The 56,334-nt window shown below is 64.8% G+C and carries 55 protein-coding genes and 1 pseudogene (2 of these 56 running past the window's edge); 23 read left to right on the top strand and 33 right to left on the bottom strand.

All coding sequences use genetic code 11. From position 1 onward, the window contains the following. From CH290_RS17365 to CH290_RS17310, 12 genes are all read right to left on the bottom strand, one after another. Positions 1-726, bottom strand: the 5' portion of a protein-coding gene (locus CH290_RS17365) for a tripartite tricarboxylate transporter substrate binding protein (RefSeq protein WP_230620844.1). The gene continues 261 nt to the left of window position 1, outside the view; 726 of the gene's 987 nt are visible here — the first part of the coding sequence; its start codon is at positions 724-726; the stop codon falls past the left edge of the window. A gap of 130 nt (positions 727-856) precedes the next feature. Beyond that, entirely contained in the window at positions 857-1,981 is a 1,125-nt protein-coding gene (locus tag CH290_RS17360; RefSeq protein ID WP_033187979.1) for a YbfB/YjiJ family MFS transporter, read from the bottom strand. Positions 1,982-2,008: 27 nt separating this feature from the next. Beyond that, a complete protein-coding gene (locus CH290_RS17355; protein WP_033187978.1) occupies positions 2,009-3,259 on the bottom strand; it encodes a cupin domain-containing protein in 1,251 nt (416 codons plus the stop codon). A 5-nt stretch (positions 3,260-3,264) separates the two neighbouring features. Then, complete coding sequence (locus CH290_RS17350) at positions 3,265-3,519, bottom strand: hypothetical protein (protein ID WP_019667678.1); 255 nt, start codon at positions 3,517-3,519, stop codon at positions 3,265-3,267. A gap of 82 nt (positions 3,520-3,601) precedes the next feature. After that, positions 3,602-4,438 (bottom strand): hypothetical protein, encoded by an 837-nt coding sequence (locus CH290_RS17345; RefSeq protein ID WP_052082957.1) that lies wholly within the window; start codon positions 4,436-4,438, stop codon positions 3,602-3,604. A 28-nt stretch (positions 4,439-4,466) separates the two neighbouring features. After that, entirely contained in the window at positions 4,467-4,763 is a 297-nt protein-coding gene (locus CH290_RS17340; RefSeq protein ID WP_371828560.1) for a cupredoxin domain-containing protein, read from the bottom strand. An 8-nt stretch (positions 4,764-4,771) separates the two neighbouring features. Continuing rightward, complete coding sequence (locus tag CH290_RS17335; RefSeq protein WP_033187976.1) at positions 4,772-5,110, bottom strand: plastocyanin/azurin family copper-binding protein; 339 nt, start codon at positions 5,108-5,110, stop codon at positions 4,772-4,774. A gap of 10 nt (positions 5,111-5,120) precedes the next feature. Beyond that, positions 5,121-6,686, bottom strand: a complete 1,566-nt coding sequence (locus CH290_RS17330; RefSeq protein ID WP_170947616.1) for a multicopper oxidase family protein — start codon at positions 6,684-6,686, stop codon at positions 5,121-5,123. A gap of 20 nt (positions 6,687-6,706) precedes the next feature. Then, on the bottom strand, positions 6,707-8,020 hold the full coding sequence (locus tag CH290_RS17325) for a TolB-like translocation protein (protein ID WP_033187974.1): 1,314 nt from the start codon (positions 8,018-8,020) through the stop codon (positions 6,707-6,709). Then, positions 8,017-8,715: a methylamine dehydrogenase light chain gene (locus tag CH290_RS17320; protein WP_020112685.1), complete on the bottom strand. Its 699-nt coding sequence runs from the start codon at positions 8,713-8,715 to the stop codon at positions 8,017-8,019. The genes CH290_RS17325 and CH290_RS17320 overlap by 4 nt, the downstream gene beginning before the upstream one ends. Before the next feature lie 32 nt (positions 8,716-8,747). Continuing rightward, positions 8,748-9,359 (bottom strand): redoxin domain-containing protein, encoded by a 612-nt coding sequence (locus CH290_RS17315; RefSeq protein ID WP_020112686.1) that lies wholly within the window; start codon positions 9,357-9,359, stop codon positions 8,748-8,750. 28 nt (positions 9,360-9,387) lie between these two features. Further along, complete coding sequence (locus tag CH290_RS17310; RefSeq protein ID WP_033187973.1) at positions 9,388-9,969, bottom strand: MauE/DoxX family redox-associated membrane protein; 582 nt, start codon at positions 9,967-9,969, stop codon at positions 9,388-9,390. A gap of 321 nt (positions 9,970-10,290) precedes the next feature. Here CH290_RS17310 and CH290_RS17305 point away from each other — a divergent pair, with 321 nt between their 5' ends. Beyond that, on the top strand, positions 10,291-11,790 hold the full coding sequence (locus CH290_RS17305) for an APC family permease (RefSeq protein WP_080748579.1): 1,500 nt from the start codon (positions 10,291-10,293) through the stop codon (positions 11,788-11,790). Beyond that, positions 11,787-12,587, top strand: a complete 801-nt coding sequence (locus tag CH290_RS17300) for an IclR family transcriptional regulator (protein WP_230620843.1) — start codon at positions 11,787-11,789, stop codon at positions 12,585-12,587. The genes CH290_RS17305 and CH290_RS17300 overlap by 4 nt, the downstream gene beginning before the upstream one ends. A gap of 56 nt (positions 12,588-12,643) precedes the next feature. Here CH290_RS17300 and CH290_RS17295 read toward each other — a convergent pair whose 3' ends face one another. Together CH290_RS17295 and CH290_RS17290 are read right to left on the bottom strand one after the other, a co-directional pair. Continuing rightward, positions 12,644-12,931, bottom strand: a complete 288-nt coding sequence (locus CH290_RS17295) for a hypothetical protein (RefSeq protein ID WP_020112690.1) — start codon at positions 12,929-12,931, stop codon at positions 12,644-12,646. Between the two features lie 13 nt (positions 12,932-12,944). Further along, positions 12,945-14,651 (bottom strand): sodium:solute symporter family protein, encoded by a 1,707-nt coding sequence (locus CH290_RS17290; protein WP_371828559.1) that lies wholly within the window; start codon positions 14,649-14,651, stop codon positions 12,945-12,947. 186 nt (positions 14,652-14,837) lie between these two features. On the opposite strand from CH290_RS17290, the gene CH290_RS17285 reads away from it, so the two are divergent. From CH290_RS17285 to CH290_RS17275, 3 genes are read left to right on the top strand one after another with little or no spacing between them, the layout of a single operon-like run. Beyond that, on the top strand, positions 14,838-15,620 hold the full coding sequence (locus CH290_RS17285) for a DeoR/GlpR family DNA-binding transcription regulator (RefSeq protein ID WP_033187971.1): 783 nt from the start codon (positions 14,838-14,840) through the stop codon (positions 15,618-15,620). Next, the gene (galT, locus tag CH290_RS17280) at positions 15,617-16,702 is read left to right on the top strand and encodes a galactose-1-phosphate uridylyltransferase (protein ID WP_033187970.1); all 1,086 of its coding nucleotides are present in this window, start codon (positions 15,617-15,619) and stop codon (positions 16,700-16,702) included. Before CH290_RS17285 ends, galT begins: the two co-directional genes overlap by 4 nt. Then, the gene (locus CH290_RS17275; protein WP_033187969.1) at positions 16,699-17,793 is read left to right on the top strand and encodes a galactokinase; all 1,095 of its coding nucleotides are present in this window, start codon (positions 16,699-16,701) and stop codon (positions 17,791-17,793) included. Before galT ends, CH290_RS17275 begins: the two co-directional genes overlap by 4 nt. Before the next feature lie 8 nt (positions 17,794-17,801). On the opposite strand, the gene CH290_RS17270 is transcribed toward CH290_RS17275, so the two are convergent. Beyond that, complete coding sequence (locus CH290_RS17270) at positions 17,802-19,169, bottom strand: MmgE/PrpD family protein (protein WP_052082956.1); 1,368 nt, start codon at positions 19,167-19,169, stop codon at positions 17,802-17,804. A 146-nt stretch (positions 19,170-19,315) separates the two neighbouring features. Between CH290_RS17270 and CH290_RS17265 the strand changes: the two genes are divergently transcribed. Then, positions 19,316-20,128 (top strand): cyclase family protein, encoded by an 813-nt coding sequence (locus tag CH290_RS17265; RefSeq protein ID WP_020112694.1) that lies wholly within the window; start codon positions 19,316-19,318, stop codon positions 20,126-20,128. Then, positions 20,125-21,537: an MmgE/PrpD family protein gene (locus tag CH290_RS17260; RefSeq protein ID WP_033187968.1), complete on the top strand. Its 1,413-nt coding sequence runs from the start codon at positions 20,125-20,127 to the stop codon at positions 21,535-21,537. Before CH290_RS17265 ends, CH290_RS17260 begins: the two co-directional genes overlap by 4 nt. A gap of 42 nt (positions 21,538-21,579) precedes the next feature. Here the strand turns inward: CH290_RS17260 and CH290_RS17255 are convergent, their stop codons facing one another. Both CH290_RS17255 and CH290_RS17250 read right to left on the bottom strand, forming a co-directional pair. Beyond that, on the bottom strand, positions 21,580-22,419 hold the full coding sequence (locus tag CH290_RS17255; protein ID WP_033187967.1) for an HpcH/HpaI aldolase/citrate lyase family protein: 840 nt from the start codon (positions 22,417-22,419) through the stop codon (positions 21,580-21,582). Next, complete coding sequence (locus CH290_RS17250) at positions 22,416-23,231, bottom strand: IclR family transcriptional regulator (protein ID WP_020112697.1); 816 nt, start codon at positions 23,229-23,231, stop codon at positions 22,416-22,418. Before CH290_RS17250 ends, CH290_RS17255 begins: the two co-directional genes overlap by 4 nt. Positions 23,232-23,478: 247 nt before the next feature. Here CH290_RS17250 and CH290_RS17245 point away from each other — a divergent pair, with 247 nt between their 5' ends. Genes CH290_RS17245 through CH290_RS17200 form a run of 10 tightly spaced genes read left to right on the top strand, consistent with a single transcriptional unit; the run spans position 23,479 to position 34,916 of the window. Continuing rightward, positions 23,479-24,699: an ABC transporter substrate-binding protein gene (locus CH290_RS17245; protein ID WP_033188023.1), complete on the top strand. Its 1,221-nt coding sequence runs from the start codon at positions 23,479-23,481 to the stop codon at positions 24,697-24,699. Further along, on the top strand, positions 24,696-25,685 hold the full coding sequence (locus CH290_RS17240) for a branched-chain amino acid ABC transporter permease (protein ID WP_052082954.1): 990 nt from the start codon (positions 24,696-24,698) through the stop codon (positions 25,683-25,685). Before CH290_RS17245 ends, CH290_RS17240 begins: the two co-directional genes overlap by 4 nt. Further along, positions 25,682-26,725 carry a branched-chain amino acid ABC transporter permease gene (locus CH290_RS17235; RefSeq protein ID WP_033187966.1) on the top strand — a complete coding sequence of 348 codons (1,044 nt, stop codon included), beginning with the start codon at positions 25,682-25,684 and terminating at the stop codon, positions 26,723-26,725. Before CH290_RS17240 ends, CH290_RS17235 begins: the two co-directional genes overlap by 4 nt. Further along, positions 26,722-27,444, top strand: coding sequence for an ABC transporter ATP-binding protein (locus CH290_RS17230; protein WP_170947613.1), 723 nt, complete (start codon positions 26,722-26,724; stop codon positions 27,442-27,444). The genes CH290_RS17235 and CH290_RS17230 overlap by 4 nt, the downstream gene beginning before the upstream one ends. Further along, on the top strand, positions 27,441-28,145 hold the full coding sequence (locus CH290_RS17225; RefSeq protein WP_020112702.1) for an ABC transporter ATP-binding protein: 705 nt from the start codon (positions 27,441-27,443) through the stop codon (positions 28,143-28,145). The genes CH290_RS17230 and CH290_RS17225 overlap by 4 nt, the downstream gene beginning before the upstream one ends. Before the next feature lie 13 nt (positions 28,146-28,158). Further along, positions 28,159-28,791, top strand: coding sequence for a hypothetical protein (locus CH290_RS17220; protein WP_033187964.1), 633 nt, complete (start codon positions 28,159-28,161; stop codon positions 28,789-28,791). Continuing rightward, positions 28,788-30,131 (top strand): FAD-dependent oxidoreductase, encoded by a 1,344-nt coding sequence (locus CH290_RS17215; protein WP_033187963.1) that lies wholly within the window; start codon positions 28,788-28,790, stop codon positions 30,129-30,131. Before CH290_RS17220 ends, CH290_RS17215 begins: the two co-directional genes overlap by 4 nt. Before the next feature lie 24 nt (positions 30,132-30,155). Then, positions 30,156-31,619: a dihydroorotase gene (locus tag CH290_RS17210; protein ID WP_033187962.1), complete on the top strand. Its 1,464-nt coding sequence runs from the start codon at positions 30,156-30,158 to the stop codon at positions 31,617-31,619. Next, positions 31,616-32,806 (top strand): CaiB/BaiF CoA transferase family protein, encoded by a 1,191-nt coding sequence (locus tag CH290_RS17205; RefSeq protein WP_033187961.1) that lies wholly within the window; start codon positions 31,616-31,618, stop codon positions 32,804-32,806. Before CH290_RS17210 ends, CH290_RS17205 begins: the two co-directional genes overlap by 4 nt. A gap of 46 nt (positions 32,807-32,852) precedes the next feature. After that, positions 32,853-34,916, top strand: a complete 2,064-nt coding sequence (locus tag CH290_RS17200; protein WP_033187960.1) for a helicase-associated domain-containing protein — start codon at positions 32,853-32,855, stop codon at positions 34,914-34,916. On the opposite strand, the gene CH290_RS17195 is transcribed toward CH290_RS17200, so the two are convergent. Further along, a complete protein-coding gene (locus tag CH290_RS17195; protein WP_019667685.1) occupies positions 34,913-35,839 on the bottom strand; it encodes an ABC transporter substrate-binding protein in 927 nt (308 codons plus the stop codon). The two genes, CH290_RS17200 and CH290_RS17195, sit on opposite strands and share 4 nt — an antisense overlap. A 12-nt stretch (positions 35,840-35,851) precedes the next feature. After that, positions 35,852-36,508 (bottom strand): hypothetical protein, encoded by a 657-nt coding sequence (locus CH290_RS17190; protein WP_033187959.1) that lies wholly within the window; start codon positions 36,506-36,508, stop codon positions 35,852-35,854. Between the two features lie 240 nt (positions 36,509-36,748). Here CH290_RS17190 and CH290_RS17185 point away from each other — a divergent pair, with 240 nt between their 5' ends. The 4 genes from CH290_RS17185 to sigJ all read left to right on the top strand — a co-directional run bounded on the left by CH290_RS17185 (position 36,749) and on the right by sigJ (position 41,318). Continuing rightward, positions 36,749-37,504 carry a DUF559 domain-containing protein gene (locus CH290_RS17185; RefSeq protein ID WP_230620842.1) on the top strand — a complete coding sequence of 252 codons (756 nt, stop codon included), beginning with the start codon at positions 36,749-36,751 and terminating at the stop codon, positions 37,502-37,504. A 217-nt stretch (positions 37,505-37,721) separates the two neighbouring features. Beyond that, on the top strand, positions 37,722-38,972 hold the full coding sequence (locus CH290_RS17180; protein WP_033187957.1) for a glycoside hydrolase family 183 protein: 1,251 nt from the start codon (positions 37,722-37,724) through the stop codon (positions 38,970-38,972). 83 nt (positions 38,973-39,055) lie between these two features. Next, a complete protein-coding gene (locus CH290_RS17175) occupies positions 39,056-40,393 on the top strand; it encodes an NAD(P)/FAD-dependent oxidoreductase (RefSeq protein WP_033187956.1) in 1,338 nt (445 codons plus the stop codon). A gap of 7 nt (positions 40,394-40,400) precedes the next feature. Then, positions 40,401-41,318: an RNA polymerase sigma factor SigJ gene (gene sigJ, locus CH290_RS17170; protein ID WP_033187955.1), complete on the top strand. Its 918-nt coding sequence runs from the start codon at positions 40,401-40,403 to the stop codon at positions 41,316-41,318. Between the two features lie 18 nt (positions 41,319-41,336). On the opposite strand, the gene CH290_RS17165 is transcribed toward sigJ, so the two are convergent. The 10 genes from CH290_RS17165 to CH290_RS17120 all read right to left on the bottom strand — a co-directional run bounded on the left by CH290_RS17165 (position 41,337) and on the right by CH290_RS17120 (position 51,475). Beyond that, positions 41,337-42,095 (bottom strand): GolD/DthD family dehydrogenase, encoded by a 759-nt coding sequence (locus CH290_RS17165; RefSeq protein WP_020112714.1) that lies wholly within the window; start codon positions 42,093-42,095, stop codon positions 41,337-41,339. Positions 42,096-42,190: 95 nt separating this feature from the next. Beyond that, complete coding sequence (locus CH290_RS17160) at positions 42,191-43,231, bottom strand: substrate-binding domain-containing protein (RefSeq protein WP_019667692.1); 1,041 nt, start codon at positions 43,229-43,231, stop codon at positions 42,191-42,193. Positions 43,232-43,277: 46 nt separating this feature from the next. Beyond that, entirely contained in the window at positions 43,278-44,297 is a 1,020-nt protein-coding gene (locus CH290_RS17155) for an ABC transporter permease (RefSeq protein WP_019667693.1), read from the bottom strand. Beyond that, positions 44,294-45,892: a sugar ABC transporter ATP-binding protein gene (locus CH290_RS17150; protein ID WP_019667694.1), complete on the bottom strand. Its 1,599-nt coding sequence runs from the start codon at positions 45,890-45,892 to the stop codon at positions 44,294-44,296. The genes CH290_RS17155 and CH290_RS17150 overlap by 4 nt, the downstream gene beginning before the upstream one ends. After that, complete coding sequence (locus CH290_RS17145; RefSeq protein WP_019667695.1) at positions 45,889-46,944, bottom strand: zinc-dependent alcohol dehydrogenase; 1,056 nt, start codon at positions 46,942-46,944, stop codon at positions 45,889-45,891. The genes CH290_RS17150 and CH290_RS17145 overlap by 4 nt, the downstream gene beginning before the upstream one ends. Next, positions 46,938-47,702, bottom strand: coding sequence for an SDR family NAD(P)-dependent oxidoreductase (locus CH290_RS17140; protein ID WP_019667696.1), 765 nt, complete (start codon positions 47,700-47,702; stop codon positions 46,938-46,940). The genes CH290_RS17145 and CH290_RS17140 overlap by 7 nt, the downstream gene beginning before the upstream one ends. Continuing rightward, entirely contained in the window at positions 47,699-48,742 is a 1,044-nt protein-coding gene (locus CH290_RS17135; RefSeq protein WP_020112720.1) for an NAD(P)-dependent alcohol dehydrogenase, read from the bottom strand. Before CH290_RS17135 ends, CH290_RS17140 begins: the two co-directional genes overlap by 4 nt. Continuing rightward, entirely contained in the window at positions 48,739-49,356 is a 618-nt protein-coding gene (locus tag CH290_RS17130; protein WP_019667698.1) for a beta/alpha barrel domain-containing protein, read from the bottom strand. Before CH290_RS17130 ends, CH290_RS17135 begins: the two co-directional genes overlap by 4 nt. Continuing rightward, entirely contained in the window at positions 49,353-50,837 is a 1,485-nt protein-coding gene (xylB, locus tag CH290_RS17125; RefSeq protein ID WP_033187954.1) for a xylulokinase, read from the bottom strand. The genes CH290_RS17130 and xylB overlap by 4 nt, the downstream gene beginning before the upstream one ends. Beyond that, complete coding sequence (locus CH290_RS17120) at positions 50,834-51,475, bottom strand: SIS domain-containing protein (protein WP_230620841.1); 642 nt, start codon at positions 51,473-51,475, stop codon at positions 50,834-50,836. The genes xylB and CH290_RS17120 overlap by 4 nt, the downstream gene beginning before the upstream one ends. A 130-nt stretch (positions 51,476-51,605) precedes the next feature. Here CH290_RS17120 and CH290_RS17115 point away from each other — a divergent pair, with 130 nt between their 5' ends. Continuing rightward, positions 51,606-52,550, top strand: coding sequence for a sugar-binding transcriptional regulator (locus CH290_RS17115; protein WP_019667701.1), 945 nt, complete (start codon positions 51,606-51,608; stop codon positions 52,548-52,550). Between the two features lie 67 nt (positions 52,551-52,617). Here the strand turns inward: CH290_RS17115 and CH290_RS17110 are convergent, their stop codons facing one another. Then, positions 52,618-54,828, bottom strand: coding sequence for an MMPL family transporter (locus tag CH290_RS17110; RefSeq protein WP_033187952.1), 2,211 nt, complete (start codon positions 54,826-54,828; stop codon positions 52,618-52,620). 128 nt (positions 54,829-54,956) lie between these two features. Here CH290_RS17110 and CH290_RS17105 point away from each other — a divergent pair, with 128 nt between their 5' ends. Continuing rightward, positions 54,957-55,571 carry a TetR/AcrR family transcriptional regulator gene (locus CH290_RS17105; protein WP_033187951.1) on the top strand — a complete coding sequence of 205 codons (615 nt, stop codon included), beginning with the start codon at positions 54,957-54,959 and terminating at the stop codon, positions 55,569-55,571. Here CH290_RS17105 and CH290_RS30760 read toward each other — a convergent pair. The 3 genes and pseudogenes from CH290_RS30760 to CH290_RS17095 all read right to left on the bottom strand — a co-directional run. Continuing rightward, entirely contained in the window at positions 55,568-55,819 is a 252-nt protein-coding gene (locus tag CH290_RS30760; RefSeq protein WP_230594088.1) for a DUF3253 domain-containing protein, read from the bottom strand. The two genes, CH290_RS17105 and CH290_RS30760, sit on opposite strands and share 4 nt — an antisense overlap. A gap of 15 nt (positions 55,820-55,834) precedes the next feature. Then, positions 55,835-55,963 (bottom strand): annotated as a pseudogene (locus CH290_RS30755) (DUF2256 domain-containing protein); the annotation flags it as partial. A 19-nt stretch (positions 55,964-55,982) separates the two neighbouring features. Then, positions 55,983-56,334 carry the 3' portion of a TetR/AcrR family transcriptional regulator gene (locus CH290_RS17095; RefSeq protein WP_371828051.1) on the bottom strand. Its footprint extends 263 nt past the window's final position, so only the last 352 of its 615 coding nucleotides appear in the window; its start codon lies beyond the right edge, outside the window; the stop codon is at positions 55,983-55,985.

The following is a 56,334-nucleotide window of genomic DNA, read 5'->3' as shown; positions in this document are numbered from 1 at the left end:
CGCGGGAGCAGGCTCATCGGTGAACACCGCCAGTACGCGGAGGCGTCCGTCCGCGTGCGCTGGGGCGGTTTCCCCGATCCCGGCGACGACTGCGTCCACCTGGGAACCGACTGCTGCGGTCACCGCGGGTGCGCCACCGTCGAAGGGGACTCCGGTGAATTGCACATCCGCAACACGACCGAGTTCGAGTGCGCCTGCTTCCCAGATGGATCCGGGTCCTGCGTTGGAGACGGTGACGGCACCGGGTTCGTTTCGTGCTGCGGTCACGAGATCGTCGAGAGTCTGGAACGGGCTGTTCGCGGGCACTGCGATGGTTCCCGGTTGCGAGTTGACCTGACCGAGGAAGTCGTATGCGGCCGGGTCGATGGAGTACCCCTGATGTCCCAGTAGGCTGACTTCGACGGGGAGAACACCGATGGTGTAGCCGTTCGCGTCCTGATCTGCGAGATATTGCATTCCGATGGATCCTGCGCCCCCAGGGCGATTCTCGACGATGACACTCACTCCGAGGTCCGCTTCCATCTGTTTGCCGAGGGTGCGTGCTGTGAGGTCGGTCGCGCCTCCGGCGGCGGTCGGGGTCAGGAGCGTGATGTTCCCACTGGGAAAGTCCTCGTCCGACGAACCGCCACCGGAGCGGTCTGCGCAGCCGGTGATCGTCCCGATCATCAGGGCTGCGGCGCCACTCCCGATCACCAGGCGCAACGTCCGTGTGCTTGTTCTGTTCAAGGGTGCCTCCGAAGAATCTGTTGCACTGTGTGCAACACCGTTGCTCTATGTGCACATAGAGTAACGCACGTGTGACCCGTGGCATAGGAAATCTTTACTGTGATGCAGATCTATCGAGTCGGCAGAAGCGTCAGGCTCGAGCTTGGAGGCGTGACACTGCGACTGCGCCGATGTTGCCCAGTGCCAACACGACGGCCGCCACCACGAAGGCGGTGGAGTAGGAGTCGCCGAGCGCCGGGGCGACGACGAGGGGGCCCATGACCTGTCCGATGCCGTAGACGGTCGTCAGTGTTGCGGCCGTTCTCCCGATGGGCAGCCCGGCGGCCATGCCCATGGTCAGCATGGTGATGCCCATGAACGTGCCGCCGAAGAGAACTGCGGCGACGAGCGCGACCGCAGGGCTGTCGCTGACTGCAGGCAGGATCGCGGACACCGTCTGCAGGCCGAAGGCGGCGACGAGTGCTCGCGGCGGTGTGATGCGTTGGGCGACCGCGTGCCACAGCACGGTTGCCGGAACTGCGGCGCACCCGACGACGATCCACACCACGGGGCCGACGGACGAGCTTCCGTGTCCGCCGACGGCGGCGACGAGGAAGGTGCCGACGATGATGTATCCGAGTCCTTCGAGGAAGTACGCAGCAAGCAGAACTCGCCAGATTCGGTGTTCCTGCGTCGAGGGCCCGACGTTGCCGCTGGGCCGCCTGGACTCGGCGCGAATTTCGAGCGCGAACGTAGGTGAGATCACGACGGCGGTCAGTGCGGCGGACGCAATCCACAATGCCTGCCACGAAAGATGTTGTGCTGCAACGAGAGTGAGAACGCCGGACGCGGCGATTCCCGCTCCTACACCGCCGAACGCGATGCCGGGTGACGCGCCGACGTGCCGCGCGACGGTGCTCGCGCAGCCGAGGAACACGGCGGCGCTCGCCAGACCGGCGACGAACCTGAGTATCGAGAACACGAGGGTGCCGTCGGCGAACGCCATCGCGACCTCGCTGGCGACGAGCAGGGCGACCCAGGCACGGAACGCCGTTGTGCTGTTGAGGGTGGGGCGGAGCGACAGAAGTATCGCTCCCACGAGGTAACCGGTGTAGTTTGCCGTCGCGATGACTGCGCCGCTGCTCGGCGTGACTCCGGCGGAGTCCACCATGATCGGTAGGAGAGGGGTGAAGACGAACCGGCCGACGCCCATCGCTGCGGCGAGTCCCGCGGCTGCTGTGAGTGAGACGCGGCGGCCACCTGCGATTCCGTTCACTCGGCTAACTATACGTGCGGGAGCAGATCACTCCGACGGCACAACGATGCCCTCTTTGAGTAGCCGTTTCACCACCACCAGCGCGCTGTCGGGGTCGAGACCGCGCATGTCCGCGACACGGCGGGATTGTCCGCTGCGGAGATCGTCGAGTGCACCGGCGCACTCGTCGGGCAGGGAGATCGTCTTGTCGCGAAGGCCGACGTGGACCCGTCCGTTGCTGCGGGTGATGCGAGGGGACAGCCCCTGCCTCCATCGGACCACGGAAGCAGCGTCGAGGGCGGCGATGAACGCGACCGTGCGCAGCGGATCGACCGGTGCCGGTCGAGTGATCGCGACCAGGCGCGCGGCCAATTCGTCGGCGATCGCACGGCGGGCATCCGGATCCGATCGGATGCGTTCCAATGCCGCTGCGACGTCGTCGAGTACGCGGTCCACGTGTGGTGCGGTCGAGTCCGGATCCGTCAGGTCCAGTCCCGCGGGCAATGGCTCGCGGATGCGCGCGTCGTCCTGGAGCGCGCCGAGAACGCGATGTGCGATGTCGTAGTTGTTGAACGACGCCACGCCGATGGTGAGATGAATCGTCGTGTCGCCCAATGCTTCCGCGGAATGAATCCATCCCCGCGGCAGATAGAGGACGTCACCCGGCGTCAGGATTGTGTCGAGGTACGGCGTGTTGCTGGCCTGCTTCTCGACGGCTTCGCGCCGGTCGGACCACGGTTGGTTCGACAAGGGATGCGTATGAACGGGAGGGTGAATCATCCACCGCTTCTCGCCACTGATCTGAAGGACGAACACGTCGTGCACGTCGTAGTGCGGCGAGAACCCCGTCGAGGCGGCGGGGGTGATGTACGCATTGACCTGACTCGGATGACCGAGGTCGTCCACCAGATCACGGGTGAAGTCGATCAGCGGCGGCCACAGGCGATGAAGTCCTTGCAACACCAGCGTGTGTCCGTCGGCGAACGCGGACAACACCGCGGACGAGTCGAGCTGATCCGGCATCTCGGCCCCGAAGCCGGCCGACGACGTGAACTCGGACTTGTCCAGCAGCGCGCCGTCCTTGGCCATCCGTGCGAAGGGAGTGCGGACGCCGCGGTGCGACACCAGCTCGTCGACGTCGGACGGAGTCAGCAGATCCTCGAATGTGCGGTCGAGTTCCGAGGCGCGGGTGAGCAACGGCGTGCGCCCCCACACCTCGTCGGAGAAAGCGCGCTCGGGAATGGAGATCAGACGACCGAGCGCGGACCGGAATTCCGGTCCGCGCTGGTCTGCGTGCATGTCGCTCAAGCCGAGCCGTCCGCACCGCCGTCGTGTCCGTTCGGGTTGGAACCGCCGTCCGCGGGTCCTTCACCCGGACCTGCGGTGCCGTCGGCTCCGCCGTCGTGGCCGTTGGGGTTGGATCCGCCGTCTGCGGGTCCTTCACCCGGGCCTGCGGTGCCGTCGGCTCCGCCGTCGTGGCCGTTGGGGTTGGATCCACCGTCAGCGGGGCCTTCTCCGCCGGATCCGCTGGTGGTGATGTCGTCGTCGTTGATGCTCATCGAAAACCTTCCGGTCGACCTGACTTCTGGGAACGAGGGGCTGTCCCCGCTCGAAGTCGTGGATTGACGGTTCGACGGGCTTCTAAACAATCCCCACGGTGGCGAAGGCAGCGAGACCGATCAACACAGCGCCGGTGATGGCCTGGACTCGCCGATCCACGATGCACATCAAAGAGAGGAAACCGGGCATCGAACCGCCTCGACGGGTGTACAGCAGGGCGAACAGGCTGGGCATGCATCGACCGAGCGATACCGTCACGAACATCGCAGCCCCCAGGGCGGGCGATCCCACAGCCGCTACTCCCAGTGCCAGAAGGTAGTACGCGCTGGACCTGATGTAGATCAGGAAACCAGGTCCGATGATGGCGCCGAACAGCAACGACACCTTCCACGGTTCCATGCTGCGTCGAAGGTGCCGAGGGAGTTGCTGTCGACGCATCGGTGTCGGCATCTTCAGCAGTCCCGTTTCGTGCAGACCGTAGGCCAACGACAGCGCAGCCCACACGCCGAGCACAAGCGCGACGGGCACTGCGCCCAGTACGAATCCGCCGACGGCGCCGAGGGCGGCACCCGTGATCGACCCCGTCGTCACGGAACCCAGTGCGTGCCAGGCGAGCCGACGCGCAGGAGTCGACGCACCCCTGCGTCCGGGCTGCTTGGGCGCCACGACGACACCGGCGACGGACATCCCGCACGTCGACCAATTGGCCGCAAGAGCGGTGATCGCTCCCGCCGCGACGACCGCGCCCGTCAGGCTTGCTGCCGGCGTGGGCGAGAACACAAGTGCTGAGCCTGCGCCGAGTGCCGCGGCGGCGGACGCGAGAAGGGTGCGGCTTCCGAGACCTACCGACGCCCTGAGCGGCGGCCTGATCTGCGGCATATCCTGCTGCAGTGCGGTGTGATCGATCATGGTGGTCATCTGTTACCTCCTCGGTGCATGGCTCGCGTCAACCGACGTGAACCGTTCCGGACATGTACGGGTGAATCGAGCAGTGGTACTCCACGTCACCAGGCGTGTCGAACGTGAATCGAAATGTGCTGTCGCCGTTGACACCACTGTCGAAGACACCGTCGGCGTGAACCTCGTGAAGAAGTCCTCCATCGTCGAACTGCCATTCGACGGTGCCCCCGACGGGAACGAACACCTCCTGCGGTTCGAAGCGGACGTTGCTGACGAGCACGGTCGCGTCGATGTCGGGTTCGGACGCACACCCGGAGGCGAGCAGCAGAATCGAGATCGACACGGCGGTTCTCAGTCCTCGACGACGACGGTGCCGAGCATCATCGGGTGCGGGGTGCAGTGGTAGTCGAATGTGCCTGCCTCCTCGAAGGTGTAGGTGTAGCTGCCCTCGGTGAGCAGTTCACTCTTGAATGTCTCGTTGCTCGATTCGACGACGTCGTGGGGTAGCCCGTTGTCGTCGAATACCCACTCGACCGTCTCGCCCTTCTTGATGGTCACCGACGCCGGGCTGTAGCTCATGTTCTCGACGCGGACGGTGGCAGCCGGCTCGTCGCTCCCGGAATCACTGCTGCAGGCGGTGAATCCGAACAGGGCCGCCAGCGCGAGTGTCAGAATCAGAAGTTTCTTCATGGGTTACCTCTCATCGGATGTACATCAAGTTGGCCGTCATACCGGCTTCGAAGTGGTAAGCGTTGTGGCAGTGGAACATCCACTCGCCAGGGTTGTCGGCGTCGAATTCGATTGCGAGCGATGTGCCGGGCAGTACGTTGACGGTGTCTCGGCGGAGTCCGCCGTACTCGGGCACCGCGAACGTGTGACCGTGTGTGTGCATCGGATGCCACATGGTCGACGTGTTGTTCATCGTGATTCGAACGCGTTCACCCTGTTTCATCACGAGTTTGCCTGCGTCTGCCCCGGCCATTGCCCACACGTACCGGTCGCCGGCCTGCAACAGGTCGACCCGATAGTCGCGGTCGGGAGACTTGGGGGTCAGTACGGTCTTCGCGGCAGGACGCAGCGAGCTCTCGAGCACGAGCTCGCGGCCGAGTTCGGGGATGGACCCTCCCACATCGGGATCGGTCAGAGGCGCCGCATCAGTAGTGCGCAGCACCGTCGACGCATATCCCGGGCGGCCCTCCACCGCAGCGACGATCGGCCATGCACCCGACGCCACTGTGACCATCACGTCGTAGCGTTGCGCCATCCCGACGAGGATGGCGTCGGCCTCGGTGGGCACGACGGCGTAACCGTCGACCGCGATGATCGTCATACGGTGACCGGCAACTGCGAATCTGTACGGCGTCTCCGCTCCCGCGTTGACTATGCGTAAACGCAGGCGCGAACCCGGTGCAGCCTCGACCACTGCGGGGTCGTTGGGCGGTCGACCGTTGATCAGGTGCATCGGGTAAGCGATGTGCTGCGTCATCCCGCCGAGCGCCTGCGAATCTCCGTGGCCTGTCGACGTCAATGCAGTTGCAACGGTGGCTTCGTCGGTGCCGACAGGAATCGGAGCGTTCGCGCCGCCGTGTCCGGCATGGCCACCGCCGTGCAGATCGGGGTTCAGTGCAGCCATGACCGCGTCCGGGCTCGTCCCCATGCCGTCCACCCAGTCGTCGAGCACGAGGACGGCATCGGCGTCGGCCCCGGATGTGTCGTCGGGATCCTCCACGATCAGTGCACCGAACAAGCCGCGGTCGGCCTGAAGTCCGGAATGCGAGTGATACCAATATGTTCCAGGATCCGGTGCAACGAACGAGTAGTCGAACGTCGAACCGGGCACGATGGCGTCCTGCGTTACCGGCGGCACGCCGTCCATGTCGTTACGGATGCGGATTCCGTGCCAGTGGATGCTGGTGTCGGACGGCAGCGAGTTCGTCACCGACACGCGCACGGTGTCGCCTGCGGTCGATCGGATCTCGGGAGCGAGCGCACCGGTCCCGTAAGTCCAGGTGTCGACGAACCGGCCACCCAGGTCGACGGTCCCGAACCCGGCAGCAAGTGCGTACGCAACCGTTCTGCCGGTGGACGACCGCGCAGCCTCCGCTGCTGAGACCTCCGGGTCGGTGGGCTTGATGTAGTCGAGCTTGTCGGTCGTGCCGGATGCAGCGTCCGACGAGGAGCTGCATCCGGTCACTCCGAGTACGCCGATTCCCGCCAGGCCGACGCCTGCTGTCGCCAGGGACAGGAATCGGCGTCGGCCTAGCATCAACCGGGGGTCCGGTCGAGTCACTCCATCACCTCGGGTGTGATCAGGTCGGTGATCGGCGTGACGGCGCCGTCGATGTCCACCGAACTGACCTGCGCGCCGGTCGAGGCGTCGAACCCGACGAGCTTCTGTGGTGCTTCGCCGTCGACCTCCTGCCCGTCGCCGAGTACGTAGAACGTCGTGCCGTCGACGCTGTACGCCATGGACGAGAAACTCTCGATACCCATGTCCGCGAGGGCCAACGACTTCACCGGTGCAAGGTTGGCGGCGTCGAAGAGTACGACCTTGGCGACGGACCCCCCGCGCGCGGAGTCCGGATGGACGATGCTGTCGGTGTAACTGATGGCAATTCGGCTGGCGTCGGCGTTGACGACGTTCTCCGAGAACCGTCCCGACGGGTCGCCCGCGTTGCCGATCGGCGCAACGGTGTCGGTGGGCAGTCCGCCCGACACGTCGAAGAGGTACACGTCACCGTTCTCGCTGACCAGCAATGCCTTCTTGGCTTCCTCGGCGAACGTGGTCTTCCGGGCACTGACGAAGTCGTCCGGTAGCACCTTGCCGCGTCCGACTTCGGTCGGTACGCCGTCCTCGCCGATGTTGACGTGCAACAGTTCCCGGGTGTCTTCGCAGACGCTGTACAGGTCGTGCCCGACCATCCAGGTGAACGGGCCGCACCCGACGATGCGGATGGCACCGGATTCCGTGCCCGCTTCGAGGTCGACGACTCGGATTCCGTACAGGCCGTCGTCCCAGCTGACGAAGTACTTGCCGTCGGAGGTGACCGCGTTCGATCCTTCGCGGGAGTGCACACGGGCAACGTCGGGGAGCGAGGCTTCCTTCGGCTCGAGGAGATTCCCGGAGTACGTGCTCACGGTGAAGTCCGCAGCTCCTCGTGATCCGCGTGGGCGCCACACTTCGGCGGCGATGACGGCGGGGTCGCTCGCGCTGTCTCCGACGAATCCGTGTACGACTGGATCCCAGATGCCTGGTCCGACCGTGATTCGTGTCGTGACTTCACCCGTTGCCGGATCGAGCGCGTTGACGGTCATCTCGAGTTTGCCGAAGCCGCCTTCTATGCCGAGGATCTGATCGGCGCCGATCGGGGTGATCTCTGCGACGTGCAACGGTTCGGGAATCTGGCCGGTGATCTCCTGGTCTTCCTCCCCGAGGCCGATCCCCTCACCTGGAACGGTGAATTCGACGGTGGGGTAGGTCACCTCGGTCGACGATGCGGACTCCTCGGTGTCCTCGCTGGAAGAACTGCAGGAGGTGACGGCGAGCAGTGCCGCGACCGGAACGACCGCGATGGCTGCTCTGCGGCTGTGTCGTGTCACGAGCCCGCACCCACCTTCGGGCGCGCAGCGGGGCGTGCCTGGCAGTCGGCGCCGACGATCGGAGCCATGGTGCAGGTGTATGCCTGAGACTCGTCCGAGACACACCAGATGATTTCCTGGTCGTAGCTGCCGCTGACGGGGTTGTACATCGATGCTTGCATGTCCGGCTCGCCGCAGAATGCGTTGGAGCAGCTGGGGGCTCCGCAGCAGTCGTAGTACGCGATGAGGTAAGTCTTTCCGTCTGCCGGGTTGGTGCAGCAGCCGACCCAGAACTCCGCGCCGGGCTTGGATCCCGGTGCGCACGTGGTCAATCCGCCGCCTTGACATGCAGCACAGGACGTTCCGTCCATCGAACACCAGCGCCAGTAGTCGCATTCGGCCGGGTTGCTGCCGTCGTACTCGGGAACCTGGGGCTCCGGGGTCGGGGCCGACGGTGTTTCTTGGGCGTACGCACGCGACACCGGGAGCGAGCTGACGATGGCCACTCCTGATGCGCCGAGGGTCCAGCGCCCGATACGGGAGATCATCGATCGGCGTGAGACACGCTCGGAAAGCTTGCGCCCTGATCGACTCGCGAAACTACCGCCGCGGCCTGCCATCCACTCGGCTTGCTCTGCGACGACGCTTTCGTCAACGGGGTATCGCTGTTCGGTGGGGTTCGCGTGATCGCTGTGGTCGTGGTCCTGATGATCCATGTGTTCTCCGTCCTTGTTCGGTTGGCGAAAAATCAAGCGACGCCGCGGTTGGCAGCGGCCTGGGTGTGAAGGTGCTGCAGGGAAGGTGTGCCGGATTCCAGTGCGTTGAGCAAGCTTTCGACCTGCGCCATGTGATTGCACAGGCCCTTGGCCTTGATCTTGCCGTGCTCGTCGAGCATGACTCCGAAGGGAGTGGTTCCGACCTGGTAGGCGATGCCGACGTCGCGTCCGTCGACGTAGCTCATCTCACTTCCGATGCCGGCGCCGGCGAGGAATTCCGCGTGTTCTTCCGGCGTACCGTCGGAGATCACGACGATGTCTACGTCGCTCTCGCCCTTCGCCATTGCCTTCATACCGGGAAGCAACGACTTGCATGTCGAGCACCCTGGTGCGGTGAACAACAAGAGCTGTGGACGGTCCCGGTGGCCTGCGACGCTGACCGTTCGCCCGACATGATCTTTCAGGCCGTGGAACGTCGGGCCGACCTGCTCGATCTTGGGTCCGGTGTCCATCATGCGGGCGCCCAGAGGACCGAGACGTACTTGTACGCGCCCGATTTCGCGGGCGAGCCCGAGAATCATCAGCAGAAGTCCGACGACGGCCGCGGCCAGCAGGACGACCATGGTGGTGAGGAAGACGGTCATGACGAGTGGGCCTTTCGAGTGGTGGTGGTCAGTAACGGCTGATGGTCGAGACGGCGCGCATCTCGATGGCGGCGTTGGTCAGGTAGTCGTCGATGGGGCGGCGACCGAACGACATGAACGAGCGGACGTACAGACCGACACACACGACGGTCACGGCGAACACGCCGACCCCTGCACCGGTGATGCGTTCCACGACGGTGATGGAGGGAGCGAGCGCAACAGCCGAACCGGCAATCGCGAGCGTTGCTGCGCGCGTCGAATGCCACCACCCGATGTGTTCGATCTCGTCGGTACCGCCTCCGAACGCGAAGCACCCGCAATCGAGTTCTCGACGTCCGCGGATCAGGTTGATGGTCAGGCCGACGAAGAAGGCCGCGAACAACAGTGCCGACAGCGACCCGGTCAGGGCCGGAACGATACCGAGGATCAGCGCGATCCCGAGAAGGATCTCGACGTACGGCAGGGCGCTTCCGACCACCGCGGCCATGCCGTCGGGCAGGACCTTGTATCCGCGGACGACACGGATCATCCGCGTGCGGTCACGTACCTTCGGAAGCCCGGCCACCAACAGAACCGCACCGATCACGCTGGAAAGAGCTGCCCAGACCATCGTGCGCCCTCACTTTCTCCTTGCACCGACCCGAGTTGTTCGAGTGGTCGGTTCACAGCATGGGAGTGCGATGCGACGCGGTTGCTTCTGCTGCGTTACGTGCTCGTCTGCCCCGTGTGAAACAAGAAACCTCGGGATGCCCCTGGTAGACGAAGCGCCGGCGGTGGGGAAGTGGCGCAGGACACATAACGAGTTCGCCCGGCGCAGATTCTTCGGTGAGATTCTCACTTGAACGTTGCACAACCGTCATCGACGAAACACGGGTGCAACCGGGTGGTCGTACATTTCTCCGGACAGGTCCACCTCTCCACCAGGATGCACATGAACACAAGCGCACTGAGCGCAGCTCTACGGGAGGCCGCGCTCACCGAGCGGCCGACCGATGTCGTTCGGTCACCTCTGAGCGCACTAGGTCGGAGGCAGCTGACGCCGTTCGACCTGGTCGGGCAATCCATGTCGACGATGGCGCCCGCGACGTGCATGGTCTTCATCGCGTTGTGGATGTCGTCGGCTCACAACGGGGTCGGCGGGATGGCCGCGATCGTCGGCGCGACCCTCGTGATGGCTCTGGTGTCGCTGTGCATCCGTCAGTTCACCTGCAGGCTCGCAGCGTCGGGTTCGTTGTACAGCTTCGTGGCGCACGGACTGGGCAAGCGTGCGACTCTGACAGCGGGAGCCGCGTTGCTCGTGGGATACGTCGGAGTGTCCATCTCGGTGTTGTCCAACGCGGGTGCCAACCTGGTCAAGCTGGGCGACGAAGTGGGGCTCTCGTTGCCGTCATGGTCGTCGACGGGCGCCTGTGTGGTCGTGGCGGCGGCCGTCGGACTCGTTGCGATCCGGGGTGTTCGCTTCGCGGCGCGAACGATTCTCGTCATCGAGGTGTGCACGTTGGTGCTCATATCCGTCCTCATGCTGCAGGCACCTGTCGAAACAGCGGTGGGCACCTCGTCCTCGTCCGCGCCGATCGGGTTCGTGCTGTTTCTGGCAATGCAGACGATTCTGAGCCTGGCTGGGTTCGAGAGCGCCGCGTTTTTCGGTCCGGAAGCACGAAAACCGTTGCGGACGGTGACATCCACTGTTCTGGTGACGCCGATGCTCGTCGGGGCACTCTACGTTTTCGCGGGATGGGCAGGAATGACCGGACACGCGGGAGTGCTGCTCGGCGCGTACTTCGGCGGCACCGAGTCCGGCGCGAGCGCAGCTCTGGTGTTGGCGGTGAACGTCGGAGTGTGTTCGTCGTGGATCGCGTCGACTCTCGGTTTCGCGCAGGCAGGTTCACGTCTGCTGTTCTCGATGAGCCTCGAACGAGTCATCCCCGGAATGTTCGAGCGTGTGCACGCGAGATTCCGTACGCCCTACGCCGCCGTCGCCCTCTTCGTCGTGGCGTCGTTGATCGGTTCTGTGTGGCACGACCCGGATCACGCCCCGGACAACTACGACGTGGTGGTCGAGATCGCGCTCATCCTCGGCTACACGATGCTGGCCGTAGCGGCTCTGCGTTTCCTCGAACGCATCGACGAACACACCGCCTTCACCAGATCGTGCGGGGTACTCGCCGCCGCGGCCGGTGCGGGTCTGCTGGTGGTCACCGTCATCGACACCGGTCGGCTGGGCGCCTGGCTGTACATCCTCTGGTGCGTCGGTCTGGCGGCGTCGGGATCGGTGTGGTTCGCGATCCTCCGTCGTTTCCGTCCCGGAAGTATCGATGCCATCGGCGTTTTCGACAGCGTGCAGACCGAGGATCTTTTGCCGGGATCGGCATCACTCGAAATCGACGACACCGGTCGGCCCGTCCTCACGTCGAGTCCTCGCGGGCGGTGACCGTGGCGACCGAACGACGTGAGGCGTTGGGTGCATCGGGCCGGGCCGAGAGACAACGAGGTTCGGGGACGGGCTTCGGAGGACAGCAGCCGAAGGCTGTTCAGAAAGCGCTCGCGATGCTCGAGGCGGTGGCATATCTCGGAGCGGGCGTGACCGCCAAACAGATCGCTGCACACACGGATGTGCCTCCGGCCACGGCGTATCGAATGCTCAATTACCTCGTCGCCGACGGCTTCCTGGCGCGAACCCCGGACCTGTCGGGTTTCGCATTGGGTCGCCGGACGTCCGAACTCGCATACGCGGCGACCGGCACCGAGCCGGTTCGTTCCGTCGCCCAGGTGGTCGACGCCATGCGCGGCGAGACACGGCACGGCTTGTACGTCACATCGTTTCGGGGTGGAACATTGCGGACCGTCGACACCGATCCGGATCACGAGGTGGTCTCCGCAGCGACGATTTCCCGAAACCTGCACGCACACGCTGCGGGCAAGCTGATGTTGGCTTACCGGCCTCGGTGCCTGGACGGCCTCGAACTGAGACCCGTCACCGCTCGTACCGTCGTGGATGGGTTGTCGTTGCACGCCGATATTGCGCAAATCCTTGCGGCCGAATTGTCGTTCGAGAACGAGGAATCGCGCATCGGCCGAGCGGCCCTCGCGGTTCCGGTCCGTGATGCGGGGTCCGAGGTCGTCGGCGGTCTGTGTTTGCAAGGAATTGCGGGCCGAGTATCGCCGGACAACGACGCGCTCGTGCGTTTTCTCAGAGCAGGCGCGGCCGAGTTGAGGGGCCTGTTGTGACCCTGCGGGTGAGTGGGGACGTGTCCGTCGAGACGCGTCCCCACTCACCCGGGGCGCTATTCGCCCGGTGCGTCGCCCACGACTGCGGGACGGGCGATTGCCCAGCCGCCGAAGATCAGTGCGATTGCGAGCATCACCAGTCCGACCCACAGGTTGGCGCTGGTACCGACGCTCATGTCGACGACGTTGTTCGACGGCGACGAGTGGGTCTTGTTACCGAAGACAGATGGAAACAGGCCGGCGAGGGTCAGCAGGATCCCGTAGATGCCGAGCAATGCGCCGATGACGGAGCGGATGTCGAACAACCGCGCCACCAGGCCGGGATTCTTGTCGGGTGTAGTCATTTCCGGTTCTCCTCTAGTGGAAGACGATGTTGAGGACGACGACGAGGCCGAACGCGAAGCCTGCCAGGGGAACCGGTCGCTTGTACCAGGGGTTCGTGGCGTCTTCGGGATCGGTGAACATGTCCCGCGGAGTTTCCGAGTAGACGAATCCGACCAGTTCCTTCACCGGTTTCGGCTGTGTCACCATGCTGACGCCGATGCTGACCACGATGTCGACGACGAATGCAGCCGACGCCGCGACGAACGGCATGCCCTGTCCTGGAAGGTTGATCACGCCGACTTCGGACAGAATGAAGACGAGGACCGCTGCCGACGTGCCCGAGACAAGTCCGATCCATCCGGCTGCGGGCGTCATCTTCTTCCAGAACATACCGAGGATGAAGGTGGCGAACAGGGGAGCGTTGAAGAACCCGAACAGCGTCTGCAGGTAGTCCATCAAGTTGGAGTAGCCCGACGCGATGAGCGCGGTGAAGATCGCGAGAATCGTTGCGGCGACAGTCGCGACGCGACCGACGGTGATGTAGTAACCGTCCTCGCGGTTCTTGACGATGTATTGCTGCCACAGGTCGTAACTGAAGACGGTGTTGAAGGCGGAGATGTTAGCCGCCATACCCGCCATGAAGGCAGCCATCAAGCCGGCGACGGCCACGCCCAGTAGGCCGTTGGGGAGGATGTCCCGCATCATCAGCAGCATCGCGTCGTTGTACGTGATGTCGCCGGTTCCGTTCTCCTTCAGGTTGATCATGTCCCCGATCGCGGCGGCAGCGATCATGCCGGGGACCACGACGACGAAGGGCACCAGCATCTTCGGGATCGCACCGATGATCGGTGCGCGCCGCGCTGCGGACATCGAGCTCGACGCCATCGCGCGCTGTACCTCGACGAAGTTGGTCGTCCAGTATCCGAAGGACAGGACGAATCCGAGACCGAACACGATGCCGATCACGGACAGGATCGGTGAGTCGAACCCGCTCAGCGCTTGCCCCGGCCAGGACGAGAGTTGTTCTCCCGCCGACGCAGTGACGGTGCCGTCGGTGACCGTCGGTACGACTTTGTCCTTGAGGCCGGACCACCCGCCGATCTTGATCAAACCGATCACCGTGAGCGGAACCAGGGCGGCAAGGATGACGAAGAACTGCAGCACCTCGTTGTAGATCGCTGCGGAGAGGCCACCGAGGACGGTGTAGGTGAGCACGATGGCTGCGGCCACGATGAGCGAGACCCACAGTGACCATCCGAGAAGGACTTTCACGACGGTGGCCAGCAGGAACAGGTTGACGCCCGCGATGAGAATCTGTGCGACGGCGAAACTGATGGCGTTGACGAGGTGGGCTTTGGTGTCGAATCGTTTGCGCATGAACTCGGGGACGCTGCGCACCTTGGAGCCGTAGTAGAACGGCATCATCACGATGCCGAGGAACAGCATCGCGGGGATCGCACCGATCCAGTAGTAATGCATGGTGGCGAGGCCCAGCTGGGCGCCGTTTGCGGACATGCCCATGATCTCGACGGCGCCGAGGTTCGCGGACACGAAGGCGATGCCGGTGACCCACGCGGGGAGTCTGCGTCCCGAAAGAAAGAAGTCCAAGCTGGTGGAGAGCTGTCGGCGGGCGACGTAGCCGATCCCGAGAACGAACACGAAGTACACGGCGATGAGCACGTAGTCCAGCGCGTTCGTGTTGAACGAAAGCACGCCTTCTGCCGCAAGAGTCGACGTCACGCGTCAACCTCCCTGGTTGAGTGAGCTGGCTCACTGGTGTGAGCGATGTGAACACAAAGTAACAGGTTCAAACAATTACGTACATCCGTTCCCGCTTTTGTGTCCGGTTCTGTTTGGTAATGTTCGTTTCGTCAAGGTCGCTGGTGCACCGACTCAGTCGTGCCCCGAAATCAGAGGTAGGTGCCGATGCTGGCTGCGGAACGGCACTCTGCGATCCTGGCGGCGCTGCATACCGACGGCGCAGTCAAGGTGGTCGAACTGGCCGATCTCCTGGGCGTCTCGGAGATGACGATCCGGCGTGATCTGGACGTTCTGGACGAGCGTCAAGTGCTGCGCAAGGTCCACGGCGGTGCGATCGTGCGAGGGAACCGAGGTATCGAGCCACCGTCGACGGCGAAGGCAGCTCGGCAGCACGGCGAGAAGGTCGCTATCGGCCGTGCCGCCCTCGGAGCAGTCGAGGATGGAATGACCATTGCTGTCAGTGCCGGCACGACGACGCTGGAACTGGCAAGACTGCTGAGGGGCCGCGACGCCATCACTGTTGTCACCAATTCGATTTCGATCTTTCAGGAGCTGACCGGGCACCCCGACGAGCCCAATCCTGTCGTCTACCTCACCGGCGGCTCACGCACCCCGTCGGACGCGCTCGTCGGGCCGATCGCCAACGCAGCTCTCGACGTGTTCCGTGTGGACGCAGTGTTCCTCGGTGTGCACGGGTTCGACATCGAATCCGGCTTGACCACACCGAACATCGCCGAGGCCGAGACCAATCGTCGGCTCATCGCAACCAGCCGACGATTGTTCGTGTTGGCGGACAACACCAAGTATCGAGAAGTGGGCACCAACGTGTTCGGGCGAATGTCGGACATCGACACACTCGTCGTCGACGACGGTCTCGACGTGGCCGACAGGGCCGCGCTGGCGCCGCACGTGGAGAACATCCTGGTAGCCGAGACGGAGAAATCATGACCACGCAGCACCCCGTTCGAGCCGATCTCGCCGACGGCCGGGAGATCCTCTTCTTCTCGTTGCCCGGCCACGTCGCTCACCCGGTTCCGGACGTTCGGCCTCTGGCCGCGCGACCGAACGGGGCGCAGTCGGAGGTACGGCGTGACCGTCAGACCGGTGATTGGGTTGCGATCGCGGCGTTGCGGCAGGACCGTACGTACAAGCCGCCCGCGGATCAGTGCCCTCTGTGTCCGTCGCCGGGCGGAGACCGAAGTGAAGTTCCCGCAGCGGATTACGACGTGGTCGTGTTCGAGAATCGCTTTCCGAGCCTGTCGCACGCAGGCCCCGATGCACCGATTCTGCACGACGGTGATCTGCAGGCTCCCGGAATCGGGCGCTGCGAGGTCATCTGCTTCTCCAGTGATCACACCGCGTCCTTCGCTGATCTGTCTCACGACCATGCACGTCTTGTCGTCGACGTGTGGGGCGAGCGAACCGCAGATCTGTTGGGACGCGACGGTATCGAACAGGTCTTCTGTTTCGAGAACCGAGGGGAGGACATCGGCGTCACGTTGTCTCATCCGCACGGGCAGATCTACGGGTACCCGTACCTGACGCCGCGGACGACGTCGATGCTGCGTCAGGCTCGCGAGTTCGCCGCGGTCCACGGACGCAACTTGTTCGCCGACATTCTCGGGCAGGAGATCGCCGACGGTCGTAGGGTGCTGGTGTCCGGCGAGCACTTCACGGCATTCGTTCCGTTCGCGGCTCGCTGGCCCGTCGAGGTGCACATCTACCCGAATCGACACGTCCACAGTCTGTTGGATCTGACCGAGGACGAACTCGACTCGCTGACCGATGTCTACCTCGACGTTCTGGGCCGTTTCGACAGGATGTATCCGGCACCGCTGCCGTACATCTCGGCCCTGCACCAGTATCGGTCCGACGGAATCCAGGCGGACGGGTACTTTCACATCGAGCTGATGTCGGTGCGACGGTCGGAGACCAAACTCAAGTACCTGGCCGGATCCGAATCGGCCATGGACGCGTTCATCACCGACGTCACCCCCGAGCAGATGGCCGACAGATTGAAGGCATTGTGACCACGTACACGGCGTACGCGCCCGGGCGGATCAACCTGATCGGCGAGCACACCGATTACAACCTCGGTTTCGCGATGCCCATCGCGCTCGAAGAACGCACCACGGTGACGTTCGAGCCGGACGGGTCGGACCGAATCACGCTGGCCAGCGACGAAGAGGGCGTCGGTTCCGCGTTCGACGTGACCGCGCAGCCCGGCGACGTCGACGGCTGGGCGTCCTACGCGGCCGGTGTGGTCTGGGCTCTCGCGCAGGCGGGACACCCCGTCGTCGGAGGCGCGATGAGCGTTCACAGCGACGTGCCCATCGGAGCGGGCCTGTCATCCTCGGCGGCCCTCGAGTGCGCCGTGCTCCTGAGTATGAACGCGGCCACCGGAACCGAACTCGACCGTCTGGACGTCGCACGGCTCGCGCAGCGCGGTGAGAACGATTTCGTCGGTGCGCCGACGGGCCTGATGGATCAGTTGGCGTCTCTGGGCGGCGAGGTCGACCGGGCGCTGCTCATCGACTTCGAGACCTCGTCCGTCGAACCGGTTGCGTTCGAGCTCGACGCGCACGATCTGGTACTGCTGGTTGTCAATTCCAATGCAGCGCATCAGCACTCGACCGGGGAGTACCGGGCACGTCGCGAGTCGTGTACCCGCGCGGCGCGGGAGCTGGGCGTCGACTCGCTGCGAGAGGTGCAGGGCGAGGACGTTCTGGAGCGGATCGGGGATTCGGTCGACCGGGCGAGAGTTCGTCACGTCCTCAGCGAGAATCAACGCGTACTCGAGTGCGCGAAAGCCATGGCGAGCGGTGACTTTCGTCGAGTCGGAACTCTGATGGACCAGTCCCACGCCTCGATGCGCGACGACTTCGAGATCACCACACCCCACATCGATCTCATCGCCGAATCACTCGGTGTACACGGAGCTCTCGGCGCACGCATGACCGGGGGCGGCTTCGGAGGATGCGTGATCGCACTCGTTCCGGCACCCGACGTCGACCGCATCACCACAGCGGTGACGTCCGACATCGCCGAGCGGGGTTTCCCGGACCCGACGATCTTCACCGCCCGGGCCGGAGCGGGCGCGTCGGTGTGTGCAGAAATGTAGGCGGTAGCCTACATTTTCGCGCGCAGAGGGATGGTGGACAGCAGCGCGGCGATATCGTCGGTGGCTGGTAGGCGGTCGACGAGAGCGGCGAGTCGGTCGGCATCGGTCGAGCCGATGAGCCGTGCGATCTTGCCGTGGACGGCGTCGTAGTCCATCGGGAAATGGTCGACGTCGCCGACGGGATTGGGTGTGGAGGCGCTGACGACGTCGCCGCTGCGCAGCACCACCGTCACCTCGGCGGCCCGTCGCCGGGGGAGCAGGACGTCCAATTCGTCGGCCGAGTTCACGCTGACGCGGGCGCTGAATCGCTCGGCCTCGCGGAACGTTCGCCCGTCGGGATCGAGGGCCCCGCTGTCGATCGCGTCGCTGACGAACGCCGCAGCAACGACGAAGGGCAACGAGAACATGGCACCGAGGCGCGTGTTCGGGTGTCGCTTAAACAACGGCTCGGCGAGTGAATGAGTGCGCACCCGGACCGATTCGACGTCGTCGGCTGTCCAGGATGCGGTCGACCGCAGACTTTGTACGGCGTCGACGGCCGCGTGCGTGTAGGAGCAGCTTGCATGCTGTTTCGCATATCCCTCGAGCGTGAGCCACCGATCGCCGAGCCCCTCCGTGAGACGATCCAGATCGAGCGTGCCCACGATGTCACCGAGTGTGTGCGCCACGGCACCGGAGTTGTGCACGAGGCCGGCGGACGCCAGTCGCGATGCGTCGAGCCCAGCTCGTACGGCCCCGGCCATCCACAAGTTTCGCGCGAAGTTCCCGTCGAGCACGACGGCCCACGGGGCAACGTGCACGAGGGCCGACGACGCATCGATCGCTGCGGCAACGCGGTTCGTGTCGGCTCCGCGGATCGAAGCGGCGGCGGCGGCGGCTCCCGTCGCGCCCCAGTGGCCGTGCGTATGCCAGCGAGGGTCGCGGGTGAGTGCGTAACCGAAGCGGGCAGCCACCTCGTATCCCGCCAGGACTGCGGCCAGGAACGCCTGACCGTCGACCGCAGCAGGGGAGAGGCGCGCCGCCGCGATGGCGGCCGGAACGACGTGGGCAGCAGGATGCCCCGCCGCATACTTGTTCCCCTCGTCGAGTTCGAGACAGCACGACGCGATGGCGTCGAGTTCTGCGGCCGACTCGACGGTGGTGGCGTTCGTGCTCCCCAGCGGGATCGTTCTGCCGGCGTCCGTGTGCCAGGCCGACGTCAGTGCCTTCATCTCGCTCGTGCGTGCACCAGCGACGGTGACACCGAGGAGGTCCAGGAGGATTGTCCGGCCTCGGTCGGCAAGTGCAGGCGGAAGCCCGCCATCGCGTAGATGGCACACCATGATCGCCAGTTGCTCGTTGCGTTCCGCTGAAAGAAACGTAGTCTCATCGGTCATCTTCGAACCGTACGAAGTCGATTACGGTCTGTCCAGGGACGATCGGCGGTGCTAGCCTGAGTTTTACCGCAACCCTCTACGCAAATGTGTTTCGTTGAGCGGAACGGTCATCGAAGACGTAGAGCTCGATCGAAGGAGACAAGGCGATGCCCGATCAACTCCTCCAGGCCGTTCAGGCCGGGGTGCAGATCGTCGACCTGGGAAGGCAACTGCGGGTAGGAATGCCGCAATCTCCCAACCATCCGCAGTTCTGGCACACGTTGCCCAGGCGGCACGGTGACATGACGCGGTCCGACGGTGGCAGTGCCGCCAACGACATGATCACGACGGGTACGCACGTCGGAACACATATCGACGCACTCGCGCACGTGTCGCACGACGGGAAGTTGCACGGGGGTGCCGATGCCGGCCAGTCGTGCCTCGGCGGGAAGTATGTCGAGCACGGTGTCCATACGATCGCTCCGATGATGCGGCGCGGCGTTCTGTTGGACATCCCCGCGGTGCTCGGGGTCGGCCGATGCGACGGCGGCTACGAGATCACGGTCGCAGACCTGGACGCAGCATGTGACGCCGAGGGAATCGAGGTCACCGAAGGTGACGTCGTCCTGATCCGGAGCGGCTGGGGACAGCTCTTCGACGAGGGGCAGGCCTACGTCGGCGGACCGTCCGGCGTGCCGGGAGTCGGTGAAGCCGGCGCGCAGTGGCTCGCTGCCAGAAAGATTCACGCTGCCGGAGCAGACACGATTGCGTTCGAGCGACTCGCGCCGGGTGGCGGCCACGCCCTGTTGCCTGCGCACCGAGTGCTGCTCGTCGAGAGCGGCATCTACATCGTCGAGGCACTCGATCTCGAAGAGCTGTCGGCGAAGAAGACGTTCGAGTTCACGTTCGTTCTCGTGCCATTGAACATCTTCGGCGCAACCGGATCTCCGGTCCGTCCGCTGGCGGTGAGCAACGCATGACCGATTCAACCTTGGCGCAGCAGATCGCGCGGTTCGCGGCGAACACCGATGTCGACGACCTGCCCGACGATGTGGTCAGCAGTGTCGGCATGCGCGTTCTGGACACGTTGGGCATCGCGATTGCCGCGACGGACCTCGACACGTCTCGGGCGGCCATCGCCTGGGCAACCGAGCAGGGCGGTGCGGCAGCCGCTTCCGCAATCGGGGTCGAGAGCGCACTGCCAGGACCGATGGCGGCGTTCGTCAACGGGGTCCTCGCCCACTCGCTCGACTTCGACGACACCCATCTGCCGTCGATCCTGCACCCCAGTGCCAGCGTCGTCCCCGCAGCTCTGGCCGCCGCTCAGCAGCACGGCGCCGACGGAAGAACCCTGGTTCGCGGCATCGCCATCGGGCTGGAAGTCTGTGTTCGACTCGGTATGGCGGGATTCGATCCCGAAACGAAGAACTCGGTGTTCTTCGAACACGGCCAACATGCGACGTCGATCTGCGGCGCGATGGGCGGCGCCGTCGCGGCGGCGGTCATAGGCGGGGCATCGGAGGACACGATCGTCGACACTCTCGGAATCGCCGCGTCGATGGCGTCGGGAATCATCGAGGCGAACCGCACCGGTGGAACCGTCAAGCGCATGCATTGCGGGTGGGCGGCGCATTCCGCACTTGCCGCGGCAGGTCTCGCGCGACACGGGATCACGGGCCCTCCGACCGTGTTGGAAGGTCGATTCGGGTTCTACGAAGCGTGGCTGCACCAGCCTGCCAGGGCCTCCGAGATCGTCGACGGTCTCGGCGAGGAGTGGGCGGTTCCGGCCATCTTCTTCAAGCCGTACCCGGCGAACCACTTCACGCACGCCGCTGTCGACGCAGGTGCCGCGCTTCGCCGACGCGGGATCACGCCGTCGGATGTCACGAAGTTGGTTCTCGGTGTGCCCGCGGCGAATCTGCGGACCATCGGTGAACCCATCGACGTCAAGCGCGCGCCCACAACGGGGTACATGGCGCAGTTCAGCGGACCGTATGCAGTGGCCGTCGGTATGTTCGGCGGCGGCGGTCTCGGCGCCGCGCTCGAGGACTACTCGGACGCCCACGCCAACGCGGCGGATCGTCGCGACTTGATGGCCAAGGTCGACGTCGTGCCGGATCCGCAGTGCGACGCCATCTTTCCGCATCAGTTCCCGGCGGTGCTGACGGCGACGCTGACGGATGGATCGACCGTGGTGGAGGAGGTCCTCACTACCCGCGGTGGTCCGCAGCGGCCGTTGTCCTTCGACGAGGTGTCGGCGAAGTTCCGCGCGAACGCCGGGCCGTACTTGTCGGAATCGGAGCTGACGGAACTCGCCACTCGGTGTCAGGCTTTGTCCGAGCTCACCGATGTCGGAACGCTGCTCGAGCCGTTGACTCGGGTGGTCTGATCTCCGGTGGCACGGTCTGCCCGTCGACCGTGCCACCGGGCTTCACGCGCGGTCCAGGATCTCGCGAGCTCCGCGCACGACTGCCTCGTCCACGAATCGGCCCTGGTCGTCCACCGTCGGACCGCCCTGGGCCAGATCGAACAGCTCGATCAGGCGGTGCGCCCGGGCGACGTCGTCCCCGGACGGAGTCAGCGCTGCGTTGATGATCGGAACCTGCTTGGGATGCAGCGCAGTTCGTGCGCGAAAACCCATGTTCACGAAGTGCGCTGTAGTTTCGACGAAGCCGTCGAGGTCACGGAAGTCCGTCGACGTCGGGGCAACCGGTGCTGCGAGAGCTGCAGCGGCGCATCCCACGACGACTTCCGACCGCAAGCCGTCGATCACACCTGCAGTCTCGGGCGTTCGGGCGATCCTCAGGTCGGCGAGCAGGTCCACCTCGCCGATACCGAAGGTCCGCACCCTGCCGCGCTCGGCCATCCGGGGGAGCGACCGCAGTGCACCCGCAGTTTCGATCAGCCCGATGACTCCGAGGTGATCGAGACCCCGCTTCTCTTCGAGTTCGGTGAGCATCGAATCCGCCTGCGCCACTGCGTCGACCGAACACTTGGCGATCATGATCCCGTCGACGCCGGTCCTGGCCGCGGCATCGAGATCGGCGGCCAGAAACTCAGGCGTGACGCGTACCCACACCTGCGTGCCCGTGAATCGTCGAGACTCCAGCCACTTCGCGACGTCGCGTCGTGCACTGTCTTTGCGATCGAGGGGAACCGCATCCTCCAGATCGAGAATGATCGCGTCGGATTCGCCGTCGATCCCCTTGTCGAAGAGTGACGGCTTGACCGCGGGAACGTAGAGGAACGACCGTGGAACAGTGAGAGTCATCGAGCGGCTCGAGCTTCCAGTAGGTGAGTGATAGACCGCGCGGCATTGACAACCTGGCGGGCATGGGCGAAGTGCTCGTCGTCGGCGGTGGACGAGTATCGGAAGGCGGGTCCGGAGGAGCTCACCGACCCGAGAACGTGTGCAGCGCCGTCGAAGAACGGCGCTGCGATGGATGCAGCCCCGGTCTTGCGTTCGTTGATCGACGTCGCATACCCGAGGTCGCGGATCTCGGCGAGCCGGGAGAAGAATGCATCCGCGTCGGTATCGGGGTTGCTGCTCGAGAGTTCACCCAGTGCCTCGACGGCGAAGTGTTCAGGAAGAAAAGCGAGGATCGCGCGGCTGGAGGCGCCCGAGTGCAGCGGGTACTGAGGCCCGATCTCGACGACCATCTTGACTTCCTGCGGGCTCTCGTATTGGTCGAGGTAAACCCGTCGGTGACCGACGAGCGCGGACAACGTCGCCGTTTCGCGGGTTTCCGCGCGGAGTGCTCGCAGCACCGGTGCCGCGATCGTTCGGACGTCGAGCTGACTCCATGCCTTCGTACCCAAACCGATTGCCGCGGGTCCCAGTGAATACGTCGACTCGCCTGCCATGGGCTGAACGATCGATCGCGAAGCGAGGGACTGCAAGATGCGGTGTACGACGGCCTTGCTCAGGTGCAGGCGTCGAGCAATCTCGGATACGCCCAGCGCGCGATCGGACTGGGCGAAGGCCAGCAACACGTCGGCAACACGATCTGCCGACTCTGTGCCGGTTGATGTTTCGGCAAGGTGTCGTGCACTCGGTCTGTTGTGGCTCGGCGGCATGACCATGCGGGCCATCCTTCCCGATCGGAGGGGAACGTGCGGCGATACGGAACGAGGCGACCTGTCCGTTCCGCTGAGCGAACCATACGCTTTACAAGAAAGTCACGGTAGACCCTGTTGTAAGGCCGTGACGCGTGCCATACTCGGACGCAGGGAATTTGATCACCGTTGGTCCGGTGCGCTGAGCGGAACGTTCTGAGCGACGGACAGCGGTTCGACTCGGTGCCTAGTGGGCGCGAAAGGCAGAATCGCAATGAAGAAGCTCGTAGGCGTGTTGACAGCCGTCGCGGTAGTGGGAGCAGCAGCGTGCGGATCGTCGTCGGGGTCCGACGACTCCGGCGCCATCAAGATCGGGTCCGTTCATCCCACGACCGGCGCTCTTGCAGGTGTCGGCGGGTTGATGAACGACGGTGCGGCACTGGCAGTGGCGGACATCAACGCGGCCGGCGGCATCGCCTCGCTCGACGGACGCCAGTTGGAGCTCGTTTCCGGTGACAGTCAGGGCAAGGCAGAGGTCGGGCAGAGCGAGGCTCAGCGCCTCATCGACGACGGGGCCGTTGCACTGATCGGTACGTACCAGAGCGACGTGACTCAGAACGTCGCATCCGTCGCCGAGCGATCTCGCGTGCCGCTCGTCATCGACGTCGCAGTCGACGACAAGATTCTCGATCAGGGGTATCAGTATTCGTTCCGTATGCAGCCCAACGCTTCCAGCATGGGTACCGATGGGGCGAAGGCACTGGCCGCAATCGAAGAGCAGACCGGTCAGACCATCGACAAGGTGTCCTACTTGCACATCGAGGGATCGTTCGGAGACAGCGTCTTCGATGCTTTCGAAGCAGAAGCTGCCAACCAGGGCATCTCCTCGGTGCAGGAAATCACCTATCCCGCAACCAACTTCTCCGACGCAACCACTCAGGTTCGCGAAGCCGCGGTGAGCAATCCCGACGTCATCGTGGCAACCGGCTACTATCCGGACGGACTCCTCATCGCCAGAGCGGTCGAGCAGCTCGGCTTGAACGTCAAGGGCGTGTACGGAATCGCCAACGGCGCGTTCGACGACAGCTCGTTCCCTGCCGACGCGGCAACGGCGGGTGACGGTGTGCTGAGTGCCAACTATCACTACGACGCAACGAGCGAGCGCACCAACGAGATTCGAGCTCGATTCGAGGAACAATTCGGTCGCCCGATGGAGACCGCCTCGATGTTGTCCTATCAGGCTGTCGAGGTCATTGCGGCTGGACTCGAAGGCGGCGCAGACGCCGATCCCGAAGCACTGCGCGAGGCCATCGCGGGCATCTCCATCGACGATCCGCTGCTCGCATTCGACGGACCGATCGAGTTCGACGAGACCGGTCAGAACAAGAACGCGACCGTCATCGTGATGCAGGTTCGAGACGGTGCCATCGCGCAGGTCTTCCCGGAGGAATTCGCGACGGACGCAATCCAGTTCCCGGTAGGAGCCGGACAGTGACTGCGGCACCCACGACCAGCGCCGCCACGAAGCGCAGCGGCCTCGTCGGTTCCAACCCTGCGGTCACCGTGGGTGGCGCCATCGTCGTGATCATGGCCGTCATCTATCTGGTGGGTGGAAAGGACCAGGGACTCGTCACACAGTCCGTCGTTTCGGGCCTCCTTCTCGGCGGCGTGTACGCATTGATCTCGGTCGGTCTGACCCTGATCTTCGGTGTTCTCGGCATCGTCAACTTCGCTCAGGGTGCAATGCTGACGATGGCGATGTACATCGTCTATGCACTGTCGACGGCGGGTATGCCTGTCTATCTGGCCACCGTTCTCGCAGTGCCGGTGATGTTCGTCTTCGGCATGATCGTGCAGGCGACGCTGCTGACCAAGCTCACGATCAGCGGTAGCCACGACGGACCGCTCCTCGTGACTCTGGGCCTCTCGCTCCTCATCATCAACGTGTTGCTCATGGTCTTCGGCGGTCGGCCACAGTCCGTGCAGGCGCCGATCGACGGCTCGTTGTCGATTCTCGGCGCCGTGGCATCGTGGCCGCGGGTGCTCGCCTTCATCGGGGCCGCCATGGTCGCGGTAGCGCTGACCGCCGTGCTCAAACGCACTCCTCTCGGATTGTCGATCCGGGCCGTGGCGTCGAACTCCGAGGGTGCCAAACTTGTCGGCGTCGACATCGGCCGTGTCTACGCGCTGACCTTCGGTATCGGTGCCGCCTGCGTTGCCGTTGCCGGGGGATTGATGACTCCGTTCACCAGTCTCACGCCGTCCGTGGGTGAGCAGTTCACCATCCTGGCGTTCGTCATCGTCGTGCTCGGCGGGCTCGGAAGCGTCGTCGGTGCGGTTGTCGGAGGACTGGTCATCGGATTGGTACAGACGGTCGGCGCGCTCTATCTCCCTGGAACCGGTTCGCTCATCCTGGTGTTCGCGGTCTTCATCCTCGTCCTGTTTCTCAAGCCCGAAGGATTGTACGGAGCCCGCCGATGACAGCCACTGTGTCAGCACCCATGAATGCACCCGACGACGTCCGGCTGAAGGACACCTGGCTGCGACGCCAAGTGATCACTCTCGCCGTCGGATTCGTCGTCGTCGCCGCACTTCCGCTCGTCCTCGGCGAGCAAGCGCAGACCGTTGCCGTGCGCACGCTCATCTTCGGCATCATGGCCGTCGCATGGAACATCATGAGCGGCTTCGGTGGCATGTTCAGCTTCGGTCACGCAGCATTCTTCGGCATCGGCGCATACACCGGCGCCTACCTGCTGGTCGATCACGGCGTTTCACCATGGATCTCGATGGTTGTCGCTGCTGTGCTCTCGGCATCCGTCGGCACTCTGCTTGCCTATTTGTGCCTGCGGTACCGACTTGCCGGGTCCTACTTCGCATTGGCCACGTTCGCCTTTGCACAGATGTTCTTGCTGCTCGTGCAGAACCTCGACGTCTTCAACAAGACCGAGGGCTTCAATGTACCTATTCTGCCTCGTGATTCGTGGTGGATGTTGCAGTTCGAAAAGGGCAGCGCCAACTACATCTGGATCCCGTTGGTCATCCTCGCGCTCGCCGTGCTCGGCACGATCTTCTACGTGCGTTCGCGTGCCGGGCAGTTCGTGCAGGCCGTCCGTGACGACGCCACTGCCGCTGCGTCGTTGGGCATCGACACCATGAAGTACCGACTGATCGCCGTCGCAGCCAGTTGCGCACTCACCGCCGTAGCCGGTGTCTATTACGTGCAGTACTACTTCTTCGTCGGGCCGGAGCAGGCGTTCGGCTCTGCGGTCTCGGTCGAGGCCATCGTCCCGGCCGTCATCGGCGGAATCGGCACCATCTGGGGGCCGGTCATCGGCGCGGCCGTGATCGGTCCACTGTCCGAGGTCATCAACGAGCTCCTGCGCAACCCACCGGAGTTCCTCGGATTCCTCGACGGTGCCATAGGTCTGGACGTGGCCGTCTACTCGGTGATCCTGATTCTGATCGTCATCTTCCTGCCCAAGGGCATCTTCGGCACTGTCCGAGAGAGGTGGTTTCGATGAGCCTGCTGTCCATCGAGGGCTTGAGTAAGTCGTTCTCGGGAATCCATGCCGTCCGCGACGTCACTCTCGATGTCCCGGAGCACGAGTTCTTGGGCATCATCGGACCGAACGGAGCCGGAAAGACCACCCTGTTCTCGCTGCTCTCCGGCGAGCAGCCGCCCACCGAAGGTCGCGTGATCTTCGACGGTACCGACATCACGGGGTGGCCCGCCAACAAGATCGCGCGCAGCGGACTCGTACGCACGTTCCAGTTGATGCGACCGTTCGAGTCCATGTCGGTGCTGGAAAACGTCACTGTCGCAGCATTGTCCAAGCGTCGCTCACGCAAGGATGCCCGCAAGCACGCTCTCGAGGTACTCGATCGAGTGCAGCTCTCGGACCACGTCGGTGGCAAGGTGTCGGCGATGTCGACGGCCGGCCTCAAGCGCCTCGAACTGGCCCGGGCGCTGGCGATGGAACCCCGCGTAGTGCTGCTCGACGAGGTTCTCGCCGGGCTGGTGCCGGCGGAGCGGGCGCCGATGATCGAGCTGCTTCGAACCCTGCACAGCGAGGGGCAGACCGTCCTCTTCGTGGAGCACATCATGGCCGCCGTCATGGCCCTGTCGGAGCGGCTCGTGGTGATGCACGAGGGAGCAGTGCTGACGTCAGGAGATCCACGGACCGTCGTCGAAGACAGTCGCGTCGTCGAGGCATATCTCGGTGAGGAGAAAACCGCATGATGCTCGAGATCGACAACCTGCACGCCGGCTACCGACGACTGGAGATCCTGCACGGACTCGACCTGTCCATCGAGCAGAACGAGATAGTGTCGCTCATCGGGGCGAACGGTGCGGGAAAGACGACGACGCTGCGCGCACTGTCGGGACTGGTCGCGCCGACTGCGGGTCGAATCATGCTCGACAGCACACCCATTCATGGAATGCGCGCCGATCGTATCGTGCAGGCGGGCCTGGTCCACGTCGCACAGGACCGCGCGCTGTTCGGGAGCCTGCCGGTCGTGGAGAACCTCGAGATGGGTGCTTACACGCAGAAACGCGCATCGGTGAAAGCGTCGATGGACCAGGTGTTCGACCTGTTTCCCATCCTCGCCGAGCGTCGCGGCCAACGTGCCGACACCATGTCCGGCGGTCAGCAACAGATGTTGGCGATCGGCCGGGCGCTGATGGCGAAACCGCGAGTGCTCACGCTCGACGAACCGTCGGTCGGTCTCGCCCCCAAACTGGCAGCACAAGTTCTCGAGGCGATCGTACGGATCCGAGACACCGGAGTGACCGTGCTGATCGTCGAGCAGAATGCGGCCCAGGCTCTGGACATCTCGGATCGCGCGTACGTGATCGAGAGCGGCTCGATCGTGCTGACCGGTACGGGTTCCGAGCTCGCACACGACGATCGCGTCAAGGCTGCCTACCTCGGTATTTAGGAGTTCTACCTCTATGCGCCTCTTGGCTTTCACACCCATCGACGTCGGCGACGCCGAACTGCGTCGCAGGCAGGAACGCTACAACGAACTGGTGCCGTCGACCGTCACCGTCGAACTACGGAACATCGGTTCGACTGCGCCGAGTGCGCTCGACACCGAGGCCGAGATCAGGTCATCGGAAGCAGTTCTGGCCGATGCTTTCCGAGCTGTCGACCCGGACGGCTACGACGGCTTCCTGCCCGATTGCGTGTTGGATCCGTGTGCGGACGAAGCAGACACCTTCTCGCTGCCGCTGTACGGTCTGTCCCGATTGACGGCCTCGTTCTTCTCGTCGCAGGGGCTCCACCTCGGCGCGCTGGCACGCAACGACGCCATCGCTGCAGAACTGGATCGCCGACTGGCGTCGTACGACATCCTGGCCGATTCCACGAAGGTTCTCGGACTCGATGTTCACGACATCGCCGACGCCGAGGCGTGGGGCCGGGCTGTGACCGACCAGGCTGCCTCGATGACGTGCGATGTGGCGATCAACGCCTGCTCGGCGGTCAAGCTCGTCGATCCACCCCGTAGGCCGCGGGTCGTCGACCCGACGGCAACCGCGCTCGCACTGTTGGGGTTACAGGCCACGATGGAGGCTTCCAGATGAGCGAGGACGGTCCCGACCTCGTCGTGGCAGGCGCAGGCGGTGGCCTCGTTGCGGCCCTTCGTGCGGCCGAGCGAGGCCTCGATGTGCTCGTGGTCGAGGCGAGCGAACACTTCAGACGCGGAAACAACACCGCGATGTCGACGGCCATGATTCCCGGCGCGGGTTCGCGTTGGCAGCGGGAGTCGGGGATAGCCGACTCGCCGCAGCAGTTCGTCGACGACGTGATGCGTAAGACCGGGGGCAGTGCGGATGAACGGCTCGCTCGCGCGTTGGCGAACGTCAGTGCCCCGTTGGTGGAATGGATGGCCGATCATCTGCGGATGCCGCTCGATCTGGTCACCGACTTCGCTTATCCCGGTCATTCGCAACTGCGTTGTCATACGGTCGACGGCAGGCACGGTAGTGCTCTGCTCGATCACTTGGTGCGCGCCGTCGGCGACGAGCCTCGTATCGACCTGATGATGCCTGCCCGGCTCACCGATGTCACCGTAGACGAGAACGGCGTGGTTGACGGTGTCGTCGTGACGTTGCCCGACGGGGCTACCGAGTCGATACCGACAAGGGCAGTCTTGCTGGCTACCAACGGATACGGCGCCAACACGAAGCTGGTCTCGGATCACGTGCCGGAGATCGCATCAGCGCGGTATCACGGCAGCGAGCATTCGATGGGCGATGCACTGACGATCGGTGCACGTCTGGGCGCTGACTCGAAGTATCTCGATTCCTACCAGGGGCATGCGGCGCTGTCGAAGAAGGCGACCACGCTGGTCGGGTGGGCAACGGTGATGCACGGTGGCGTCGTGCTGAACCTCGACGGCAGGCGTTTCGGTGACGAGACCACCGGCTACTCCGAATACGCGGCAGCGCTTGCTGCGCAGCCGAACTCGGAAGGATGGATCGTCATCGACCGTGACATCCACGAGAAGTGCATGGCTTTCACCGATTTTCGTCAGACGGTCGACTCCGGTGCTGCGGTGTGGGCGGACAGCATCACCGAACTCGCGGAGGCGACGGGTTTGCCTGCGGACGCGGTCGAGGAAGAGCTTGCCGCCTTGCGTGGCGCGGCCGAGGATCGCTTCGGCCGAACGTCGTTCGAGCACGAGTTGACTGCCCCGTACGCCGCGATCAAGATTGTTCCCGCGCTGTTTCACACCCAGGGCGGGCTCGTCGTCGACGGTGATGCCCGCGTCCTGAGGCCCTCCGGCAAGCCGATCGAGGGTCTGTTCGCCTCCGGCGGTGCTGCCATCGGTATTTCAGGGCACGGCGCCGCTGGATATCTTGCGGGTAATGGCTTGTTGCCCGCTCTCGGACTCGCCTACCTTGCTGCCGATTACATCTGATTTTCCGTTTCGAAAGGATCCATCATGTCCACGTTGATCACCAATGCATGCGTCGTTCGTCCAGGCTCGGATGCACCCGAGGACGGAGAGTTCGTCGACCTTCTGATCGAAGACGGTAAGTTCACCCGCATCGAGGCCGGTATTCCCGCCGACGTTGCCGACTCCGTGATCGATGCGGCGGGAAAGGTGGCGTTCCCCGGAGTGGTGGACGCGCACCAGCACTGGGGCATCTACAACCCGCTCGGTGACGACGCCGAGACCGAGTCACGGGCCTGTGTGCAGGGCGGCGTCACGACGTCACTGTCGTACATGCGCACCGGCCAGTACTACATGAACACGGGCGGTTCCTATGCCGACGTGTTCCCGAAGGTGCTCGACGCGACCGAAGGACGCCCGTACGTCGATTACGCGTACCACCTCGCGCCGATGTCGAAGGAGCACATCCAGGAGATCCCGTCGCTCATCGCCGATCACGGTGTGACGTCCTTCAAGATCTTCATGTTCTACGGCAGTCACGGACTGCACGGCCGTTCCACGGACCAGAGCGAATTTCTGATGACGCCCGAGGGTGAGCGCTACGACCTGGCGCACTTCGAGTTCGTCATGCGCGGCATTCAAGCTGCTCGGGAACAGTTGGGCGACAAAGCCGATCACATCTCGCTGTCCCTGCACTGTGAGACCGCCGAGATCATGAGCGCCTACACCAAGATCGTCGAAGAAGAAGGCACGCTGCAGGGGCTCGCCGCGTACAGCGCGTCGCGCCCGCCGCATTCGGAGGGACTCGCCGTCACGATCGCGTCGTTCCTCGCGGACGAAACGCAGCTACCGAACATCAACCTGCTGCACCTGTCCTCGCGCAAGGCCCTGACGGCTGCGATGCGGATGGCCAAGGCGTTCCCGCACGTGAACTTCCGTCGGGAGGTCACCATCGGGCACCTGCTGGCCGACATCGACACCGCGTACGGACTCGGGGGCAAGGTCAACCCGCCGCTGCGGCCGCGTGACGACGTCGAGGCACTGTGGGAGCACCTGCTCGCCGGTGACATCGACTGGGTCGTCAGCGATCACGCGTGCTGCAAGGACGAGAAGAAATTCGCGGAGGATCGTGGCGACATCTTTGCCGCCAAGTCCGGATTCGGTGGCGCGGAGTACCTGTTGCCGGGCTTGGTCAGCGAGGGCCGTAAGCGTGGGTTGAGCTGGCGTAGGATCGCCCAGCTGACCTCGCTCAATCCCGCCTCGCGGTACGGGCTGCCGGGTAAGGGCGACATCGCCGTCGGTATGGACGCCGACCTTGCACTGGTCGATCCCGACCACACGTGGACGGTGCAGCCGGAGGATTCCGAATCGGCGCAGGAGTACACGCCGTTCCAGGGCTTCGAGTTGGGTGCGAAGGTGACCGATACGTTCGTGCGCGGTCAGCGCGTACTGTCCGACGGCACGGTGTCGGGTGCGCCGGCCGGTCGCTACCTGCACCGCCCGTACCAGTGACCGGCCCACTCGAGGGCATCAAGGTCCTCGATATCTCGACGATCCTTGCCGGTCCGCTCGTCGCGCAGATTCTGGGAGATTTCGGTGCCGAAGTCATCAAGATCGAGCACCCGGCCAAGCCCGACGGTATGCGCGGGCACGGGTTGGACAAGGACGGCCACCCGCTGTGGTGGACGATGGTCAGTCGCAACAAGCGGACGATGACGCTGAATCTCGGCAACGAGAAGGGCGCGGATCTTTTCCGAAAGCTCGCCGCGGAGGCCGACGTCGTGGTCGAGAATTTTCGTCCGGGCACCCTCGAGCGGTGGGGGCTCGGGTACGACGTTCTGTCCGAAGACAACCCGGGTCTGATTCTCCTGCGCGTGACGGGTTTCGGTCAGACCGGGCCGTATGCAACACGACCGGCGTTCGGCACGTTGGTGGAGTCGATGAGTGGGTTCGCGCACCTGACCGGTGCGGCCGACGGCCCGCCGACGTTGCCTGCCTTCGGCTTGGCCGATTCGCTCGCGGGAATTGCCGGATCCTCGGCGGTGTCGATGGCTCTGCTGCACCGAACGAACAACGGCGGCAAGGGGCAGGTCATCGACCTGGACCTGCTGAGCCCGATCATGGCCGCCGTCGGTCCAGGCATCATCTACGCAGATCAGCTGGGCATCGACCAGGAACGCACCGGGAATCGGTCGAGCAACAATGCACCCCGGAACCTGTACAAGACATCGGACGGGCACTGGCTGGCGATCTCCACGAGTGCGAACTCCATTGCCGAACGCGTCCTGACACTGGTCGGGCACCCCGAGGTCATCGACGAGCCGTGGTTCGCCACAGGCCGACAACGTGCCGCGCACGCCGACCTGCTCGACGGTTACGTCGGTGGATGGATCGGGGAACGTACTCGCGAGGACGTCGTTGCAGAGTTCGAAAAGGCCGGTGCCGCAGTGGCTCCTGTCTACAAGCCGAGCGAACTGCTCGACGATCCACAGGTACTGGCCATCGACATGGTGACGACCGTGGAGGACGACGACCTCGGCCCCGTACGGATGCAGAACGTCATGTGGCGGATGGGGGACAGTCCCGGCAGTATTCGGCACACCGGCCGGGCCCATGGTGCGGATACCGACAGCGTGCTCGAAGAGTTGGGCTGTTCGGCGGCGAACATCGCAGAGCTACGGACTGCAGGAGTCGTGTAGACCCGGCGCCTACAGGTCACTCCGCAGGAGAACTAGGGTTGCGGTCATGCTTACCGCTGTCGAGGAGTCCGTTCGCGAGCGAATTGCGGCTTTGGACGTGGATGAGCTGGCGTTGCTACTGCGGCGCCGTCATGTGGCGCGGACCGATGCTCCCGAGGATCTCGACGAGCTGGCACGTCATCTGGTCGGGGGCGATTCGTTCGCAGATATCTACCTGACGCTGCCGCGGCCGGCGGTGGAGGTGCTGTCCGCGGTTGCGTTGTGCAAGCAGTTGCGGATGCCGGCGACGGTCGATGCCGTCCGTCGGTTGCTGGGAGATCCGGAGTCGGGCTTCGAGGCTGTAGTGGAGGATCTGTCCGAACTGCAGATCGCGTGGGTGTCGGATGGGGTGCTGACAGCGGTACATCCTCTCCCGGTGTACGCGGTTCGGAGTTACGGCACCGATGTTCGCCGGTCCTTCGATGCGGCTGCGCTTCCGGTGCTGCGTTCGGTCTCGACGAAGCTGGGTCTCCGCGGAGACGGGGCCCGGCCCGAGGTGGTGGAACAGCTCGTGTCGTTGTTCGACGACCCCGATGCACTGCGGAGTGTGGTGGAGTCTGCGCCGGATGCCGAGAAAGAGTTTCTGTACGACGCTGCCCGCCGAGACTCGATCCTCTACGCGGATCCGGTGTATCTGACGGCCGCGCGTCCCGGTGCATGGGCAGTGCAGCGGGGATTGGCATGGCAGGTCGCGAACGGGCCGGTGTCGATGCCGGTGCAGCTGACCCGGGCGCTTCTCGGTGCCGATTTCGTTCTACCATTCAGCCCGACTCCGCCCGAGGTCGACTCCGAACCGGTCGACGCAGGGCACGTGGAGGCGGAAGCGTCGGCGCGCGTTCTTCGCATGGTGGAGCTCGTGACCGGGGCGATCGAATCTGCATCGACCACGCCGATCCAGCTGCTCAAATCCAATGCCGTCGGTGTGCGCACGGTGCGTGCGATGGCCAAGGATCTACACGGCGAGGTCGACGCCGTCCAGATGGCTCTGGAACTCGCGTTGGGCGACCGTCTGCTCGACTTCGAAGCTCTGCCGGCGCCGAAGGGCCGAAGGCACGCTCCGGCCTCGCATGTTCTGGTCGCGACGGACCGATCGGTCCAGTGGTTGGCAAGTGATCCGGGTACCCAGGCTGCATCATTGCTCCAGACATGGTGGAACGCCGACGCCGTGTATCTCGCGGAGTACGAAGGCGTTGCCGACGAATCGCGCGAGATCCCGCCGAGATTGTTGCGCCGCGCGGTCGTGTCGGCACACGAGCTCGTTCAGGCGGGACACGCCTTTGCCGACGACGGGGCAGTGGTGACGATGCTCGGGTGGACGTTCCCGTGCTTTCCCGTCGAGGAGGGCCTGGACATACTGCAGATGACGCAGCGTGAGGCGGAACTCGTCGGCGCCCGGGCGCTGGGCGCCGGCACCGAACTGGGTCGAGCTTTGTTGTCCGAGAACGTATTCGACGCAGTGGAGCGGGCCGTGTCCACAGCGCACATGCGCGCGACCGTCGGCGCGGATCTGACGGCAGTGGTGTTCGGGCCACCCGGAACCACGCTGGCCCACTTCTTCGACAGTGTCGCGGTACGCGAGGCGACCGGGGCCGCGACGACGTGGCGGTTCGATCAGGCCAGTGTCCGTGAGGCTTTCGACGACGGCCTCTCCGTCACCGAGGTGCTCGAGGGTCTCGACAGGTTCTCGACCGGCGGCATCCCGCAGGCGTTGACCTATCTGGTGAACGATGTAGCCCGCACGCACGGCAGCATCGGTGCCTACACGCTTGCCTGTGCAGTGGTGGCGCCCGACGAAGCGTTGATCTCGGAGATCACGGCGAACAGACGGTTGTCGAAGCTCGGTCCGGTTGTTCTCGCGCCCACAGTTGTCGGGTTCACCGCGCCGATCGAGGCGTCGCTGGAGGCGCTTCGATCAGCGGGGTATGCGCCTGTGCATCGTGATTCGGACGGCCGGGTGATCATCGGGCGCACGCAGGTGGCACCGAACGCAGAGCCGGCGCCGTCCTACGCTCTCGGTACGGCACCGTCGTACGACGAACTGGCCGAGGCGCTCGCGTCGGCCGGTGACTAGCTGCTGAGCGCAGTGGCGACGGCTTCGACCTGATCCGCGACGCGCGGACCCCACCGGCTCGACAGATCCTCGTCCATCGTGATGATCGCACCGTCACGTACCGCGGTGGTCGACGCCCAACCCGGCCGAGCTGCAACGGTTTCCGCCGTCACCCCGCAACACTGCGAGTCGGCCAGGAAGACGATGTCGGGGTCGGCCGCGACAACACCTTCGTCGGACATCTGCGGATAATCGGTGCCGGCACCGTCGGCGATACTGGTCAAGCCGAACAGGCCGTAGATTCGGCCGATGAAGCTCTCGCTCGTCACGGTGTAGAGCATCGAATCGAGTTCGTGGAAGTAGGTCGCGTTCGACTGGGGAACGCTCGCCACCGCGGCATCGATGCGTGTGCGCATGTCCGCGACCACTGCGTCACCTTCGGTGTCGTGACCGGTGGCGTCGGCGATGGTCTCGATCTGGGCGTAGGTGTCGTCGATGCTCGTCGCGGCGGGAAGGAGCAGTACCGGTACATCGGCTGCGTCCAGACCGGCGACGAGGCCGTCGATGTCGTCGGAGGCAACCACCAGATCCGGGTCGTAGCCGATGATCGCCTCCAAGCTCGGTGTGTACGCGGACAGCTCGGTTCTGGGTGCGTCGGTCGGGAAGTCGGACTGACTGTCCACCGCGACCACCTGCTCGCCTGCACCGACGGCGAACAACGTCTCCGTCGCCGTCGGGCTCAGTGAGACGATGGACGTCGGCCTCGACTCGATCACGACGTCGGACGCAACGGTCCTGGGAAACGTCCCGTCACCGGCGGCCTTATCCGCGGGTTGTTCGTCGGTCGTATCGCTCCCACACCCCGAGACAGTCAAGGCAACGGTCGCCGCCATCACGGCCAGAACTGTCGGTATGCGCACCGGTCGATGTGTCATGTTCCCCATTCCTTCGACGTGTCAGTCGACGGTAGCGTCGTCGGCGTCCCGCAGCTGCCGATAGGCCTCGGCGAGCAGGTCGCCGGCAAGATCGTCGCTGTGGTCGCTGGTGTCGGGTGCGCGGTCGGCCATCGAACGTGAGTTGAGTGCGTAGGCCAGGTCGTCGAATTCGTCGTCGGAGATTCCGAAGTCGATGTCGGCGTCGTCGGTGAGGAGTGCGCCGATGTCGATTCGCCACGACCAGACGTCCGCGGTGTCTGCCGTTCCTCGTGTGGCGGTGACCAATTCGGTGGAGAAGTCGAGTTGCTCGTCGGAGTACCCGTTCGCAGTGTCGGTGTTGACGAGCATTTCCAGTTCGATCGAGTCGTCTTCGTCGTTGCTGAATTCGGTGACGACGAGGGTGTCGACGCCGCCGCAGGTGAGGGTCAGGAGTCGACGCTCGTGGGCGGGTGAGTCTGCCGAGGGAAGCGCGGTGACGGTCCACCCGTGCCGGACGGTGTTCGCCGGGTCGGAGATCGTGGCGTTGATGTAGTCCGCGACGATGTTGCGGATGTCGGGATAGGCGATGTGATCGGACAGTTCCCAGTACCTGGTTCGGTGGCCGGACGCCGTGCCGGTCAGCACCGTCGTGCGCTGGGCTCGTTCGGTCGGAAAGGTGAAACGCTCGGTTGCCGCCATGACTGACGATCCAACTACATGCGGGCAACCATTCCCAATCGATCGTCCTGTCGGTACGAAATTCGACTGCAGCTGGTTCATCCACAGGCGTTCTCGTTATCCACAGGCGGGTGTTCGCCGAGGGTTGGGCGCGCGGCCGGCAGTGCAGAGTGACGAGCCATGGGGGTCTACACGCGTGCACAACTGGAGAGTCAGGGGATTGCACGGTCTGGCATCGCACGGAGGGTACGGACGGGTCGCTTGTTCAGGGTCCTTCCTCGGATCTATTCGGATCCCGAACCGTCCTACTTCGACCTGTGCACCGCCCTCACCCTGTGGCGGAGCGATGCAGTACTCAGTCACGACAGCGCAGCGTGGCTCTGGGGCCTGCTCGACGACGAGCCGTCGACGGTTCACGCGACCGTGCCGGTATCGGTACGGGTCAGCAGTGTCGACGGATTCGTGCTGCACCGCCGGTCCGTGTCGTCGACCGAAAGGCACGGCCTACCGGTGGTATTCGCCGCCCAGTGCTTCGTGGATGTCGCGTCCACACTGACCGGTGATCCGCTCGACCAGTTCGTCGACCGCAATATCGGCGCACGGGTGTCGTGGCGAGCGGTCACCGACCACATCGTTGCCACGAAAGGAATGAAGGGCATGCGTGAGGTTCGTCGTCAGTTGGAACACTGTTGCCCAGGCACATTCTCCGAACCGGAGCGGATGGTTGCCAGGGCCGTCCGGGCTCGCGGTGTTCGGATGAACATCAACGCACCCATCGGCCCGTACCTCGGAGATCTCGTGGACTATCACGCCAAGGTCGACGTGGAGATCGACGGGCGCGAGTACCACATCGCGCCGGGGCCTTTCGACAACGACAGGGTGAGGCAGAACCGGATGATCCTCGACGACTGGTTGGTGCTCCGCTACTCCGCTGCAACGGTGTACCGCGATGTCGACGCCGTGGCGGATCAGATTGTCGGCGTTGTGCGACGCCGTAGACGTAGCAGGGGTGCCTGACCCTCCATTCCTTGGACGAATCTGCGGTTTTCCGCGCATTCGAGTCGATAGTGGAGCGTCAGGATCGGGCCTGAACTGGGCCAACTTACACGGATGTCATTCTGCTGCTTGTGTATTTGTCGTGCCTGGACGCCTTGCGAGAAGTAAGTATTTACGTAACACTCACCCCATCAGTCTCATGAGTAACACGAGTCACACGACACGGTGGGGAGCGTTCATGCGCGCACGTACTCGGCAGATGGCGATCGGCGCTGTTCTTACCCTCGCGGCGAGTGGACTCACCGTTCTCTCGTCACCCACCGCCAGCGCGGAACCGTGTGGAGGCATCGGTGGGCCGGGCTCGTCGCCGCTGTTCGGGTCCTCGGGCAGTGCGGGTGGTGGACCCGAGAAGAATCCGCGTGGACCGCAGGGCCAGCTTCCCGCGATCTCCGGCAACGCGACGTCGGTTGCATGGGTCACCGGGCCGTTGAGCCCCAACAACACCTACGACCGGTTCGGCATCTCCGGGACGGATCTGGGCATCAGCTGGGACAACGGGTCCGGACAGACGCTGATGGCGTTCGGTGACACGTTCGGTAATTGCTCGGTGACCGGAGCACAGTGGCGAAGCAACGTTCTGCTGCGGTCCGACGACAAGAACCTCGCCGACGGCATCACCGTAGCCAACGGAGTGCCGGGCGATTCCACGTCGGGCGCGGTCGTCGAACCAGCAGGATTCGCCAGCGAGGTCGTACCCAGTCTGGGCGTCGCAGGCGTCGAGGACACCGTCATTCCCACTGCGGCCATCTCGATCGGGGGCGTGCAGTACATGAACTACATGTCGGTGCGCTCGTGGGGAGCACCCGGTCGGTGGGTCACCAACTTCTCCGCGATCGCGACATCGAAGGACAACGGGCAGAGCTGGCAGACTGCGGCCGCGACGATCCGGGTCAACGCAGGCATCACCATTCCGGCGTTCCCTCAGGTCGAGGAGAGCAACGGCAAGTACCAGATGAACGCCTACGCGGAGGGTCAGGACGGCTACATCTACCAATTCGGTACGCCCAACGGTCGGTTCGGTGCCGCGTTCGTTGCCCGCGTGAAGCCGGAGGAAATCCTCGACCTGACGAAGTACGAGTACTCGACGCAGGATCAGGCCAAGCCCTGGTCGACGAATGTGGCCGATTCGAAGTCGGTGGTGACGGAACCCGTCAGCGAATTGTCGGTGGCCTGGAACGACACTCTGAAGCGGTATGTCATGTTGTACGGCAACGAGGTCGACAGGACCATCGTGGCCCGCACGTCGGAGAAGCCCGAAGGGCCGTGGAGTGCGCCGAAGACGCTCCTGAACAGCCGGCAGACCAGCGGCGGAATCTACGCGCCGTACATCCACCCACTGTCCAGCGGCAACGACCTCTACTTCACCGCGTCACGGTGGTCGGACTACAACGTGCTGCTGCTGCGGACCAACGTCGACGTTTTGAAGTAGCCGAGTCCCGCACCACTTGATGCCTCCTCACATATGAGTCGGCTGTGTCGTCGTAGAGGTACAGACACAATCGGAGGCGGGACATGACGGAGATCCTCATCGTCGGCGGCGGGTACGCCGGGCTCTACACAGCGCTGAATCTCGAGAAGAAGCTTCACCGCGACGAGGCGCACGTGACTCTGGTGGATCCTCGCCCCTACATGACCTACCAGCCGTTTCTGCCCGAGGTGGTCTCCGGCGCGATCGAGCCGAGGCACACCGTCGTGTCGCTGCGTCGGCACCTGCGCCGCACCACCCTCGTTGCCGCCACCGTGGACCGGATCGATCACGCACGAAAGCTCGTCCGAGCCCACGGCCTCGACGGCCGCGACATCGAACTGAACTACGACATCGTCGTGGTCACGGCGGGTGCCGTCACGCGGACGTTCCCGATTCCGGGTCTCGTCGACGAGGCGATCGGCATGAAGAACGTCGAGGAGGCCGTCGCGATCCGGGACAGGCTGCTCACCGCGTTCGACCGGGCAGCTGCTCTGCCCGACGGCCCCGAGCGTGCCCGCCTGCTGACCGTGACGTTCGTCGGCGGTGGATTCTCGGGAGTCGAAGGTTTCGCGGAGGCGCTGTCTCTCGCGACCGAGCAGCTGACGTACTACCCGGAGATCGGGGCCCGCGAGCTTGCGTTCCACCTCGTCGAGGCGCAGGGCAGGATTCTGCCCGAGGTGAGCGACGGGCCGGGACGCTGGGTCGTCCGGCATCTGCGGGGTCGCGGCGCGCACGTGCACCTGAACGCCCAGATGGTGTCGGCCGTCGGCGGCCACGTCGTGTTGTCGACGGGGGAAGAGTTCGACTCGGATCTGATCGTCTGGACTGCGGGCAACGCTGCGAACGGCGTCGTCGCACGGCACACGGACCTCCCCGTCGACGCACGAGGATTCCTTGTGACACGTGCGGACCTGCGCGTCGGAACCGAGGAAGAGATTGTCGCCGACGCCTGGGCGGCAGGCGACAACGCGGTGGTGCCGGACCTCGCCGTCGGGCACGGCGCGACGACGGTTCCCAATGCGCAGCACGCGGTTCGGCAAGCAAAAAGGCTGGCGTCCAACATCGTTGCAAGTGTGCGCGGCCGCGAACCGAAGAACTACGTGCACAGCAGCCTCGGGGTGGTCGCGACTCTCGGCCGGGGACACGGTCTGTTCCAGTACAAGTGGATCGTCGTCAAGGGATGGCCCGCATGGGCGATGCACCGCGGGTACCACGTCCTTGCGGTACCGACGTGGGAGCGCAAGATTCGGGTTCTGCTCGGCTGGGTCGGCGCGTTCGTCGGTCGCCGCGACATTGCCTCGCTCGCGGCGACCGTGGCCCCGCGGGATGCATTCACGAGGGCCGGGCAACCGCGCGCGAACGTCGACGGGGAAGTGGCATGATCCGGTGATGGACGACGAGACCGAGTTCTTGCCTGCACATCTCGGCGACGTCCACGACGAGCGACGCAGGTTGCTGTCGATGTCCTATCGGATGACCGGGACGCTGTCCGACGCCGAGGACGTGGTGCAGGAGACGTATCTGCGGTGGTATCGACTGAGCGAGGAGGAACGGGCGGAGATCGCGAATCCGGCGGCGTGGTTGACGCGCGTCGGGAGTCGGGTGGCTCTCGATCTCCTCGGTTCTGCACGAGCGAGGCGTGAACGCTATGTCGGAGAGTGGCTTCCGGAACCGGTGCCGGCCGACCTGTTCGAGGGCACTGCTGCGGAGATCGATCCGGCCGACCGTGTCACCCTCGACGACGCCGTCGGCACGGCGCTTCTGGTGGTGCTCGAAGCGATGACTCCTGCCGAACGGGTGGCGTTCGTACTGCACGACGTGTTCGCGGTGCCGTTCGACGAGATCGCGGGGATCGTCGGCCGCTCGCCTGCGGCAACCCGGCAATTGGCGGCGGCCGCTCGACGGCATGTGCGCGAGCGACGCTCGACTCTCGTGGCGGAATCCGACCACGACGCTGCGGTTCGTTCGTTTCTGGCGGCCAGCCGCGGCGGCGACATCGGCGAGTTGATGAAGGTGCTGGCGCCCGACGTGACCTTGCGTTCCGACGGTGGAGGATTCGTCAGTGCTGCCAGACGGCCGGTTCTCGGCTCCGATCGCGTGGCGCGCTTCGTGCTCGGTGTCGTCGCGAAGCAGCCCGCTCTGCGTGTCGAGGAGGCCCGGATGGCGGACGGCCTCGGTTACCGTCTCGTAGCGGATGACCGGACAGTCGGGACGGCCAGCTTCCGCGTGGTGGACGGCCGCATCGTCGACGTCTGGTTCATGCTGAACCCGGAGAAGTTGACCAGCTGGCTGCCGCGAAAGATCTGACCCGTCACCGTCTTCGGGTCACAGAATCGTGTAACCGCCGTCCACGAGGATGTCGGCGCCGTTGATCATGGCCGCGCCAGGGGAAGCCAGGAAGACGGCCACCGTGGTGATGTCGTCGGTCTCGGCGAAGCGGCCCACCGGGATACGCGCCCGGAGAGCGTCGCCCTTCGGATTGGTCCACGCGTCTCGGCCCAGCGGTGTCATCACGACGGTGGGGGAGATGGTGTTGACGGTGACGCCGCGGCCCGCCCATTCGGCAGCGAGGACTTTCGTCAAACCCAGTACGCCGAATTTCGACGCGCAGTAGGCCGCATGTTCTTCGATGGCGACAGTTGCCGCCTGGGACGCGATGTTGACTATCCGGCCGCTGCCTGCATCCAGCATGACGCGCCCGAATTCCTGACATACGAGGAACGTTCCGGTGAGGTTGACGTTCATCGTCAGGTTCCAGAAGTCGTCGGAGAGATCCTCGGCGGCAGCGAGTCGGGCGACTCCAGCTGAATTGACCAGGATGTCCACGCGTCCGAAGTCTTCGACGACCTTGTGTGCGGCGTGTGCAACGGACGATCGGTCGGCTACATCGCACTCGACGCTGTGCGCGCCGATGTCGGCGGCCTGCTTCGCTGCCGCATCTCCGTCGCGATCGAGCAGGACGACGCGTGCTCCCTGGGCGACGTAGGCCGCGCCGATCGCTGCGCCGATGCCCGACGCACCGCCGGTGACGACGGCGACCTTGCCATCGAGGGACAGATCGACGGGTGCGGGCAGTGCGGTCATGAAGACGGGCCTTTCTCTGTACAGGTGGGATTCGAGGCGGGGCGGGCTGGAGGGGGAGAGCTGCCGCCCCGCCTCGAAGATCGGAACCGGGAAAGTTACTGCCCGGGGATTCCTTCGTTGGCGATGTTGCCGGTCTCGAGGTTCTGAGCGGTCAGATCCACCAGTCCGTCGAGGAACGCCTGACGGTCGGTCACGACGTGCTCGATGGCGACGTCCACGTTGTCTGCGGTGATGGCAGGCATGACGTACACCGGTGCCGTGTCGACGTCTTCGCCTTGCGCGATCTTGTGGGCGACTGCCAGACCTGCCGAGAGTTCGACGGTGCCGTTCTGCAGGGACGTGCCGATGAACTCACCGCTCTTGACGGCGTTGAGGCCGTCCTCGATACCGTCGATTCCCACGATCGGGACGTCGGTGCGTCCGGCTTCCTTCAGCGCCTGCAACGCGCCGAGGCCCATGTCGTCGTTCTGCGCGACGACGCCGTCGATCTGGTCGCCGAAGCTCGAGAGCCAGTTCTTGGTCTTGTTGACTGCCTCGTCGCGCTTCCAGTTGGCGGTGTCCTTGGCCAGCACGTTGATGTCCGGGTAGTTCGCGAGTACCTGATCGATGCCCGCACCGCGGTTGATCTCACCGGAGCCACCGAGCGGTCCCTGCAGGATGACGATGTTGCCGCGCCCGCCGAGCTCGTCGGCCATCATCTGCATCTCCTGCGCGCCTGCTGCGACGTCGTCGGGCTGAACGTTGCCGGAGATCTGGTCGGTCTCGAGTTCGGCGTTCACGGCGATGACCGGGATGCCCTTGTCCTTGGCGGACTGGACCTGAGGTGCCAGCGAATCAGCCTGTGCCGGAACGACGATGATGGCGTCGACGCCCTGGTTGATGAGGGAATCGACCTGGCTGGCCTGGACCGAGACGTCGTTGTTCGCCGAGTTCCACAGCAGCTCGATGTCGTTGGCCGCAGCGTAGGTTTCCATGCCCTCCTTGCCTGCGGTGATGAAGGAACTCATGTCGTACACGGTGACGCCGATGCGCGTCTTGCCGTCCTGGGCGCTGGTGTCGCCTGCGCCGCAGGCAGTGACGCCGACGGCGAGGATGCCCGTGGCCGCCACGGTCAGCATCTTGGAAGCAAACTTCATTGTTCTTCTCCGGATCGGTGGGTAGTGAGGTGAGGGACGAGAGCGGTCAGGTTCTTCGCTTGGACGACCAGACGTCGACCGAGACGGCAGCGACGATGAGCACGCCCTTGATGACGTCCTGCCAGTACGCGGGGACGACGAGCAGGTCGAGACCGTTGTTGAGGGTTTGGATCATGAACAGGCCGAGCGCAGTTCCCCAGATGGTGCCGCGTCCGCCCATGAGGCTTGCGCCTCCGATGACGACGGCCGCGATGGCGTCGAGCTCGTAGCCCTGGCCCAGGTTCGGTGGACCGGAGATGACGCGCGACGCCAGCATCACACCGGACAATCCGGCGAGCACTCCGGACAGCGCGTAGACGCTGAAGAGAACGTTCTTGGCATTGATGCCCGCGATCTCTGCAGCGGTACGGTTTCCACCGACCGCGTAGACACGCATGCCGTAGGCGGTCCGCTTCATCACCACTGCCAGGACGACGATGCCGATGATCATCACGAGGACGGGAATCTGAAGTCCGAAGATCTTGGTGTTGGCGATCTGGCCGAACTCGGCCGGAAGGCCGTTGATCGGAGCGCCACCACCGATCACATACGCGAAACCTGAACCTGCGGTGAGCATACCGAGTGTCGCGATGAACGGAGGAACATTGATGCGGGAAACCAGGAATCCGTTGATGGAACCTGCGACGAGGCCGACGAACATCGCGACCAGCACGGTCAGCCAGACCTGTCCTGGGTTGGCCTTGGCCACAGCAGCGGACGCCATGGCGGACACTGCGATGACGCTGCCGACCGAGAGGTCGATTCCACCGGTCAGGATCACCAGCGTCTGACCGAGTGCGATCAGCGCGAACGGTGCAGCCGCGACGAGAATGGTCTGCAGGTTGTCGACGGTGCCGAATCGCGCACTGCGGTATGAGAAATACGCGATCACCAGCAGCATGACGATGACCATCGAATAGCGCAGGGCGAGCGCGCCGGCCCACGCGCTGGAGAACCGGCGCACCGGTTCCCCTGTGATGGCCGATACGGACGTCTTCTCGTCCGGTTCAGCGACGGGTGTTGTCACTGTGGTGCCTCCTCGAATGTCGACCGCTTGTCGGTCGCAACGGTGTCGCTCGGTGTATCGGTGGTCCGGGTGTCGGTCGCAACGGTGTCGGTGGTCCGGGTGTCGAGGGCCGTGGCCAGCCTGAACACCGAGTCCTGAACTTCGGGGTGATCGAGCGCATCTCGGTCCAGTTCGCCGACGAAGGCACCCTCGCGCATGACGAACGCGCGATGAGACAGTCCGACGATTTCCGGCATGTCCGACGACGCCATGACGACGGCCATTCCGCGGCTGGCGAATTCGGTGATGATGCGATAGATCTCGGAGCGAGCTCCGACGTCGACGCCGCGGGTGGGCTCGTCGAGCAGCAACACGTCGACGGTACCGGTAAGCCAGCGTGCGAGTACGACTTTCTGTTGATTTCCGCCCGACAGAGTTCCCACGCTCTGGCCGAGTCCACGGCTACGGAGTCGGACCGAGTCCATGGCGTCGGACACTGCGGTGGAGCGGGACTTGGTGCGAAGCCATCCGGCGATACTGAACGAGGACAGTCTCGGCAGAGAACCGTTGTCCAGCACGCTCATCGACAGCACCACACCGTTGACCTTGCGGTCCTCGGGCACCATGGCCATCCCTGCGGTGATCGCCGCCGCTGGTTTACCTTTCGGAACCGTCTTGCCGGAAACCTTCACGGTTCCCGACGTGACCGCGCGCATGCCGAACAGCGCTTCGAGCAACTCGGTGCGGCCGGCGCCGACAAGCCCGGCGAGGCCTACGATCTCGCCGCGGCGGACGGTCAGGTTCACCGGCTCGGATGCGCCGACGACCTGAAGGTTCTCGACTTCCAGGACGACGTCCCCGGTGTCCTTGCCGACGGAAGGGAAGAGATTCTCCAGTTCACGGCCGATCATCGCAGTGACGATGTCGTCGTCGGTGATGTCCGTGAGCTTCTCGTCGGTGATCAACTTGCCGTCACGCAGAACGACGACACGGTCTGCGATCGCGCGGATCTCGGCCATCTTGTGGGTGGTGTACACCATGGCGACTCCGCGGTCGCGGAGCTGCTGCATGACTTTGTACAGCCCCTCGACTTCCCGCTCGGAAATGGCCGAGGTCGGCTCGTCGAGCATGACCACCTGTGCACCCGTGCGGGCGGCCTTGACGATCTCGATGATCTGTCGAAGGCCGACCGGTAGCGACCCCATACGTGCGGTGGGGGAGATGGAGACGTCGAAGACACTGAGGGTCTCGGCGGCTTCCTTGATCATCGCGCGACGGTCGAGGAAGAGGCCGCGCCGCTTCTCGCGTCCGACGAACATGTTCTCGTACACCGTCATGTCGTCGATCGATGCCAGCTCTTGCGGGACGATCGCGACGCCGTGACGCACTGCGTCGCGGGGATCACCGGAGGAGAGCGTGTGCTCGCCGATCGTGACCGTGCCGGTATCGGCGCGCAGCTGACCGGTCGCGATCTTCATGAGCGTCGACTTGCCCGCACCGTTCTCGCCGGCCAGAGCCGTGACGGTGCCGGGTTCGAGCTCGAGGGTGATTCCCTTCAGCACGGGAACGCCGCCGAAACTCTTGGTCACGTCCCGACATTCGAGCAGCCCGGTCATGGTCGGTCACCGACGGTGATCAGGACCTTGACGTGCTCGGGGTCGGTCGAGGCGGCGAACGCGTCCGCTGCGCGTTCCAGCGGGAACTCCGCCGTGACGAACTCGTCGATCGGGACCGTGCCCTCGGTGAGCATGTCGATTGCTTCCTGGACGTCCTCTCGCACGTACATGAGGCATCCGGCGACGACGATCTCGCGGTCCTGGATCAGATCGAGGGGGACCGGGGTGGCGCCGGCTGCGACACCGACGATCAGTACGGCGCCGCCCTTGTCGACGATGTCGATCGCCTGCGCAACCGACGATTCACGGGACACGCAGTCGATGACCACATCGGCCGGCCCGCCGAGAGCGTCTTTCGCGGCAGAGACGGCGTCGCCCGACGTCGGATCGAAACTGCCGACAGCGCCGAGACGTTCGGCGCGTGCCCGCTTGGAATCGAGCAGGTCCGCGACGACGACGACGGCACCGGCGCGGCGTGCGGCGAGCAGGACGAACAGTCCGATCGGCCCCGCACCCAGGACGGCGACGCGTTTGCCGTCCAGACCGCCGACGAGACCCGCTGCGCGGCGTACGGCGTGCACCGGTGTGGCGAGAGGTTCGATGAGGGCGGCGTGGCGGTCGTCCAGGCCGTCGGCCAGCGGGATGACGCGATCCGCGGCGATGGTGAAGGCGTCGGTGAGTCCGCCAGGGGTCTGACATCCGAAGACGGCGAGTTCGGCGCAGATGTTGTAGCGTCCCGCGCGGCATTGGGTGCAGTGCCCGCACGCCAGGTTCGGCTCGATCACCACGCGGGTGCCCACGAGCGAGGCGTCGGCACCGTCACCGACGGCGTCGACGACGCCGACGACCTCGTGGCCGGGGCGGAACGGCAGGTCGATGAACGGATGACGGCCGTGCGCGGCGTGAATGTCGGATCCGCAGATTCCGACGACCGTGCTGCGCACCCGCACTTCACCGGGTCCGGCTTCGGGAACGTCGACGGTCTCGACGCTGACGTCGTCGATTCCTTCGACGAGAATGCGTCGAACGGTTGCAGTTTCGGTGCTCACCATGCTGTGTAGCCTCCGTCTGCGACGAGAACCGATCCGGTGATGAAGCTTGCGGCGTCACTGGCGAGGAAGACGACGCTCGGGGCGATCTCCTCGGGCATCGCGTAGCGCTGCATCGGTGCATCCTCGATCCAGTAGCGCTGCAGATCGGGCCGGTCGACGGGTGCCATCTCCGTCTTGCAGTAGCCGGGTGCGACTGCGTTCACGCGTATTCCGAGCGTTCCCCATTCCGCGGCAAGTGATTTGGTGAGGTGGTGCACGGCTGCCTTCGATGCGTTGTACGCGGGTTGCATCTGGGGGCGGTTGACGATGATGCCGGACATGGACCCGATGTTGACGATCGAGCCCGTGCCGCGCTCGCGCATGTGTGCGCCGACAGAAATGCTGCACTCCCACAATGCTTTGACGTTGAGATCGAAGACGTTGTCCCACTCGTTCTCGGTGACGTCCCACGAATCGTTGTGGTAGCAGGTGCCGGCGTTGTTGACGAGAATGTCGATCCGACCGAGCTTCTCGAGTGCCTCGGCAGTCATGCGCTCGATGTCGGCACGTTCGGTGATGTCGGCGGTGATGGCCTCGAACGTGTATCCCTCGGCTGCGGCCTCGGCGACGACCTTCTCGTTCCGTTCTGCGCTGCGTCCGGCGATGGCGACGTGGGCGCCCGCAGCGGCGAGACCGAACGCGAACGCGCGTCCGAGTCCTTGGTTGCCGCCCGTGACGATTGCGGTTCGTCCGGTCAGATCGAAAGGATTCTTGCTCATGCTGGCACCACTATCGACTTGAGGCTGGCAGGGTCGGTGTCGCTCTCGAGCGCGTCGGCGACGTGTTCGAGGTCGTAGCGTCCGGTGACGAGTCGATCGAGATCGACGAGCCCGCTGGACGCGAGATGGATTGCCGCCGGCCAGGTGTCGGTGTAACGAAACACGCCGGTGACGGTGATCTCCAGGTTCTGGATATGGCTGATCGGCAGTGGGTAGTTGTCGGCGCCCATCCCGACGAGGACGACACGGCCTGCCGGGCCGACGGCGCGGATGCCGCTCTGGACGGCGGGGACTGCGCCGCTGGCGTCGACGAACGCGTCGACCTGGGGGTCGAGTGCTGCGACATCCTGAGTCATCGGGTCGATGACCTCGGTCGCGCCGAAGGTGAGGGCGCGTTCACGCCGCGACTCGACGGGATCGGAGACCACGATGCGTGCCGCCCCGAATGCACGCGCTGCTTGGGCGGTGATGATGCCGATGGGTCCGGCTCCGGCGATCAGGATCGACGATCCCGGCACGATGCCCGCCTTGCGCATCGTCGTGACGGCCACCGACAGCGGTTCGAGAAGTGCAGCAGCCTCGTCGGACAGCGAATCCGGGACGGGGTGTGCGAAGTCGGCGTCGATGGTGACGTACCGGCAGAACGCGCCATCGATCGGCGGTGTCGCGTAGAACTTCATGTCGGGGCACAGGTTGTAGCGGCCGGCCATGCACTGCGCGCAGCGGCGGCACGGATGCTGTGGTTCGACGGCGACGCGCTGGCCGATCCGCGCGGTGTCGACACCGTCACCGACAGCGGCGATGCGGCCGGACAGTTCGTGGCCGAGCACCATCGGGTCGTTCACGACGAAGTCGCCGATGCGTCCCTCCCGGTAGTAGTGCACATCCGAGCCGCAGACGCCGACAGCAGCGACCTCGATCAGAACTTCGTACGGTGCCGGGGTGGGGACGGGTCGGTCCTCGATCTCGAGCGTGCGCACGCCGGTCATCACGCTCGCGCGCATCGACGATGCGGGAGGTGTGGGTGTGGCGGTGGTCATGATTGTCCTTCCGGCAGTGAGTGATCGGTGAGTAGGGCGCGGCCGACGACGAGCGTCGTGGCGCCGGCGGAGCGGCAGCGGGGTATCAGGTCGGGTGTGACACCGCCGTCGACGGTGACGTCACCGTGGGCGGAGAACGTTCGCACGGACTCCAGTCGATCCGGGTGTGCGGTGCCGGACGTACCCGGCTGCAGAAGCATGACGAGCACCCCGTGGTATCCCTGCAGATCCTCGGTGGTCGGTGGAGTGTCGTCGAACTCGTCCCAGACCGCTGCCCAGAATCGGCAGTTGCGTTCGTCGCGAATCCCGATGGGTACGTACAGATCTCCGCAGTCCGGGATCGTCGGCAGCATCATGCGAACTCCTGCGGCGCTGCCGATGAGATGGATCCCCAGCATGGGCTGCGGAACAACCTGGACGAGTTCGGCGAGCTCGGCGGCATCGATGCCGGTGGGCAGACCTTCCCCTGGCGCCATGACGTCGACGTGCACCGAGATTCCCGCGGCGACGAGGGCACGCGCGGCGTCGATGCGTGAGCCGGATGGAGCAGCGTAGATGCTTCCCGCCAGGATGCTTTCGAGGCCGGTGTGCCAGGGAGCGAGCGCGACGGTCATGGCGCGTCGCTCCGATCGAGCACGTCCACAGCTGCTGCCCGACGCCAGTTCTCGCGAACCGCGTCGATGTCGCGCTCGGTCTTGCGGGGCGCAACCGTCGCGCGGTCCGCGGGCGTCCAGCGCTGAGAGAGCGCGACCATGCCGTCGATGTCGTGACCCGCAGCGACCGCCGCGGCCTGTACGCACGCGCCGCGAGCGGTCGCCTCGTCGGCGTCGGGCACGGTCACCGTGTCGCCGGCGAGATCCGCCAGCAGTTGCAGGGTCGCCCGCGACCGGGCACCGCCTCCGACGACCGTCAGGGGGCCTTCGCAGCGAATGCCGAACGAGCGTAGTGCGTCTCGGCCCGAAAGCAGGGACAGCAGGGGGCCTTCCAGGAATGCACGTGCCATTTCCTCGCGCGTCGTCGCCGACGTGATCTCGGACAGCAGCCCACGGGCGTGGGGACGGTTGGGCGTGCGTTCGCCGTCGAGGAACGGCACCAGCGTGGGGCCGACAGTCGATCCCGCGGCGAGTGCGAGCTCGGCGAGACCGGTGTGATCGGTTCCGAGGATCCTGGCCGCAGTGTCTCCTACCCGTGCCGCGTTGAGGGTGCAGATGAGCGGTAGGTAACCGCCCGTCGCGTCGGCGACCCCGTTGACGACGCCGCCTTCGTCGAACACCGGGGTGCGCGTGGAGGTCGCGACGACGCCCGACGTGCCGAGACCGACGTATTGATCGCCGTCGCGCAGGCCGAGACCGAGGTACGCGGCGTGCTGATCGCCTGCACCTGCGCCGACGAGTACCGGTCCGGTGATGCCGAGCTCGGTGGCTGCGCGCTCGGTCACGTGGCCTGCCGCGTCGGCGCCGCCGAGGACAGTCGGCAGCATCGGAAGCCAGTCACGTGCGCCGGCAGCGGCATCGAGGTACTCGGGTAGCCAGGAATCGGTCGTGGCGTCGAAGTATCCGGTGCCGGACGCGTCGGAGCGATCGGTCACGGCTCGGCCGGTGAGGCGGTAGGTCAGGTAGTCGTGCGGAAGAAGAACGCGTTGCGCGGCATCCAGTACACGGGGTTCGTGCTCGGCCACCCATGCGAGCTTCGCGATCGTGAAGGCGGCGGTGGGCAGTGACCCGATCCGGCGCACCCATTCCGGCCCGCCGATTCGCTCGACGAGTTTCGCCAGCTGGTCGGCGCCGGTCGTGTCGTTCCACAGTTTGGCAGGACGTAGGGGTTCGTCGTCCGCGCCCAGAAGAACCAATCCGTGGCATTGTGCTGCCACCGACATCGCGGAGACCGAGACGTCGCCTGCGGCCGCCAGCGCGGCGCGGACGGCGGTGACCAGGGCGTCCCACCACGACCGTGGATCCTGTTCGCTGCACGGCGGGAATGCGGGCGTGTGCGGCGCAGTGCCGGAGCCGAGGAGGTCACCGGTGTCGGCGTCGCGGACCTCCGCTTTGCACGACTGGGTGGACGAGTCGATGCCGATGACGACGCTGCGGCTCACAGTCCCACCACCGGTGCGTCGTTGCTGTCCAATACGTCCTCACGGGTGCCGACGCCCCCTGCGGGATGCGAGTTGACGACGTCGTGGAGGGTGTGGCCGGTGAGCGCCATGGCGACGACGCTGACTGCGTCGCCCCATGCGCCGACGGCCAAGGTGCTGGCGAGCGCGATCATGTTGCCGGGATCGGCATCGGGTGCGGTGGCGGGTAGTTCGGCGATGTCGGTTGCTGCCCGGGCGAACGGAGAGTTCGCAGCTTCCGTGACGGCGACGACTCGAATCCCGCGACCGACGAGTCGGCTCGTCAATTGTGTGAGTTCGGCCGATCGACCGGTCTTCGAGATCGCGAGGACGAGGTCGTCGGTGCTGATCGCAGCCATCCCGCCGTGGAGTGCATCCATCGCGGGGAGGTACAGGGACGGGGTTCCACATACCGACAACAGGTGAGCCAGTCGTTCGGCCATGATCCCGGACGTGCCGGAACCGGTGGTGATGACCTTGCCCCTGGTCTCGACCAGTGCCCGGGCGACGCGAACGACGCTCGGTTCGACGGTGTCGGCCAGGCCGTTCAGGCCCGAGGCCTCTCGGACCAACACCGTGTGCGCGAGACGCTGCAGTTCAGCGTCGTCGAGCTCGCTCATATGTAGTACCTCACTGCTCACGTGATTTGTGAACAGGATCATGCATTGCTAGTTGCTCATATGTCAACGAGGTTGCTCATATGAGCATGAGGCATCATGATGAGGCTCATGTGAGCCGAAGGGAGGGGTCATGCCGGAGCAGAATGTTCCGCGGGTTGGTCCGGAAGAACTGACTCAGCGCGGACTGGTCGCGCGGCGCTACTACCTCGACGGCCGTACCCGAATACAGATCGCCGAGGAACTGGGGCTCTCCCGATTCAAGGTGGCGCGAATACTCGAGGACGCCGTGGCGTCGGGCATGGTCGAGATCAAGGTTCATGCACCCGAGTCCATCGACATCGAACTGTCTCGTGCGCTCAAGGACACCTTCGGGTTACGCATGGCGTTCGCAGTGCGTACGGGAGGGGAGGAGCAGGGCGTTCTCTGGGACGCCGTCGGCCGTGTCACCGCTGATCTGCTCAGCGAAATCGTCACTCCCACTGACGTACTCGGGGTGGACTGCGGTCGAACGTTGTCGAGGATGACGACGCATCTGGATTCGATCGCGACGTGCGACGTGGTGCAGTTGACCGGAATGGCGGGAGCAGTCAGCTCGACCTCGGCCGAGTTGGTGCGTCGGATCACCGAACTCGGTGGCGGACACGCGTGGTCGATGTATGCGCCGCTGGTGGTGGCCGACTCCAGAACCGGCGACGCGTTGCGGGGAAGTCGTGGCATTCAGGAAACGCTGAAACATCATGCGTCGGTGACCAAAGCTGTTGTGTCCATCGGCGCGTGGCAACCGGGGTTGTCTCAGGTCTACGACTTGGTGTCGCCGGCTGAGGCCAAAGAACTGACGGCGCGAGGTGTGGTTGCCGAGTCGTGTGCTTTGTTGCTCGACTCCGACGGTAATCGCGTCGAGGGATTGGACGATCGCCGGATCGGGGTGTCGGAAGAGGACTTGAGGGGGATCGCCGACGTCGTCGCCATCGTCGCGGGCGAGAAGAAACTCGAGGCTGTTCGGTCCGTTCTGAAGTCCGGGTTGGTGTCCTCGCTGATCATTGACGCGACCACCGCTGCGGGGCTGCTTCGCTGACACGCCGCCCGCACGAAGCCGAAGTGGCCGCCTCGGGCGATCGAGGCGGCCACGACGGATCCTGAGGTCAGCTGTGTGCAGGTTCCGGAGTTCTCGCCGGGGCCAGCTTGTCGTTCAAGCCTTCGCCTTCGACGTCGAGGTTCGGCAGGACTCGGTCCAGCCACTTGGGCAACCACCACATCTTGTCGCCGACGATGGCCATGACGGCCGGGACGATCATCATGCGGACCAGGAACGCGTCGGCGAGAATGCCGATGGCCAAGGCGAATCCGATGGTCTTGATGATCACCTGGTCGGTCAGCGCGAAGCCGGCGAAGACGCCGAACATGATGACGGCTGCCGCGACGACGACGCGAGCACTGTGCTGGAATCCGACGATCACGGCCTGCTTCGCGGGGGTGCCGTGGACGTAGGCCTCTCGCATGCGGCTGACGAGGAACACCTCGTAGTCCATGGCCAGACCGAACAGGATGCCGGTCAGCAGCAGCGGGAGGATGAACACGACGGGTGACTGGGTGTCGACGCCGATGAGGTTCGCCAACCAGCCCCACTGGAACACTGCCACCGTCGCTCCGAGCGAGATGCCCACGGACAGAAGGAATCCGAGAGCAGCCTTGAGAGGCACGAGGATCGAGCGGAAGACCAACATCAGCAGGATGAAGGCGAGCCCGACGACCACAGCCAGGTACAGCGGGAACACCGAGGTGAGTTCGTCGGCGATGTCGACTCCCACTGCCGTCTGTCCGGTGACCAGGGCACGGGCGCCGGTTTCGGCGGGCAGGTCCGACATCGTGTCGCGGATCGTCGAGACCAACTCTTTGGTGGCAGCGTCGGACGGTGCGCTGTCCGGAATGATCTGCACCGTAGTGAATCCGACTGCAGCAAGCTGGGGTTCGAGTACCTCGGCGACTGGAGGCACGATGGTCGAGATGTCGGTGCCGATTCCTTCCAGCTTGTCGACGGCGGTGCCGACGGCCGCGACGGGATCCGCAGCACCTTCGGTGTCGACGACGACGACGAGGGGACCGTTGGCGCCGGGGCCGAAGTTGTCGGCGATGGTGTCGAACGCGACGCGGTTGTCACTGCCGGTGGGGGCGGCACCGTCGTCGGGCAGTGCCAGTTCCATCGAGGCGATGGGCAGCGAGACCACAGCGGCGACAAGCAGACCTGCGACGAGCGCGGGCCATTTGAACGCGCTCACCTTCTCGACCCACCGCTGCCCGTTGGTGCGTGTCTCCGGGTTCTCGGGATCGACGGTCTTCAGGCCTTTGATCTTCCCTCCGAGGACCTTCCTGCCGGCGAAACCGAGGATCGCGGGCAGCAACGTCAGTGCGACGAGCACGGCGATGAACACCATGAAGGCGCCGCCGACGCCCATCTGCGTCAAGAATCCGATCCCGCACACCGAGAGTCCGGCGAGCGCGATGATGACGGTCAGTCCGGCGAAGATGACCGCCGACCCGGCACTGCCGACGGCTTTGCCTGCCGCTTCCTCCAGTGAATGTCCCTGTCTGACTTCGCTTTGGTAGCGGGACATGATGAAGAGCGCGTAGTCGATTCCTACGGCGAGTCCGAGCATCGTGCCCAATGCGGAAGTGACCGAGCTGAGTTCGACGAATGCGCCGAGGACGGTGATGCCCATGATGCCGATTCCGACACCGATGAGTGCCGTCAGCAGGGGCATGCCTGCGGCGACGAGCGATCCGAAGGTGATGGCCAGGACGATGATCGCGACACCGATGCCGATCAGTTCTCCGAGGGGAACCTCTCCCATGGCCGTGACGGCGTCGCCACCGACAGCGACGGTGAGTCCTGCGTTTTCACCGACCGTCTTCGCCTCGTCGAGAGCGGTGCGGTCCGCGTCGACGAGATCGATAGCCGGCGTCGTGTAAGTGACGGTCGCGTAGGCGGCCCGACCGTTCTCCGAGATGGTGCCCGCGGTGAACGGATCCGTTGCCGACGCGACGTGCTCGGACTGGACCGACGCGATGGCGTCGGCGACTGCGGTTCGATTCGATGGTTCCGTCAGCGACTGGCCTTCGGGCGCTTCGAACACGATGCGTGCGGTGGCACCGTCTGCGGACTCACCGCTGCGCTCGGAGATGAGCGAGAAGGCTTCGGTGGACTCGATGCCGTCGAGCTCGAACGAGTCGGACGTCTGGGTGTTCAACGTGGACGCGCCGAGCACTCCGAGCAGCAGTAATACCACCCAGACGCCGGCGACGAGTTTGCGATGCAGGAAGGACCATCGGCCCAGCCTGAACAGTTGCCATGCCATGGGTGGCACCTTTCGATTGGAGGTGATCTCTGATTGAGAAGCGTAAACCTACTTGGTAGTGACTACCACATTTCTGACCCGTGACGGTAGTCACTACCGAAAAGGGGGCAGCTGCTACATTGCTGAGCATGGGGTTACGTGAAGTGCACGCGGCGCAGACGCGTGAGTTGATACTCGACGCGGCATTCTCGCTGTTCCTCGATCGCGGATACGAGAAGACGACGATGGAAGAGATCGCGGCCAAGGCCGAGATCGGCACGACCACGTTGTACCGGTATTACCCAACGAAGGACTTACTGGTCGTCGGACCGTTGGAGCTCAACGGGCAGATGGCGGACGAGCTGCGTTCGCGCCCCGAGGACGAGCCACTGGAGGTGTCGTTGGGCCATGCGCTCCGTGCGCTGCTCCTCACGCCTCGGGCGGGCAGTGAGCGCTTCGTGCAGATTCAGCAGATTCTGGACGTGACGCCGTCGCTCACGACACGGCTGTTCGAGCAGTACATGCACGAGCGCGTGATGCTCGAGCAGGCGGTCGCCGACAGGCTCGGACGCCCGCACGACGACCTGTACAGCAAGGCGACTGCCCGGATGGCGACGATGGTGCTCGAGCTCGTCGGCGAAGGAAGCCCCATGCGCGAACTGGGTGACGATGCCGAAGCGCTGCCGCGGATCCTGGGAAACTTGAAATCAGTGATGCAGCAGTTGCATTCGGAACCCCCATTGCTCCCGCGGTTGGACGACTAGCGCGTCCAGCGAATCCTGATCGGGCCCTTGGCTGTCGACGGGTCCACGACCGAACCTTTCTGGGTGATCTGAACTTCCCCGGCGTCAACCAGGCGGCGTGCAGCTTTGCGCACCGGCTCCATCAGGTCTCGCCAGTCGTTCTCGGACATCGCGCGCGCTACGTCCGACGGGCAGATCGTCGAATCGCGCGAGCGGGCGTCGAGCAGCTCCCGGATCTTGTCCTCCAGCTGACGGTCCGTCGCGCTCACCCTGTGCCGCCGGCAGGAATCACTGCAGTACTTGATGTCATCCCAGTTCTTCTCCCACTTCTTGCGCCACTCGATGCGCCGCCCGCACGACGCACAGGTCTTGTCTGCGGGTGTCGACTGCTTCGGTCGACGAGTGTGGGCCACTTTCTCGACTGTAGCTTTTTCAGCGATGCGTCGTCGCGACGAACTGGCGTGTTGCGGCGTCGACGATCTGTGACGGGGTCACGTCGATTTCGTCGTTCAACCAGGCGACGACGAGTTCGGCCAGGCCTCCGATGAACAGGAGGCCGGTGATCTGCGACTCGGGCTCGGGCAATGCGTGGTCGCCGTAGAGTTCGTGGGCTTCTGCGGCGACGAGGCGGGCGAATTCACGCATCGACTCCCGGCGATGCGTGCGCAGCGACTCGACGGCCGAGGACTCGATCATCGCGACGCGGCCTTTGCGTCGATCGTCGGTGAGGACCGTGACGAACGCGGTGATGGCGTGTCGGACCTGTGCTTCGACGCTGTCCGCG

The sequence above is a fragment of the Rhodococcus sp. 06-156-4 genome (genome assembly GCF_002259345.1).
In the GTDB taxonomy this organism is placed as follows: Bacteria; Actinomycetota; Actinomycetes; order Mycobacteriales; family Mycobacteriaceae; genus Rhodococcoides; species Rhodococcoides fascians_E.
This window is presented reverse-complemented; position numbering and strand designations above follow the sequence as displayed.

What these genes read in the sequence shown, in the direction of transcription:
- CH290_RS17195 (WP_019667685.1), bottom strand. Translation starts at nt 35,839, where the DNA reads ATGGGGAACATGACACATCGACCGGTGCGCATACCGACAGTTCTGGCC.
- CH290_RS17135 (WP_020112720.1), bottom strand. Translation starts at nt 48,742, where the DNA reads ATGACCACCGCCACACCCACACCTCCCGCATCGTCGATGCGCGCGAGC.
- CH290_RS17180 (WP_033187957.1), top strand. Translation starts at nt 37,722, where the DNA reads ATGCGCGCACGTACTCGGCAGATGGCGATCGGCGCTGTTCTTACCCTC.
- CH290_RS17225 (WP_020112702.1), top strand. Translation starts at nt 27,441, where the DNA reads ATGATGCTCGAGATCGACAACCTGCACGCCGGCTACCGACGACTGGAG.
- galT (WP_033187970.1), top strand. Translation starts at nt 15,617, where the DNA reads ATGACCACGCAGCACCCCGTTCGAGCCGATCTCGCCGACGGCCGGGAG.
- CH290_RS17140 (WP_019667696.1), bottom strand. Translation starts at nt 47,702, where the DNA reads ATGAGCAAGAATCCTTTCGATCTGACCGGACGAACCGCAATCGTCACG.
- CH290_RS17210 (WP_033187962.1), top strand. Translation starts at nt 30,156, where the DNA reads ATGTCCACGTTGATCACCAATGCATGCGTCGTTCGTCCAGGCTCGGAT.
- CH290_RS17260 (WP_033187968.1), top strand. Translation starts at nt 20,125, where the DNA reads ATGACCGATTCAACCTTGGCGCAGCAGATCGCGCGGTTCGCGGCGAAC.
- CH290_RS17110 (WP_033187952.1), bottom strand. Translation starts at nt 54,828, where the DNA reads ATGGCATGGCAACTGTTCAGGCTGGGCCGATGGTCCTTCCTGCATCGC.
- CH290_RS17190 (WP_033187959.1), bottom strand. Translation starts at nt 36,508, where the DNA reads ATGGCGGCAACCGAGCGTTTCACCTTTCCGACCGAACGAGCCCAGCGC.
- CH290_RS17320 (WP_020112685.1), bottom strand. Translation starts at nt 8,715, where the DNA reads ATGGATCATCAGGACCACGACCACAGCGATCACGCGAACCCCACCGAA.
- CH290_RS17215 (WP_033187963.1), top strand. Translation starts at nt 28,788, where the DNA reads ATGAGCGAGGACGGTCCCGACCTCGTCGTGGCAGGCGCAGGCGGTGGC.
- CH290_RS17120 (WP_230620841.1), bottom strand. Translation starts at nt 51,475, where the DNA reads ATGAGCGAGCTCGACGACGCTGAACTGCAGCGTCTCGCGCACACGGTG.
- sigJ (WP_033187955.1), top strand. Translation starts at nt 40,401, where the DNA reads ATGGACGACGAGACCGAGTTCTTGCCTGCACATCTCGGCGACGTCCAC.
- CH290_RS17335 (WP_033187976.1), bottom strand. Translation starts at nt 5,110, where the DNA reads ATGAAGAAACTTCTGATTCTGACACTCGCGCTGGCGGCCCTGTTCGGA.
- CH290_RS17230 (WP_170947613.1), top strand. Translation starts at nt 26,722, where the DNA reads ATGAGCCTGCTGTCCATCGAGGGCTTGAGTAAGTCGTTCTCGGGAATC.
- CH290_RS17145 (WP_019667695.1), bottom strand. Translation starts at nt 46,944, where the DNA reads ATGGTGAGCACCGAAACTGCAACCGTTCGACGCATTCTCGTCGAAGGA.
- CH290_RS17245 (WP_033188023.1), top strand. Translation starts at nt 23,479, where the DNA reads ATGAAGAAGCTCGTAGGCGTGTTGACAGCCGTCGCGGTAGTGGGAGCA.
- CH290_RS17345 (WP_052082957.1), bottom strand. Translation starts at nt 4,438, where the DNA reads ATGACCACCATGATCGATCACACCGCACTGCAGCAGGATATGCCGCAG.
- CH290_RS17350 (WP_019667678.1), bottom strand. Translation starts at nt 3,519, where the DNA reads ATGAGCATCAACGACGACGACATCACCACCAGCGGATCCGGCGGAGAA.
- CH290_RS17165 (WP_020112714.1), bottom strand. Translation starts at nt 42,095, where the DNA reads ATGACCGCACTGCCCGCACCCGTCGATCTGTCCCTCGATGGCAAGGTC.
- CH290_RS17265 (WP_020112694.1), top strand. Translation starts at nt 19,316, where the DNA reads ATGCCCGATCAACTCCTCCAGGCCGTTCAGGCCGGGGTGCAGATCGTC.
- CH290_RS17305 (WP_080748579.1), top strand. Translation starts at nt 10,291, where the DNA reads ATGAACACAAGCGCACTGAGCGCAGCTCTACGGGAGGCCGCGCTCACC.
- CH290_RS17115 (WP_019667701.1), top strand. Translation starts at nt 51,606, where the DNA reads ATGCCGGAGCAGAATGTTCCGCGGGTTGGTCCGGAAGAACTGACTCAG.
- CH290_RS17270 (WP_052082956.1), bottom strand. Translation starts at nt 19,169, where the DNA reads ATGACCGATGAGACTACGTTTCTTTCAGCGGAACGCAACGAGCAACTG.
- CH290_RS17330 (WP_170947616.1), bottom strand. Translation starts at nt 6,686, where the DNA reads ATGCTAGGCCGACGCCGATTCCTGTCCCTGGCGACAGCAGGCGTCGGC.
- CH290_RS17250 (WP_020112697.1), bottom strand. Translation starts at nt 23,231, where the DNA reads ATGGTCATGCCGCCGAGCCACAACAGACCGAGTGCACGACACCTTGCC.
- CH290_RS17105 (WP_033187951.1), top strand. Translation starts at nt 54,957, where the DNA reads ATGGGGTTACGTGAAGTGCACGCGGCGCAGACGCGTGAGTTGATACTC.
- CH290_RS17175 (WP_033187956.1), top strand. Translation starts at nt 39,056, where the DNA reads ATGACGGAGATCCTCATCGTCGGCGGCGGGTACGCCGGGCTCTACACA.
- CH290_RS17315 (WP_020112686.1), bottom strand. Translation starts at nt 9,359, where the DNA reads ATGACCGTCTTCCTCACCACCATGGTCGTCCTGCTGGCCGCGGCCGTC.
- CH290_RS17285 (WP_033187971.1), top strand. Translation starts at nt 14,838, where the DNA reads ATGCTGGCTGCGGAACGGCACTCTGCGATCCTGGCGGCGCTGCATACC.
- CH290_RS17150 (WP_019667694.1), bottom strand. Translation starts at nt 45,892, where the DNA reads ATGACCGGGCTGCTCGAATGTCGGGACGTGACCAAGAGTTTCGGCGGC.
- CH290_RS17310 (WP_033187973.1), bottom strand. Translation starts at nt 9,969, where the DNA reads ATGGTCTGGGCAGCTCTTTCCAGCGTGATCGGTGCGGTTCTGTTGGTG.
- CH290_RS17160 (WP_019667692.1), bottom strand. Translation starts at nt 43,231, where the DNA reads ATGAAGTTTGCTTCCAAGATGCTGACCGTGGCGGCCACGGGCATCCTC.
- CH290_RS17255 (WP_033187967.1), bottom strand. Translation starts at nt 22,419, where the DNA reads ATGACTCTCACTGTTCCACGGTCGTTCCTCTACGTTCCCGCGGTCAAG.
- CH290_RS17235 (WP_033187966.1), top strand. Translation starts at nt 25,682, where the DNA reads ATGACAGCCACTGTGTCAGCACCCATGAATGCACCCGACGACGTCCGG.
- CH290_RS17200 (WP_033187960.1), top strand. Translation starts at nt 32,853, where the DNA reads ATGCTTACCGCTGTCGAGGAGTCCGTTCGCGAGCGAATTGCGGCTTTG.
- CH290_RS17130 (WP_019667698.1), bottom strand. Translation starts at nt 49,356, where the DNA reads ATGACCGTCGCGCTCGCTCCCTGGCACACCGGCCTCGAAAGCATCCTG.
- CH290_RS17295 (WP_020112690.1), bottom strand. Translation starts at nt 12,931, where the DNA reads ATGACTACACCCGACAAGAATCCCGGCCTGGTGGCGCGGTTGTTCGAC.
- CH290_RS17355 (WP_033187978.1), bottom strand. Translation starts at nt 3,259, where the DNA reads ATGCACGCAGACCAGCGCGGACCGGAATTCCGGTCCGCGCTCGGTCGT.
- CH290_RS17220 (WP_033187964.1), top strand. Translation starts at nt 28,159, where the DNA reads ATGCGCCTCTTGGCTTTCACACCCATCGACGTCGGCGACGCCGAACTG.